General features: G+C 70.0%; 49 protein-coding genes (1 of these 49 running past the window's edge). 30 read left to right on the forward strand and 19 right to left on the reverse strand.

Annotated features, from left to right (window positions below; genetic code table 11):
- The 4 genes from SPR02S_RS55690 to SPR02S_RS13735 all read right to left on the reverse strand — a co-directional run.
- The coding region (locus SPR02S_RS55690; protein ID WP_019057541.1) for a purine-cytosine permease family protein at nucleotides 1-1,495 on the reverse strand (1,495 nt) is incomplete at its 3' end.
- A 78-nt stretch (nucleotides 1,496-1,573) separates the two neighbouring features.
- A complete protein-coding gene (locus tag SPR02S_RS55695) occupies nucleotides 1,574-2,677 on the reverse strand; it encodes an AAA family ATPase (protein ID WP_019057542.1) in 1,104 nt (367 codons plus the stop codon).
- A 31-nt stretch (nucleotides 2,678-2,708) separates the two neighbouring features.
- Nucleotides 2,709-3,746 carry an aliphatic amidase gene (locus SPR02S_RS13730; protein WP_019057543.1) on the reverse strand — a complete coding sequence of 346 codons (1,038 nt, stop codon included), beginning with the start codon at nucleotides 3,744-3,746 and terminating at the stop codon, nucleotides 2,709-2,711.
- A gap of 133 nt (nucleotides 3,747-3,879) precedes the next feature.
- Entirely contained in the window at nucleotides 3,880-4,959 is a 1,080-nt protein-coding gene (locus SPR02S_RS13735) for a substrate-binding domain-containing protein (RefSeq protein WP_019057544.1), read from the reverse strand.
- A 133-nt stretch (nucleotides 4,960-5,092) separates the two neighbouring features.
- Between SPR02S_RS13735 and SPR02S_RS55700 the strand changes: the two genes are divergently transcribed.
- From SPR02S_RS55700 to SPR02S_RS13750, 3 genes are all read left to right on the forward strand, one after another.
- Entirely contained in the window at nucleotides 5,093-5,539 is a 447-nt protein-coding gene (locus SPR02S_RS55700; RefSeq protein ID WP_019057545.1) for a MarR family winged helix-turn-helix transcriptional regulator, read from the forward strand.
- A 305-nt stretch (nucleotides 5,540-5,844) separates the two neighbouring features.
- Nucleotides 5,845-8,205, forward strand: coding sequence for an FdhF/YdeP family oxidoreductase (locus SPR02S_RS13745; RefSeq protein ID WP_106436955.1), 2,361 nt, complete (start codon nucleotides 5,845-5,847; stop codon nucleotides 8,203-8,205).
- 95 nt (nucleotides 8,206-8,300) lie between these two features.
- Entirely contained in the window at nucleotides 8,301-9,764 is a 1,464-nt protein-coding gene (locus SPR02S_RS13750; protein WP_026150511.1) for an alpha/beta hydrolase family protein, read from the forward strand.
- Nucleotides 9,765-9,819: 55 nt separating this feature from the next.
- Here the strand turns inward: SPR02S_RS13750 and SPR02S_RS13755 are convergent, their stop codons facing one another.
- Nucleotides 9,820-11,136, reverse strand: coding sequence for a glycoside hydrolase family 16 protein (locus SPR02S_RS13755; RefSeq protein ID WP_026150512.1), 1,317 nt, complete (start codon nucleotides 11,134-11,136; stop codon nucleotides 9,820-9,822).
- Nucleotides 11,137-12,022: 886 nt separating this feature from the next.
- Here SPR02S_RS13755 and SPR02S_RS63970 point away from each other — a divergent pair.
- Nucleotides 12,023-12,196, forward strand: coding sequence for a hypothetical protein (locus tag SPR02S_RS63970; protein WP_019057549.1), 174 nt, complete (start codon nucleotides 12,023-12,025; stop codon nucleotides 12,194-12,196).
- Nucleotides 12,197-12,251: 55 nt separating this feature from the next.
- A complete protein-coding gene (locus SPR02S_RS13765; protein ID WP_019057550.1) occupies nucleotides 12,252-12,734 on the forward strand; it encodes a GNAT family N-acetyltransferase in 483 nt (160 codons plus the stop codon).
- Here the strand turns inward: SPR02S_RS13765 and SPR02S_RS13770 are convergent.
- Complete coding sequence (locus SPR02S_RS13770) at nucleotides 12,731-14,074, reverse strand: amidase (protein WP_019057551.1); 1,344 nt, start codon at nucleotides 14,072-14,074, stop codon at nucleotides 12,731-12,733. The two genes, SPR02S_RS13765 and SPR02S_RS13770, sit on opposite strands and share 4 nt — an antisense overlap.
- A 281-nt stretch (nucleotides 14,075-14,355) precedes the next feature.
- On the opposite strand from SPR02S_RS13770, the gene SPR02S_RS13775 reads away from it, so the two are divergent.
- Together SPR02S_RS13775 and SPR02S_RS13780 are read left to right on the forward strand one after the other, a co-directional pair.
- The gene (locus SPR02S_RS13775) at nucleotides 14,356-16,239 is read left to right on the forward strand and encodes a glycoside hydrolase family 20 protein (protein WP_019057552.1); all 1,884 of its coding nucleotides are present in this window, start codon (nucleotides 14,356-14,358) and stop codon (nucleotides 16,237-16,239) included.
- Nucleotides 16,240-16,260: 21 nt separating this feature from the next.
- Entirely contained in the window at nucleotides 16,261-17,811 is a 1,551-nt protein-coding gene (locus tag SPR02S_RS13780) for an alpha-L-fucosidase (RefSeq protein ID WP_019057553.1), read from the forward strand.
- Nucleotides 17,812-17,832: 21 nt separating this feature from the next.
- On the opposite strand, the gene SPR02S_RS13785 is transcribed toward SPR02S_RS13780, so the two are convergent.
- Together SPR02S_RS13785 and SPR02S_RS13790 are read right to left on the reverse strand one after the other, a co-directional pair.
- Nucleotides 17,833-18,738, reverse strand: a complete 906-nt coding sequence (locus tag SPR02S_RS13785; RefSeq protein WP_026150513.1) for a Sco1979 family transcriptional regulator — start codon at nucleotides 18,736-18,738, stop codon at nucleotides 17,833-17,835.
- A gap of 161 nt (nucleotides 18,739-18,899) precedes the next feature.
- Entirely contained in the window at nucleotides 18,900-19,151 is a 252-nt protein-coding gene (locus tag SPR02S_RS13790) for a DUF397 domain-containing protein (RefSeq protein ID WP_043258266.1), read from the reverse strand.
- Nucleotides 19,152-19,367: 216 nt separating this feature from the next.
- Between SPR02S_RS13790 and SPR02S_RS13795 the strand changes: the two genes are divergently transcribed.
- Nucleotides 19,368-19,916, forward strand: a complete 549-nt coding sequence (locus tag SPR02S_RS13795) for an ATP-binding protein (RefSeq protein ID WP_019057556.1) — start codon at nucleotides 19,368-19,370, stop codon at nucleotides 19,914-19,916.
- A gap of 108 nt (nucleotides 19,917-20,024) precedes the next feature.
- Here the strand turns inward: SPR02S_RS13795 and SPR02S_RS13800 are convergent, their stop codons facing one another.
- Both SPR02S_RS13800 and SPR02S_RS13805 read right to left on the reverse strand, forming a co-directional pair.
- The gene (locus tag SPR02S_RS13800) at nucleotides 20,025-20,828 is read right to left on the reverse strand and encodes an SAM-dependent methyltransferase (protein ID WP_019057557.1); all 804 of its coding nucleotides are present in this window, start codon (nucleotides 20,826-20,828) and stop codon (nucleotides 20,025-20,027) included.
- A 71-nt stretch (nucleotides 20,829-20,899) separates the two neighbouring features.
- Complete coding sequence (locus tag SPR02S_RS13805; RefSeq protein ID WP_019057558.1) at nucleotides 20,900-21,907, reverse strand: LacI family DNA-binding transcriptional regulator; 1,008 nt, start codon at nucleotides 21,905-21,907, stop codon at nucleotides 20,900-20,902.
- Nucleotides 21,908-22,178: 271 nt separating this feature from the next.
- On the opposite strand from SPR02S_RS13805, the gene SPR02S_RS13810 reads away from it, so the two are divergent.
- The 7 genes from SPR02S_RS13810 to SPR02S_RS55705 all read left to right on the forward strand — a co-directional run bounded on the left by SPR02S_RS13810 (nucleotide 22,179) and on the right by SPR02S_RS55705 (nucleotide 32,245).
- Nucleotides 22,179-23,471: an ABC transporter substrate-binding protein gene (locus tag SPR02S_RS13810; RefSeq protein ID WP_019057559.1), complete on the forward strand. Its 1,293-nt coding sequence runs from the start codon at nucleotides 22,179-22,181 to the stop codon at nucleotides 23,469-23,471.
- Nucleotides 23,472-23,477: 6 nt separating this feature from the next.
- On the forward strand, nucleotides 23,478-24,371 hold the full coding sequence (locus tag SPR02S_RS13815; RefSeq protein ID WP_019057560.1) for a carbohydrate ABC transporter permease: 894 nt from the start codon (nucleotides 23,478-23,480) through the stop codon (nucleotides 24,369-24,371).
- Nucleotides 24,368-25,270 (forward strand): carbohydrate ABC transporter permease, encoded by a 903-nt coding sequence (locus tag SPR02S_RS13820; RefSeq protein ID WP_019057561.1) that lies wholly within the window; start codon nucleotides 24,368-24,370, stop codon nucleotides 25,268-25,270. The genes SPR02S_RS13815 and SPR02S_RS13820 overlap by 4 nt, the downstream gene beginning before the upstream one ends.
- Nucleotides 25,271-25,322: 52 nt before the next feature.
- Nucleotides 25,323-26,579 (forward strand): glycoside hydrolase 5 family protein, encoded by a 1,257-nt coding sequence (locus SPR02S_RS13825; RefSeq protein ID WP_086021615.1) that lies wholly within the window; start codon nucleotides 25,323-25,325, stop codon nucleotides 26,577-26,579.
- A complete protein-coding gene (locus tag SPR02S_RS13830) occupies nucleotides 26,576-28,645 on the forward strand; it encodes an endo-beta-N-acetylglucosaminidase (protein WP_019057563.1) in 2,070 nt (689 codons plus the stop codon). Before SPR02S_RS13825 ends, SPR02S_RS13830 begins: the two co-directional genes overlap by 4 nt.
- 70 nt (nucleotides 28,646-28,715) lie before the next feature.
- Nucleotides 28,716-31,730 carry an alpha-mannosidase gene (locus SPR02S_RS13835; RefSeq protein WP_019057564.1) on the forward strand — a complete coding sequence of 1,005 codons (3,015 nt, stop codon included), beginning with the start codon at nucleotides 28,716-28,718 and terminating at the stop codon, nucleotides 31,728-31,730.
- 47 nt (nucleotides 31,731-31,777) lie between these two features.
- Entirely contained in the window at nucleotides 31,778-32,245 is a 468-nt protein-coding gene (locus SPR02S_RS55705) for a DUF4231 domain-containing protein (RefSeq protein WP_019057565.1), read from the forward strand.
- Nucleotides 32,246-32,387: 142 nt separating this feature from the next.
- On the opposite strand, the gene SPR02S_RS13845 is transcribed toward SPR02S_RS55705, so the two are convergent.
- Nucleotides 32,388-33,116, reverse strand: a complete 729-nt coding sequence (locus SPR02S_RS13845; protein WP_019057566.1) for a FadR/GntR family transcriptional regulator — start codon at nucleotides 33,114-33,116, stop codon at nucleotides 32,388-32,390.
- Between the two features lie 163 nt (nucleotides 33,117-33,279).
- Between SPR02S_RS13845 and SPR02S_RS13850 the strand changes: the two genes are divergently transcribed.
- The 8 genes from SPR02S_RS13850 to SPR02S_RS13885 are packed head-to-tail and all read left to right on the forward strand — an operon-like array spanning nucleotide 33,280 to nucleotide 41,186.
- On the forward strand, nucleotides 33,280-34,368 hold the full coding sequence (locus SPR02S_RS13850) for a sugar ABC transporter substrate-binding protein (RefSeq protein WP_019057567.1): 1,089 nt from the start codon (nucleotides 33,280-33,282) through the stop codon (nucleotides 34,366-34,368).
- Complete coding sequence (locus SPR02S_RS13855; RefSeq protein ID WP_043258267.1) at nucleotides 34,365-35,870, forward strand: sugar ABC transporter ATP-binding protein; 1,506 nt, start codon at nucleotides 34,365-34,367, stop codon at nucleotides 35,868-35,870. Before SPR02S_RS13850 ends, SPR02S_RS13855 begins: the two co-directional genes overlap by 4 nt.
- Complete coding sequence (locus tag SPR02S_RS13860; RefSeq protein WP_019057569.1) at nucleotides 35,863-36,891, forward strand: ABC transporter permease; 1,029 nt, start codon at nucleotides 35,863-35,865, stop codon at nucleotides 36,889-36,891. Before SPR02S_RS13855 ends, SPR02S_RS13860 begins: the two co-directional genes overlap by 8 nt.
- Nucleotides 36,892-36,951: 60 nt before the next feature.
- The gene (locus SPR02S_RS13865; RefSeq protein ID WP_019057570.1) at nucleotides 36,952-38,301 is read left to right on the forward strand and encodes an L-fuconate dehydratase; all 1,350 of its coding nucleotides are present in this window, start codon (nucleotides 36,952-36,954) and stop codon (nucleotides 38,299-38,301) included.
- A complete protein-coding gene (locus SPR02S_RS13870) occupies nucleotides 38,298-39,053 on the forward strand; it encodes an SDR family NAD(P)-dependent oxidoreductase (protein WP_019057571.1) in 756 nt (251 codons plus the stop codon). Before SPR02S_RS13865 ends, SPR02S_RS13870 begins: the two co-directional genes overlap by 4 nt.
- The gene (locus SPR02S_RS13875) at nucleotides 39,050-40,027 is read left to right on the forward strand and encodes an aldo/keto reductase (protein WP_019057572.1); all 978 of its coding nucleotides are present in this window, start codon (nucleotides 39,050-39,052) and stop codon (nucleotides 40,025-40,027) included. The genes SPR02S_RS13870 and SPR02S_RS13875 overlap by 4 nt, the downstream gene beginning before the upstream one ends.
- Before the next feature lie 8 nt (nucleotides 40,028-40,035).
- Nucleotides 40,036-40,350: an L-rhamnose mutarotase gene (locus tag SPR02S_RS13880; RefSeq protein ID WP_019057573.1), complete on the forward strand. Its 315-nt coding sequence runs from the start codon at nucleotides 40,036-40,038 to the stop codon at nucleotides 40,348-40,350.
- Nucleotides 40,347-41,186 (forward strand): amidohydrolase family protein, encoded by an 840-nt coding sequence (locus SPR02S_RS13885; RefSeq protein ID WP_019057574.1) that lies wholly within the window; start codon nucleotides 40,347-40,349, stop codon nucleotides 41,184-41,186. Before SPR02S_RS13880 ends, SPR02S_RS13885 begins: the two co-directional genes overlap by 4 nt.
- 20 nt (nucleotides 41,187-41,206) lie before the next feature.
- On the opposite strand, the gene SPR02S_RS13890 is transcribed toward SPR02S_RS13885, so the two are convergent.
- Nucleotides 41,207-42,628 carry a lipase maturation factor family protein gene (locus SPR02S_RS13890; protein ID WP_026150516.1) on the reverse strand — a complete coding sequence of 474 codons (1,422 nt, stop codon included), beginning with the start codon at nucleotides 42,626-42,628 and terminating at the stop codon, nucleotides 41,207-41,209.
- Between the two features lie 163 nt (nucleotides 42,629-42,791).
- Between SPR02S_RS13890 and SPR02S_RS13895 the strand changes: the two genes are divergently transcribed.
- The 3 genes from SPR02S_RS13895 (at nucleotide 42,792) to SPR02S_RS13905 (ending at nucleotide 47,264) form a co-directional block, all read left to right on the forward strand.
- A complete protein-coding gene (locus SPR02S_RS13895; RefSeq protein WP_019057576.1) occupies nucleotides 42,792-44,132 on the forward strand; it encodes a DUF6777 domain-containing protein in 1,341 nt (446 codons plus the stop codon).
- Between the two features lie 156 nt (nucleotides 44,133-44,288).
- On the forward strand, nucleotides 44,289-46,364 hold the full coding sequence (locus SPR02S_RS13900) for a SpoIIE family protein phosphatase (RefSeq protein ID WP_019057577.1): 2,076 nt from the start codon (nucleotides 44,289-44,291) through the stop codon (nucleotides 46,362-46,364).
- A 36-nt stretch (nucleotides 46,365-46,400) separates the two neighbouring features.
- On the forward strand, nucleotides 46,401-47,264 hold the full coding sequence (locus SPR02S_RS13905; RefSeq protein WP_019057578.1) for an Fpg/Nei family DNA glycosylase: 864 nt from the start codon (nucleotides 46,401-46,403) through the stop codon (nucleotides 47,262-47,264).
- A 31-nt stretch (nucleotides 47,265-47,295) separates the two neighbouring features.
- On the opposite strand, the gene SPR02S_RS13910 is transcribed toward SPR02S_RS13905, so the two are convergent.
- Nucleotides 47,296-48,012: an SDR family oxidoreductase gene (locus SPR02S_RS13910; protein ID WP_019057579.1), complete on the reverse strand. Its 717-nt coding sequence runs from the start codon at nucleotides 48,010-48,012 to the stop codon at nucleotides 47,296-47,298.
- A 72-nt stretch (nucleotides 48,013-48,084) separates the two neighbouring features.
- Here SPR02S_RS13910 and SPR02S_RS13915 point away from each other — a divergent pair, with 72 nt between their 5' ends.
- Nucleotides 48,085-48,909 (forward strand): helix-turn-helix transcriptional regulator, encoded by an 825-nt coding sequence (locus SPR02S_RS13915; protein ID WP_019057580.1) that lies wholly within the window; start codon nucleotides 48,085-48,087, stop codon nucleotides 48,907-48,909.
- Between the two features lie 2 nt (nucleotides 48,910-48,911).
- Here the strand turns inward: SPR02S_RS13915 and SPR02S_RS13920 are convergent, their stop codons facing one another.
- From SPR02S_RS13920 to SPR02S_RS13930, 3 genes are all read right to left on the reverse strand, one after another.
- Nucleotides 48,912-49,562, reverse strand: coding sequence for a zf-HC2 domain-containing protein (locus tag SPR02S_RS13920; protein WP_019057581.1), 651 nt, complete (start codon nucleotides 49,560-49,562; stop codon nucleotides 48,912-48,914).
- 140 nt (nucleotides 49,563-49,702) lie between these two features.
- Nucleotides 49,703-50,224 carry a hypothetical protein gene (locus SPR02S_RS13925; RefSeq protein WP_019057582.1) on the reverse strand — a complete coding sequence of 174 codons (522 nt, stop codon included), beginning with the start codon at nucleotides 50,222-50,224 and terminating at the stop codon, nucleotides 49,703-49,705.
- Nucleotides 50,225-50,379: 155 nt separating this feature from the next.
- The gene (locus tag SPR02S_RS13930) at nucleotides 50,380-50,925 is read right to left on the reverse strand and encodes a sigma-70 family RNA polymerase sigma factor (RefSeq protein WP_019057583.1); all 546 of its coding nucleotides are present in this window, start codon (nucleotides 50,923-50,925) and stop codon (nucleotides 50,380-50,382) included.
- Nucleotides 50,926-51,148: 223 nt separating this feature from the next.
- Between SPR02S_RS13930 and SPR02S_RS13935 the strand changes: the two genes are divergently transcribed.
- Entirely contained in the window at nucleotides 51,149-52,288 is a 1,140-nt protein-coding gene (locus tag SPR02S_RS13935; RefSeq protein ID WP_026150517.1) for a CapA family protein, read from the forward strand.
- Nucleotides 52,289-52,305: 17 nt separating this feature from the next.
- Here the strand turns inward: SPR02S_RS13935 and SPR02S_RS13940 are convergent, their stop codons facing one another.
- The gene (locus SPR02S_RS13940; RefSeq protein ID WP_019057585.1) at nucleotides 52,306-52,806 is read right to left on the reverse strand and encodes a MarR family winged helix-turn-helix transcriptional regulator; all 501 of its coding nucleotides are present in this window, start codon (nucleotides 52,804-52,806) and stop codon (nucleotides 52,306-52,308) included.
- Between the two features lie 52 nt (nucleotides 52,807-52,858).
- Here SPR02S_RS13940 and SPR02S_RS13945 point away from each other — a divergent pair, with 52 nt between their 5' ends.
- Complete coding sequence (locus SPR02S_RS13945; protein ID WP_019057586.1) at nucleotides 52,859-53,686, forward strand: alpha/beta fold hydrolase; 828 nt, start codon at nucleotides 52,859-52,861, stop codon at nucleotides 53,684-53,686.
- Here SPR02S_RS13945 and SPR02S_RS13950 read toward each other — a convergent pair.
- Both SPR02S_RS13950 and SPR02S_RS13955 read right to left on the reverse strand, forming a co-directional pair.
- Nucleotides 53,661-54,110, reverse strand: coding sequence for a pyridoxamine 5'-phosphate oxidase family protein (locus tag SPR02S_RS13950; protein ID WP_043258268.1), 450 nt, complete (start codon nucleotides 54,108-54,110; stop codon nucleotides 53,661-53,663). The two genes, SPR02S_RS13945 and SPR02S_RS13950, sit on opposite strands and share 26 nt — an antisense overlap.
- Nucleotides 54,111-54,203: 93 nt before the next feature.
- Complete coding sequence (locus tag SPR02S_RS13955) at nucleotides 54,204-54,665, reverse strand: universal stress protein (RefSeq protein ID WP_019057588.1); 462 nt, start codon at nucleotides 54,663-54,665, stop codon at nucleotides 54,204-54,206.
- A 91-nt stretch (nucleotides 54,666-54,756) separates the two neighbouring features.
- On the opposite strand from SPR02S_RS13955, the gene lysX reads away from it, so the two are divergent.
- Nucleotides 54,757-57,671: the 5' portion of a bifunctional lysylphosphatidylglycerol synthetase/lysine--tRNA ligase LysX gene (gene lysX, locus SPR02S_RS13960; RefSeq protein WP_019057589.1), read on the forward strand. 358 nt of this gene lie beyond the right edge of the window; 2,915 of the gene's 3,273 nt are visible here — the first part of the coding sequence; the start codon lies at nucleotides 54,757-54,759; its stop codon lies off the right edge, out of view.

The raw sequence follows: 57,671 nt of genomic DNA on the forward strand, positions 1-57,671 counted from the left end.
CCGTGTCGAGCAGTGGCTCGTCGATGCCGTCGTCGGTGCGGCGCAGGTAGTACTTGCCCTTGGTGACGATCGCCATCAGCGGGGTGAGGGCGAAGGCGATGACGGCCGCGGCGACGGGGGAGTACGGCTGGAGGGTGTCGCCGAGGGCGTGGAAGTACATGGCGATGGAGAGGCCGGAGGCGGCGATGAAGGCGACGACGCCGACCGGGTTGACGGCGTAGAGCATGCCGCGGCGGAACTCGGGCTGGAGCGGGGAGAGCTTCAGCAGGTACTTGTTGATGCCGATGTCGGTGGCGACGGTGACGATCCAGGCGATGGCGCAGTTCGAGTAGAAGCCCAGGATGTTGTTGAGGAAGCTGAACATGTCGGCTTCCATCAGGGCGAGTGCGAAGCCCAGGTTGACCAGGACGAAGACCATGCGGCCGGGGTAGTGCCTGGTGACGCGGGTGAAGGAGTTGGTCCAGGCGAGGGAGCCGGAGTACGCGTTCGTCACGTTGATCTTGATCTGGCTGATCACGACGAGGGCGACGGCCAGCGGGAGGACCAGCCAGGACGGCATCATCGCGTCGAAGGCGCCCTTGAACTGCTGGATCGGCTCGGGCGCGACGTCCGGGCCGACCTTGGCGAGGATGTAGACGGCGAGGAAGACGCCGATGGCCTGCTTCAGTGCGCCGAGCATGACCCAGCCGGGTCCGGCCATGATCACCGCGGTCCACCAAGTGCGCTTGTTCGCCTCGGTCTTGGGCGGCATGAAGCGCAGGTAGTCGATCTGCTCGCCGATCTGCGCGATGAGGGACAGGCACACGCCGGCGCCGAGGAGCACGGAGGCGGTGTTGACGCCGCCGTCGCCGTCGGTGCCCGCGTAGTTCAGGAAGCGGTCGACCGTGCCGGGGTCGTTGGAGATGAGGTAGACGAGCGGGGCGATCATCAGCAGCAGCCAGACCGGGGTGGTCCACACCTGGAGCTTGCTGAGCGCCTTCATGCCGTAGATCACCAGCGGGATCACCATCAGCGTGGAGACCAGGTAGCCCAGCCAGAGGGGGAGTCCGAGGCCCAGTTTGAGGCCCTGGGCCATGATCGAGCCTTCGAGGGCGAAGAAGATGAAGGTGAAGCTGGCGAAGATGACGCTGGTCAGCACCGAGCCGTAGTAGCCGAAGCCGGCGCCGCGGGTGATCAGGTCCAGGTCGATGTTGAAGCGGGCGCCGTAGTAGGCGAGGGGGAAGCCGGTGATGAAGATGACGACGGCGGCCACGGCGATCGCCACGAGTGCGTTGCCGGTGCCGTGGGCCAGTCCGATGCCGGCGCCGATGGAGAAGTCGGCCATGTAGGCGATGCCGCCGAGGGCGGTGGTGGCGACGACCATGGGGGTCCAGCGGCGGTAACTGCGGGGCGCGAAGCGGAGGGTGTAGTCCTCCAGGGTCTCCTTGGTCGCCTGGCTCCGGCCGGTCGGGGAGTGTGGCCCGGTGGTCGTCTGCGGTGGCTCTGTGGTGCTCATGGTCAACCCTTCGGAGGTGCGGTGGTGCTGGGGCTTGGGGAGGGAGGTGACCTGTTGTGCCCCGGCGGCAGGTGGGGATCAGGCACGGGAGGCGGTCGGTGGTCGGCCGGTGGGGACAGCTGTCGGCTCGGCGTCGTCGTGCGGGGAGTGCACGCCCTCGTGCACGGCAGCGCACTCGATCCGGGTTCCGTTCATGCGGACGGCCACGGTCACCGGCGCGTCCGCACGGGGCCGTACGGCGGCCAGGACCTCCGCGAGAGGAGTGAGCAGCTCACGGCGCACGGCACGCTTCAGGGCCCGCGCGCCGAACATCTCGTCGTGGCCGACGCTCGCCAGATGCTCGATGACGTCGTGGGTGACATGGGCGCGCACCGAGCGTTCCCGCAGCCGGTCGACGACGACCCGGACCTCGCGCCCGGCGATCTCGACGGCCGTGCGGGCGTCGATACCGGCGAACACGACGATCTCGTCGAACCTGTTGAGGAACTCGGGATCGAAGAAGTCCCGCAGCGCCGCCGCGAGGATGTCTTCCTCCGCGCCGCCTCCGGCCCGCGTCGGCGGATGGACGAGCAGGCTCGCGAGCTCACTCGCCCCCGGTCCGGGAACCGGGCGTCGTGACCACCACCGTCGGCCCCCGCCCCTGCGGTGCGCGGCGATCGTCCGTGCGCCCAGGTTCGAGGTCATGACGACGACGCAGTTGCGGAAGTCGATCGTGCGGGTTCCGTTCGAGAGGGTGAAACGGCCGTTGTCGAGGACATGGAGGAGGGTGCGCACCACCGTGGGGTGTGCCTTCTCGATCTCGTCGAAGAGGACGATCCCCGGCCTGTCGCCGTCCGACTCGATGAGCTCGCGGACCAGGACGGTGAGCCCTTCCTTGCTGCCGGCGTATCCGGGCGGTGCTCCGGCGAGCGACGCCGCGTAGTGCTCCTGCGCCAACGCGCTCATGTCGATGCGGCAGAAGTCCTCCGGACCCGAGCGCACCACGTCCGCGAGCGCGCGCACGAGCTGGGTCTTGCCCACCCCGGTCGGGCCGACGAACAGCAGGCCGGCGAGGGGACGGTCCGGGTCCTGGAGACCCGACCGCCCGATCGTGACCGCTCGGACGACTGCCTCGACCGCGTGATCCTGGCCGATCACCCGGGCTCTCAGCCGCTCCCTGAGCACGGCGGCTTCGAAATGCATCACCTGTACCTCGGCGTTCCGACCGCGGGACCTACGCTTCCAGTTCCTTCTCGGTCGGCAGGTCGTAGACCGGGCAGTCGGCCACACCGATCGTGTCGCGGGTGAACGCCTCCACCTGCTCCTGTGCCTTCTTCGCGTCGTTGACCCAGGTCTTGTAGAAGTCGAAGGGGCAGTCGGCGACGCCCTTGTCGCCCTCGCCGGCGTTCCAGATGCCCGTGTAGCCGCGGTGCAGGAGCTTGAACAGGTGGTTCTGCGCCTGGTCGTTCCGGCGGGCGTCGCGGATCTCGGGGACGGAGAACTGGGCGTACTGGATGCCGTACTCCTCCGTACCGCACTCGCCGAGCGTGCGGCCGTCGAAGCCGATGACCGCGGAGTGGCCGAAGTACGTGTAGACGCCGTCGAAACCGGTCCCGTTCGCGACCGCGACATAGCAGTTGTTGGCCCAGGCCATCGCCTTGGCCATGAGGACCTGCTGGTCCTTCGCCGGGTACATGTAGCCCTGGCAGCGCACGATGAGCTCGGCGCCCTTCATGGCACAGTCCCGCCAGATCTCCGGGTAGTTGCCGTCGTCGCACACGATGAGCGACACCTTCAGGCCCTTCGGCCCATCGCTCACGTAGGTCTGGGAACCCGGGTACCACCCCTCGACGGGGTTCCAGGGCAGCACCTTGCGGTACTTCTGCACGATCTCGCCCTGGTCGTCGATGAGCACGAGCGTGTTGTACGGCGGCTTGTCCGGGTGCGCCTCGTGGCGCTCGCCCGTCAGCGAGAACACGCCCCAGGTCTTCGCCTTCCGGCACGCTTCCGCGAAGATCTCCGTCTCGGGACCGGGCACGGTCGTCGCGGTCGCGAGCATCTCCTCCTTGTCGTACATGATCCCCATCGTCGAGTACTCGGGGAAGACGACGAGGTCCATGCCGGGCAGGCCCTGCTTCATCCCGACGACCATGTCGGCGATCTTCCTCGCGTTCTCCAGGACCTCGTCCGACGTGTGCAGCCGGGGAATCTTGTAGTTCACCACCGCGACACCGACGGTGTCGGGGCTGGACGTGATGTCTCCATGGCGCATGGGGGACCTCCCTCTGGAGCGGGATGTCGGTGACGACTCCTCGACACCCCGATTACTTCCAAAAGAAAATATTTCCATGGGAAGGAACTGTCAAGGGCGGGGCTGAGGGCGACGGACACGCCTTCCGCAGGAGTCAGAAGCGGTGCAGCACGTCGAACTGCAGGTCGTCGACGGTCGCCAGGAACACCCGTTGCTCCAGGTGCTGGTTCCGCAGCCGCACCGGACCGCGCGGGCTGTCGTAGGCCAGACCGTCCGCCACCGCGAGGATCCGTCGGATGTCGGTGCTGCCGGCCCGGTTGAACAGTTCGACCAGCAGCCGCACTCCCTCGTAGCAGGATTCGCCCATGCTGTTGAGGACCGGGGCCAGCACTCCGAACCGGCGGTGATAGCGGGCGCTGAAGTCGAGGCTGTCCGCGGTGGTGAGCGTCTCGAAGAAGCCCGCCGCCGAGAACAATTTCCTTGTGGCGGCCGCGCCGCTGCCCAGCACCATGTTCTCGTCCATCAGCGGGGAGAACCGTATGCACGTCTCGTCCAGGCCGGCGTCGGCGAACGCTCGGTTGAAGGCGACCGCGTCCGCGCCCACGAGCAGCATCAGCACCCCCTGCGGGGCACTCGCCACGAGGCGCCGAAGTGCGTCGTCGTACTTCTCTGTCCCGAGCAGCACGAAGTCTTCGGTGTCGACCTTCCCGCCGAGGCGGTCCAGATAGCGGCGCGCGCTCGCCGCGGTGCGCCGCGGCCACACATAGTCGTTCCCGACGATCGCCCAGCGGCGCACACCTAGTTCCTGCGCGAACCAGGAGAAGGCCGGGCGCAGTTGACGTCCGGGCGTCTCTCCCGCCAGGAAGACGCAGGGAGACCGTTCGCCGCCCTCGTACAACGAGGTGTATACGTACGGCACCCGCTGGGCGATGCGGGGGATCACCGCCTGCCGGACGCTGGAGAGGTGCCATCCGGTCACGGCGTCCACCAGCCCGGCCGTTATCAGCAGGTCGACTTCGTCGGCCACGGCTTGCGGCGGCGCTCCGCCGTCGACCACCACGAACTCGATCGGGCGGCCGAGCACCCCGTCGGCGGCGACCTCCTCGGCGGCCAGCTGGGCGCAGAACTCGCAGGACGGACCGAAGATCCCGGCCGAGCCCTGTAGGGGCACCACCAGGGCGATGCGAATCGGGTCGGGATCTCCTCGGCGCCGGTCGGCGGCGGTAAGGATCATGAGCGGCCTTTCGCTCCCGGCGATCTCCGCCACGGGTCAGCGGGACGGCCCCCTCGCGTTCGAGGGCAACGCTACTATGGCAAGTGTTTCCGGCAGAAAAATTTTCAGAAGAAACAGATTCAGAGGGGGGCGAATGGCAACACCGCAGACGCCCGAACCGGTCATCGGTCTCGCCGGAGACCTGGCGTGGCTCCTGGCGGCGGTCGAGCGCAAGGTCTCCGCGCGGCTCACGACCGTTCTGCAGTCGGCGGGCAGCAGCATCGAGCAGTGGCGGGTCCTGTCGGTCCTCGCGGACAACCAGGGGCACACCATGACGGAGCTCGCGGAGTGCGCCCTGTTGCCGGCGCCGACCCTGACGAAGGTGGTCGACCGCATGGCCGCCGCCAACCTCGTCCATCGCAGGGTCGACGAGGAGGACCGACGGCGTGTGCTCGCCCTGCTCACCCCTCGCGGCCGGACGGTGCACGAGTCCCTGAAGGCGGCGATGGAGCAGGAGGAGTCCGGGCTCTTCACTCTCCTCGGCCAGGACACGGAAGAACTCCGGTTCCTGCTGACCCGCGCCAACCGCCGGCTGACCTGAGCGTGGCACTGCCGGGGGCTCCCGGGGTGGTCGAGATCAGGTAGGTGCCGCCATGACCAGCCACCCCGGCGTCAACGCCCGCCTCATCGAGACGGCCACCAGGGTCATCGGCTGACCTGCCGCCCGTCGATCCCGGCCCGTGTCACTGCGGGGCGGATCTCGTCGTCCGTCCTGCGCAGGCTCCCCGGGCTTCGCCGTGTGCGTCGATCGCACCGGGCTGTAAAATCCGGTCATACCGGACAGGTGTGGGCAGCGTCAGCGCACGTAATTCGATGACCGGCGTCGTGACAGCGAAGGACACCACCATGGACCGCTCGGATTCCGAAGGACGTCCCGGTGACGACTTGGGGCGCGGAGCGCCGGGGGGCGCGGCGCGAGGCCGTGGACCCAATCGCCCCGGTGACATCTCCCAGGAGGACGACACGGCACCCTCGGCGGGGTGGGGCGCGGCGCGCAGTGTGACACGGGTCCTCGCCAAGACCCGCGAGCCGGTCAGCGGGCCGCTGGCGATCGTGCGGATGAACCATGAGAACGGCGGCTTCGACTGCCCGGGGTGCGCGTGGCCCGACGACCGCAAGGGCCTGCACCTGGACATCTGCGAGAACGGGATCAAGCACGTCACCTGGGAGATGACCCGCAAGAAGGCCGGCCGGGAGTTCTTCGCCGCGCACACGGTCACCGAACTGGCGGACTGGTCGGACTACGCGCTGGAGGACCAGGGCCGGCTCACCGGGCCGATGGTGTACGACGAGGCCACCGACAAGTACGTCCCGATCTCCTGGCCGGACGCGTTCGCGCTGGTCGGGCGGACGCTGCGCGACCTGGACAGCCCGGACCAGGCCGCCTTCTACACCTCCGGCCGACTCAACAACGAGGCGACGTTCCTCTACCAGCTGTGGGTGCGCGAGTTCGGCACCAACAACCTGCCGGACTGCTCCAACATGTGCCACGAGGCTTCCGGCCGTGCCCTGCAGGCCGCGCTGGGCACCGGCAAGGGCACGTGCGACATCGCCGACTGGGACGCGGCCGACCTGCTGTTCGTCATGGGCGTGAACGCGGCGTCCAACGCCCCGCGCATGCTCACCACGCTCGCCAAGGCACACCGGCGCGGCGCCCAGATCGTCCACGTGAACCCGCTCGTCGAGGCGGGCGCGCGCCGGACCATCGTGCCGCACGAGTTCGCCGCGATGGCCGCCTTCCGCTCCACCGAGACCGGCGACCAGAACGTACAGGTCCGCATCGGCGGTGACCTCGCCCTGCTGCGCGGGGTCGCCAAGGCGGTGTTCGAGCGGGCCGAGGAAAACCCGGCGGTGCTCGACGTCGGCTTCATCGAACGGCACACCTCGGGCTTCGCGTCGTACCGCGACCTGGTGCGCGTCACCGACTGGGCCGAGCTGGTGCGGCAGTCCGGGGTGAGCGAGCGGCAGATCCGCGAGGTCGCCGACCGCTACATGGCAGCCGACCGCACCGTCATCTCCTGGTGCCTGGGCGTCACCCAGCAGGACCACGGGGTGGACACCGTCCGCGAGATCGTGAACCTGCTGATGCTGCGCGGCAACCTCGGCCGCGAAGTAGCCGGACCCTCGCCGGTGCGCGGCCACAGCAACGTCCAGGGCAATCGCACCTGCGGTATTGACCATCGCCCCGCGCCCGAGTTCCTCGCCGCGCTGGACGAGGTGTGCGGGATCTCCGCGCCCCGTGCGCACGGGCTGGACACCGTCGGCACCATCAAGGCGATGCGTGACGGCCGGGTGAAGGTGTTCGTCGCGATGGGCGGCAACTTCGCCCTCGCCGCCCCCGACACCGACGCGACCACGGCCGCGCTCCGCACCACCGAAATGACCGTGCAGGTGAGCACCAAACTCAACCGCAGCCATCTCGTCCACGGCCGCAAGGCGCTCATCCTTCCGTGCCTCGGACGCACAGAGAAGGACACCCGGGCGATGGGGGAGCAGGGCGTGAGCGTCGAGGACGCGATGAGCGAGGTGCACCTCTCCTTCGGCATGCGCAAGCCGCCCGCCGAGACCCTCAGGTCCGAGTGCGCGATCGTGGCCGGGATGGCACGGGCGACACTGCCCGACTCGGCAACACCGTGGGAGTGGTACGTCGAGGACTACGACCGGATCCGCGACACCATGGCCCAAGTCCTCCCGGGATTCGAGGACTTCAACCGCCGGGTGCGCGAACCGCTCGGCTTCCGCATCGTCCAGCCCGCCCGCGAGCGCGAGTTCCACACCGCCTCCGGCCGCGCCGAGTTCCACCCGGGCGAACTCCCCGACGTGACCCCGCCCCAGGGCATGCTCGTCCTCTCCACGATGCGCTCGCACGACCAGTGGAACACCACCGTGTACTCCGACGACGACCGCTACCGCGGGGTCAAGAACCTGCGCACCCTGCTCTTCATGAACCCCAAGGACATGGCCGACCGGGGCCTGGCCGAGTTCGACCTGATCGACATCACGAGCCACGCACGCGACGGCAGCACCCGGTCGGTCTACGGCTACCGCGTCATCGCCTACGACATCCCGCCCGCCAGTGTCGCGGGCTACATGCCCGAACTGAACATCCTCTGCGGGCTCGACGACTACAGCAGGCAGAGCGACCAGCCCCTGATGAAACACCAACTCGTCACCGTCACCCCGTCACGGGACGGGCGAACACTATGAACGCAATGGTCGACGGGTAGTCCCCACCAGCGGCGGTTCCTAACATCACGGTTCGCAGGGCAACTTTGCACAGCGAATTCATAGGAGCCGCTCCCGTGACGACACTTGACGCGCCCGAACCGGTACGCCGGAGACCCCCGGCCCCTCGCCACCGACGGGCAGTACTGGCCGCCGGCGTGGCCGCCGCACTCCTCGGCACGCTCGGCAACGCCCCCGCGCCCCGGGCACAGGCCGAGCGGCCCGCGGTGACCGCCTGCCCGCCCAACCTGCTGGGGAAGGCGACGTGTTACACCGGCCAGGACACCAACGGGGCGTACTACGCGATGGCCGTTCCGACCCGCTGGAACGGATCCCTCGTCGTGCACGCACACGGCGGACCCGACCTCGGCGACTCCTCCGACCCGGCACGCAGCACCGACGACCTGAACCGGTGGGCGGTGATGGTCGACGAGGGCTACGCCTGGGCCGGCTCGTCCTACCGCCGCGGTGGCTACGGCACCCGGATGGCCGCCGCCGACACCGAGAACGTACGCAAGCTGTTCGTCTCGGAGTTCGGCAAGCCGAAGCGGACCTATGTGCACGGCCAGTCCTGGGGCGGCGACGTGGCCGCCAAGGTCGCGGAGACCTACGGCCGACACCCCGGCGCCTACGACGGCGCACTGCTCACGAGCGGCGTCCTCGGCGGCGGTTCACGCGGCTACGACTACCGCGTCGACCTGCGCGTGGTCTACCAGTACTACTGCCACAACCACCCCCGCCCGACCGAGCCGCAGTACCCGCTGTGGCAGGGCCTGCGCGCGGACTCCGCCATGACGAGCGCCGGGCTCCGCGCCCGCCTCCAGGAGTGCACCGGATTCTCCTCCGCCCCCGCGGACCGGACCGCGCTCCAGCAGCGCAACCTCGACGACATCCTCGCGGTCACCCGCATCCCGGAGCGCGCTCTCGAATCACACCTGCGGTTCGCCACCTTCACGTTCCGGGACATCGTGTCGACCCGCCTCGGCGGCCGCAATCCCTTCAGCAACAGGGGTGTCCGGTACTCGGGTTCACACGACGACAAGGCACTCAACGCGGGCGTCGAACGCTTCTCGGCCGACCCCACCGCACGCCGTGACCTCTCCTACGACAGCGACCTGACCGGCAAGGTCTCCATCCCGGTCCTCACGATGCACGCGATCGACGACCCGACGGCCTTCGTCGAGCACGAGGCGGCCTATCGAGCCACTCTCCAGGGCGCAGGCAGGGGCGGCAACCTAGTCCAGACCTTCACGAAGGAGACCGAGCACAGCGCGCTGAGCGACTCCGAGTACGCCAACTCCATTGCGGCGCTGGACACTTGGGTCCGTCACGGCCGCAAGCCGACCGCGCGCTCGGTCGCGGCGTCGTGCGCGGCCTTCGACCGGAAGTACGGCAGCGGGTGCTTCTACGACCCGGCCTTCCACCCCGCGCCGTACGCCTCCCGGATCCGGCCCCGGCCGGGCGGGCTCGCCTGGCCGGCCATGAACGCCGCGCAGGAGCGGGCGTGGAGCCGGATCGACGGCGTGGGGATCGCTCCCTGAACCCCGGTGCACAAGGAGTTCCCGGGCCGGTCCTGTCGGGCCGGCCCGGAAGGGCTCACTGGACGTAGGTGTAGTGCGGGCTGTCGTACTGAGGCCCGTTCTTCTCGTAGGTGAACCAGTAGGTCAGGGTGGAACCGGTGGCGAGCGTGACGTTCTGTGTCCAGGTGCCGCCGCTGTTGGTCATCCGGAAGTTCTGCTGGCCGGCGCCGTTGATCAGGTAGTGCACATCGACGTACGCCGCGGGTGTGGTCGGGACGAACGTGATCTGCGCCTGACTGGCGCTCACGTGGGTCACCCCGGCGGTGTAGTCCGGCGTCGTCGTGCTCCCGCCGGTGGTTCCGCCCGTCGTACTGCCTGTGGTGCCGCCGGTCGTCGTGCCGCCGGTGGTGCTCCCGCTCGGGCTCTGCTGGTAGACGGCGAACCAGTCGACGCTCATGGCGGCACCCGATGTGATGCTGCCCGCCTGTGCGGCCGAACTGCAGCCGCAGACCTTGTCGGGGTAGGAACCGGCGATCGCCAGGTCGAAGATGGCCATGAATCCGTGGTCGACGGCCGCCTGCCATGTGGCGACCGACACCTGGTTCTCATTGACCGTGAAGGTCAGGTTGCCGTCGAGGTAGAAGCGGAGCTGCTCCGCGGCGGTGTTCGTGCGGTCGATGATCGCGGAGTACGTGTGGTAGCCGGTCTGGCAGCCCGCGCACGGCTGAAGATTGCTGGTGATGCCGTCGGGGTCGTGGCACTCGCCCGCCCACACGCCGCAGTGGAAGGTGGTGGAGTGCTGGCTCAGCGCGTTGACGTCCTCCATGATGTCGAACTCGCCGATGCTCGGCCAGTTCGTCGCGCCGACCGGACGGGCCGCGCCGCCCATCGCCCAGAACGCGGGCCAATAGCCCAGTCCACTGGCCGGGTTGGGCTGGAGGATCGACGCGCTCATCTGGAGCTGGCCGCCGGCCGGGGCGGCGAAGTCGGTGCGCTGGGTCTCGATGCGTCCCGAGGTCCAGTGGCCGGACCCGTCGCGGAGCGCCTTGATGACCAGGTGTCCCTGTCCGTCCTGGTAGACGTTGTTGGTGGAGTCGGTGGCCGATTCGATCTCGCCCGTTCCCCAGTTGGCGGCACCTCCGGCGTAACCGGTGCCCAGGTCGTACAGCCAGTCGGTCCGGTTCAGCGCGCTGCCGGACGCGCCGTTGAAGTCGTCCGAGAAGAGGGTGGTCCAGCCGGTCGGAGCGCCCGGTACGGCCGCCGAGGCGCTGCCGCCGCTACCGATCAGGCCTGCGAGCGCGCCGATGAGCAGCACCAGAGCGCTGCCCAGAACGAGGGGAACGGTTCTCTGTCTGCCGGCGGACGCACCGGCGGGCGGTGGGGAGGTTGTCATCGTGGTGGTTCTCCCTGTCAGGCATGCGGGATGGGAGTGCTGCAGGGGCCTGCCTCCTGGTGGGGCTGGGGGAGCAGGTCGTCTCCGTCGTCTGGCGGCATGGTCTGCTGACGTCTTTGAGAGCGCTCTCAGAGTGATCATGGGTCCGCGTTCTCTCGTCGTCCTCCTCTGCGTCGGCGCCGCCGCACTGTGGAGCCCGGTGCGCGCGGCTGAACACGGACGATCCGCCATGTCGTGTGGGACGAGCCCGAGTTGGCTGCTCACCGGGCGGAATCGCCGTTTCAATGCAGGAGTGTCCGGCGCGGCTCTCCATGCGTCAATGGCTTCAACGTGATCGGTTGGGGAGCAGGTCTCCTGGCGACGCCCTATGGAGCTCCGAAAAAGGTCCGAACCAAGTTCCGCCGGGCTGTGGAGCGCTCTCCGGCGATCTGTCGAGCGCGGTGCCATCCCGTTGAGCTGCGGTTCTGTGACGGCGGCGGCAGACTGGAGGTGCTGTCGTCCCGCCGACGGCCTTTGACGCCGTTCGCGGACCTCACGCGGCGGCTTCAGGAGTCGAAGGCAACCGCTCGCACGCGTTGCCGGGAGAACGGGCGGGGGCAGGCAAGACCCGGTGGCTGCATGTCCCTAATCTTTACCCCATGTTTTCAGCCCTATCGAGCGGCGGGCCGCTCATTTGGTTAACCTGAGGCAGACGGACAGCGACAAGGGGTCCCACCCACACCCATGGTCCGTCCCGGGACAAGCCGGTCACAACGGCCTGCTCTCACACGAGTAACCGGCGCCACCGCGTCCGAACTGCCTATAACCCACGCCCGAGCGGGCTCAGGTACCGGACCGGAGACGGCCGGTGTGCCCCGAGGGTGACCCGACACATAAGGAGTGCGCGGTGACACCGGAGAAGACGAATCGCGAGCAACGCCCCAAGGAACACACGGAGCGTGCGGGCCGCAGGTCCGACGAGCTCGGCAGCCTGGCCGTGTGGGCACGGTCCGCCCCCATCCGTCTCGCGGGCTACGAGGACGACCTCGCCGAGCCCCACATCCTGCCCAGCGTGGACTGACCCCCACGGGACCCAGCGCGATCGCCGACAGCATGGGCGTGCGAAAATCACGCCCATGCTGATCAGAGAAGCCGCGGCCGACGACTGGCCGCGGATCTGGCCTTTCTGGCACCGGATCGTCGCCGCGGGCGACACCTACACCTGGGCCCGGGACACCTCCGAGGACGCGGCCCGGGCCCTGTGGACGAACCCGCCGAAGCGCGTGTACGTCGCCGAGGACGAGACCGGGACCGTCGTCGGCTCGGCCTTCGTCACCCCGAACTACGGCGGCCCCGCCGACCGCATCGCCAACGCCGGCTTCATGGTCGACCCCGACCACGGCGGCCGCGGCATCGGCCGCGCCCTCGCCGAACACATCCTCACCACCGCCCGCGAGCAGGGCTTCCGGGGCATGGTCTTCAACGCCGTCGTCGAGACCAACCCCGCCGTCAAGCTCTGGCTCTCCCTCGGCTTCACGATCCTGGGCACGGTGCCGGACGCCTTCGACCATCCCCGGGACGGACGCGTGGGCCTGCACGTCATGCACCGCGCTCTTTAGCCGAGCGGCGCCGTCCGCACCCACGGGCGCAGCTTCTCCAACTCCTCCGCGAGCTCCAGCAGCGCCGCCTCCGAACCCGGCCGCCCCACCAGCTGTACGGCGCAGGGCGCACCCGAGGGCAGGGTGCCGAACGGGACCGACATGGCGGGCCAGCCGGTGAGGTTCCAAGGGGGCGTCATCGGCGAGTAGTTGGTGTTCACCAGCACATTCCGCAGCCAGCCCCGCTCGTGCCACGGCCCGGCCTTGGGGGAGCGGCGGGCCAGCGCCGCCGTCAGCAGGATGTCGTACTCGGCGAAGAACGGCGTGAGCCGCTCCCGCAGCCGCTCCCGGCCCTTTCCGGTGCGGACGCTCTTCACGAACCGACGCCCGATCGCCGCGTGCACCCGGGTCCGCCGCGTCAGCTTCCGCGGGTCGAGCCCCGCCGCGTCCACCGACGTGCCCGCCGTCCAGTGGGCCAGTGAGGTGTTGCTCAGGGACAGCGGATACGGCGGATCGGCGCGCTGCACGGTGTGCCCCGCCCTGTTCAGCAGTCCGGCCGCCTCCCGGACGGCGGTCGTATACGGCTTGCTGATGGCCACTCCGGCGAGCGGGCTGCGCACGGAGACGGAGATCTTCCGGGTGGTGGGTTCGGCGGGGCGTACGACCTCGATGTCCGCGATGACCGAAAACAGCAGCCGGGCGTCCTCGACGGTCGTCGCGAGGGGGCCGTTCTCGGACATTCCGAACCAGTCGCCGTTGCCGATGCCGGCCGGGACCACCCCGAACCCCGGTTTGATGGTGACCAGACCGCAGTTGGCCGCCGGGATGCGCAGCGAGCCCATGCCGTCGTTGCCGAGGGCGATCGGGACCATGCCGGCGGCTACGGCAGCCGCACTCCCGCCCGATGAACCGCCCGCCGTGCGGGTCGTGTCCCAGGGGTTGCGGGAGGTGCCGTGGACGCCCTCGGTCGTACCGAAGATGCACAACTCGGGCACATTCGTCAGCCCGACGACCACCGCGCCCGCCGCCCGCAACCGGGCCACGGTGACATGGTCGTGGTCGGCGGGCGTGTCCGGGGTCGCGGCGGAGCCGACCCGGTTGGACTCGCCGGTCACCGGGAGGTTGTCCTTCACGGCCACCGGCACGCCCGCCAGGGGCAGTTCGGCCAGATCGGCCCGCGCGGCCACCTCGTCGGCCTCCGCGAGGGCGGCCTCCGCCCGCACCACCCGGAACGCCCCGACCCGCCCGTCGAGCCGCTCGATCCGGGCGAGATGCTCAGCCACCACCTCGCGGGGCGTGACCCGCTTCTCGCGTACGGCGGCGGCGATTTCGGCGGCGGTACGGCCGACCCAGCTGGTCACGGGCACGCTCCTTCGAACTACTCGCGAGTACGTACGGAGAACTGTGCCTCGGCCGAGGCGGCGCGTCGAGGGGCGGCGAGTCCTCGACAGCCGGGCGCGGCCGGTCTTGGACATTCGGGCCCGTCTTCTTGGACTTTTCGCGGGGCGGTACCGGGGCGGTGTCGCCTGACCTGCTGGTCATCCGATCAATGGCCCAACTTGACCGTTCCCGGGGCCCATTGACAGCCCCTGGGTGCAGTCCAATCATCAGTCGTCCGATCAATCGCGACCGGTGGAGTGGCATGGCTGAGCGCAGGAAGAGACGGTTCCGGTTCATCGGTTTCGCGGCGGTGTTCGCACTGCTTGTGGTCCCCGCAGTGCCGGCGGTCGCGGTCCAGCAGGAGCGGGCGGTGCCGGTGACCGTGCCCGCGCTCTCCAACTGGACTCCTGAACGCGGGAGTTACGACTTCGGGGCCGGGACCCGACTCGTGGCCGACAGCAGGAGCGAACGCGAGGTCGCCGAGACTCTCGCCGACGACCTCAAGGCGGCCGGTCACGGAACAGTGCCTGTCGTACGGGGCGGTGCCGCCCGGTCCGGCGACATCGTGATCGAAGTCCGGCCGGGCAAGCGCTCGTTGGGTGCGGAAGGCTATGAACTCCAGGCGGGCGAACGGCTGTCGGTGACCGGCGCGACCGAGACCGGCGCCTTCTACGGCACGCGGACCCTTCTCCAACTCCTCACCCAGAGTGACCACATCCCCGCCGGACGCACGGTCGACGTACCGCGCTACAAGGAACGCGGGGTCGGCGTCTGCGCCTGCTACGTCCACATCTCCCTGCCCTGGCTGGAGAACCTGGTGCGCGAGATGGCGTACCACAAGCTCAACCAACTGCTCCTCGAACTCAAGGTGAAGAGCGCCGCGCACCCCGAGGCGAACACCTGGGGCTACTACACCCAGGACGAGATGCGGCGTCTCGTCGCCCTCGGCGACAAGTACCACGTCGAGATCATCCCCGAGATCAACTCCCCGGGCCACATGGACCCGTGGATAGAGAACCGCCCCGACCTCCAGCTCACCGACAGCGACGGCAACAAGCAACCCGCCCGCCTCGACGTCACCCAGCAGGCCGCGTTCGACTACTACACCAGCCTCATGGACGAGTACGCGCAGGTCTTCACCGCGACGTCCTGGCACATGGGCGCCGACGAGTACATGCTCGGCTCCGACTACTCCAAGTACCCGCAGATGCTGCGCTACGCCCAGGAGAAGTACGGCGCGAACGCCACCCCGCAGGACGCCTACATCGACTTCATCAACCGCGTCCAGGCCTACGCCGCGAGCAAGGGCAAGAAGCTGCGCATCTGGAACGACGGACTCACCGGCGCCAACACCGTGCCGGTCGCGGCGGGCACGACGGTCGAGCACTGGCTGAACGTCACCGAGAAACCGAGCCAACTCATCGCCCAGGGCTACCCGTTGATGAACGCGGCCTACTCCCTCTACCTCGTCCGGGGCGGCTTCCACAGCGACACCGAGTCGCTGTACGACCAGAGTTGGGACCCGCGCAGCTTCGAGGGCGAGAAGCTCACCTCCAGCGACGGCATCACCGGCGCGAAGATCAGCCTCTGGCCCGACAACGGCCGCGGCGAGACCGAGAACGAGGTCGCCGCCGACACCGAGCCCGCGCTACGGCACCTCGCCCAGGCGACCTGGGGCGACCCGCATCCCGACGCCACGTACGCCCAATTCACCGCGCGAGGCACGGCAGTTGGGCATGCGCCCGGGTGGCGGGACCTGACACGGGTGCCGGTGACGGACGGGACGTACACCTTCCGGACGGCGGGCGCGACTTCCGCTTCCGCCACCACTTCCGCCTCCTTCGACGCCGAGGTGCAGCGCACTCCGGACGGCTACGCGACGCTGCGGACCGCCGATGGCTGCCTGGAGATACAGGGCGGCAAGCTCACCCTCAACGTGCCGCTCCAGCCGGGAGTCACGGCGACCCCGCAGCCCTGCGATGCCACGAACACCATGCAGCGCTGGGAGTTGGCGCCCGCGGCGGGCGGCTACCGGCTCGTGAACGCGATCACGCAGATGGCGCTGAGCGTCGCGGACGACGGCCGGCTCGTGCAGTACCCGCCGGACCAACACCAGCCCGCCACCTGGTACTTGACCGCCCACTGAGCAACCAGAGGAGTCCCACCCATGGCCCTCTCCAGACGTCTCTTCGTCCTCTCGGCCACCGCACTCGCCGCGACCGCCACCACCGCCACGGCATCCGCCCTCGCGGCGCCTCCGCCCCCGTCCGACTCCCGCTCCCGCATCCCCGTAAGCCCCGACGACACCGAGGCCGAGCTGGTCCGCAAGGCCTCCCAAGTCCGGCCCACCGCACGGCAGGTGGCCTGGCAGAAGCTGGAGCGGACGGCGTTCCTGCACTTCGGCGTGAACACCTTCACCGGCCTGGAGTGGGGGACCGGTGACGAGGACCCGAACGTGTTCCAGCCGACCGGTCTCGATACCGACCAGTGGGCCCGCGCCCTGCGCGACGGCGGCTTCAAGCTCGCCATCCTCACCGTCAAGCACCACGACGGCTTCGTCCTCTACCCCTCCCGCTACACCAACCACACGGTGGGGTACAGCAGTTGGCGTGCGGGGGAGGGTGACGTCCTGCGCTCCTTCGCCGACTCCATGCGGCGGTACGACCTCAAGGTCGGCGTCTATCTCTCGCCCGCCGACGAGAACCAGTACCTCCACGGCGTCTACGCCAACGGCAGCTCCCGCACCACGCGGACCGTCCCGACGCTCGTCGACGGCGACGACCGCACCCCGGACGCCTTCTACACACTGGACGCCACCGACTACGGCGCCCACATGCTCAACACCCTCTACGAAGTACTGACCGAGCACGGGCCGATCGACGAGGTCTGGTTCGACGGCGCCCAGGGCCGCATCCCGCCGGGCCACGTCGAGGACTACGACTGGGACAGCTGGTACACGCTGGTCAGATCCCTTGCCCCGGACGCGGCGATCGCCGTGACCGGACCGGACGTGCGGTGGGTCGGCAACGAGGGCGGCACCGCGCGGGAGGACGAGTGGAGCGTCCTGCCGGTGAAGGAGGAGCAGTACGGGCGTACGGACTGGGCGTTGTCGTACGACACCCCCGACGAAGGCAGCCGCAGCGCGCTCGTCTCGGCGCAGCCCAACACCGACTACCTGCAGTGGTGGCCCGCCGAATGCGATGTGTCGATCCACGACGGCTGGTTCTACCATCCGGACCAAGTCCCCAAGAGCGTCGACGAGTTGATCGACATCTACTTCGGCTCGGTCGGCCGCAACGCGGTCCTGCTGCTCAACGTACCACCGGACACGGACGGCCTGCTGGCAGCCCCGGACGTGGCACGCCTGCGGGAGTTCCGCGAGCGTGTGGACCGGGAGCTGCCCGAGGACCTGGCGCGCGGGGCCCGGACCGCCGTATCGCCGGGACGGGTCACCGTCGACCTCGGCACCGAACAGGCCGTCGACCGCGTCCGGTTGGCGGAGGACATAGGGCGCTACGGCCAGCAGGTCGAGGCTTTCGTGATCGAGGCGTACGTCGACGGGGCCTGGACGGAGCTGACCCGTGCCGGAACGATCGGCGCGAGCCGCATCCTGCTGTTGGCCGCGCCTGTACGCGCCCGGCGGTGGCGGATCAGGGTGACGGCAGCCCGGGACGCCGTACGGATCGCGGAGTTTGGGCTGTACCGGTCGCGGGTCTGAGCGGCCGGGGGCCGCCCGGCCTCACATCTCGTTGAGCAACTTCTCCAGGAAGGCCACCGACTCGGGGGCCGGTGAGGCCACCATGCTCAGCCGGTCCATGACGGCGAGATAGCGGTCGACCTCTTCGGGCTTGTCCAAGTAGAGGGCGCTGGTGAGCTGTTCGAGATAGACGATGTCCGGCAGGTCCGGCACCGGGAAGCGCAGCACGGTGATCGGACCGCCGGCGGCGGCGTGGCCGCCCACGTGGAACGGCAGCACCTGGAGCGTGACGTTCGGCAGGGCGGCCGTCTCGATGAGGTGCCGCAGCTGCCCGCGCATCACGTCCGACCCGCCGAGCGGACGGCGCAGCGCGGCCTCGTCCACCACGACCCACAGCTTCGGGGCTCCGGGCCTGGTGAGCAACTCCTGGCGGGTCATGCGCAGTTCGACGCGGCGCCGGATCGCGTCCGGGGTGTCGACGGGACGGCCGAGCCGGATGACTGCCTCGGCGTACGCGGCCGTCTGCAACAGGCCCGGGATGAACTGGACTTCGTAGGTGCGGATGAGGGAGGTGGCCTCTTCCAGACCCAGGTGCTGCTCGAACCAGGTCGGGAAGGCGTCGCCGTACGCGCGCCACCAGCCGGGTTCGTTGGCACGGCGGGCCGAGTCCAGGAACTCCTGGCGTGCGTCCGGCTCTTGGAGGCCGTAGAGGGTCAACAGGTCGGCTACGTCACGCTCTTTGAAGCCGACGCGGCCCAGCTCCATACGGCAGAGCTTGGCGTCCGAGGCGCGTATCGCCGAAGCGGCCGTGTCCCGGGTGATGTTGAGGGACTCGCGCAGGCGGCGCAGGCGGGTGCCCAGCATGATGCGCTGGACCGTCGGACCGCCGCGCTGAAGGCTCAGCACGTCCGAACCCGAGGGAGCGTATTCCGGTTGAGCTGCAGTCATGTTCATCCCCTCGGCGGTCGCGCCGATACCGTCCGCAAGTTTTCGGGACTCAAAAGAGGATCGTAGCACCGAGGTTCCGGATAACTGCAGGGAGTGAAGGAGCCGGAAGGTGCCGGCCTGTGTTCCGGCGCCTTCCGGCCGATCCGCGGGTTTGCCTGACCTCAGCGGCCGGGGAGTAGGCCGTCGAAGTCGCCGTCCTTCACACCGCGGACGAACGCGGAGATCTCGGCGCTGGTGTAGACGAGCGCCGGACCTTCGGGGTGGCGCGAGTTGCGTACGGCGACCTGACCGTCGGAGAGTGCGGCCAACTCGACGCAGTTTCCCTCAGGGTTGCTGTGGTGACTCTTGCGCCACTGCGCGTCGCTCAGCAGGGTCGCCGACATGCCGTTCGCGTGCACTATGTGAGGCCTCATCGCTCCCCCGGAAGATCGAATGCAATTGCAGCTTCAATTGCACCCATTGGTGATGTGGAGGACGATAGCCCTCGGCGGGACCGCTCGCAAGATCGTCTGCAATTGCAGCGGTAATTGCCGATGCGCTTGCGTTTGCAGGGGTAGGCGGAGGACGATACTCCGGACGGGGGTAGTGCGCGCAGTTGTTCTCTCTTCCCAGGGGTCTCAGGGGTCGCGATGTCCGCAGAGCAAGACGTACGGCCGGTCGACACCCTGCGCGTCGAGGGGACTTGGCAGTGGCTGTGCCGGGCCGTCGACGAGGTGGGCCGGCCCGAACGCGGTCAGACCGTCACCCTGTTCCCCGCCGCCGGGGACGGGCGCGACCCCGCTCTCTGTTCCGTCCTGGTCGTACCGCCGATGCCTCAATCGGCCCATGTGGCACGGGACTTCACCCGGGCGGCGCTGGCCGACCGGGCCGACGACGAACTCGTCGACGACATGGCGGTCACCGTGTCGGAACTGGTGAGCAACGCGTTGCGCTACGGCCGGGCGCCCAACTCCCTTGCGGAGCCCCAGCCTTCACTGTGGCTGGCGGTGTGGGACCGGCTGCCGTACGCGGTGTGCGCGGTCACCGACGACAGCGAGCGCATACCCGTGGAGGGGCACCCCGACGAGTTCGCGGAGTCCGGGCGCGGCCTGCAGGTGGTGTCCGCGCTGAGCGAGTCGTGGGGCTGGAATCTGCGGGCGGCCGGCGGGAAGACGGTCTGGGCGCTGTTCCGGCTCTGACACGAGTCACGTGAGCGCCTTCGGTGAGAGACGCAGGGAAGAAGCGAGAGGCGCAGGGAAAAGTAGAGGGACACCGGTAACTCCGGTGCCCCTCTCCCGTGTTGGTGCTCAGGCCTTGTGGCCGATACCGCAGATCGCGTCCACGTCGGACGGGTCGCGGCCCACGTCGACCGGCTCCGGGTGCCACTGCGAGGTGGGCACGATGCCGGGCTCGATGACCTCCAGGCTCTTGAAGTAGGCCGCGATCCGCTCCGGGCCGCGCAGGTGGTACGAGCTGGCGGAGTTGGCGTTGTACACCGAAATCGCTTGGTTCAGCGCCGCGTTGGTGTCGGTGCCGTCGCTCAGCGCCAGGTAGCTGCCCGGCGGCAGGGCGTCCAGGAAGCGGCCCACGACGGCCTCGGGCTCGTCCGAGTCCGGGATCTGGCCCAGGATGCCCAGCATCGTCAGCGCGATCGGCTTGCTGAAGTCCAGCGTCTGCGCGGCGACTTCGAGGATGCCCTCGGGGTCGCGCACATCGGCGTCGAGGTAGGCGCAGGCGCCTTCCGGGGTGCTGGTGAGCAGCGCCTGGGCGTGCACCAGCACCAGCGGGTCGTTGTCGACGTACACGATGCGGCTCTCGGGCGCGATGCGCTGCGCGACCTCGTGCGTGTTGTCGACGGTGGGCAGGCCGGTCCCGATGTCGAGGAACTGGCGGATGCCCGCCTCCTCGGTGAGATAGCGCACCGCCCTTACCAGGAAGCGGCGTTGGAGGCGGGCGAGCAGGGCGATGTCCGGGAACATCTGGACGATCATCTCGCCGGCCTCGCGGTCGGCGGCGTAGTTGTCCTTGCCGCCCAGGAGGAAGTTCCACACACGGGCGGAGTGCGGCCGGTCGAGCTGAAGCCGGTCGGCCAGCGGGTCTTCGGAGGTCATGGGCAAAGCCTCACACGAAGTACCCGGCGGTGTCCGGCGATTCGGACTCGAAACGGGGGACACGCCCCCTTTCAGGCCCGTGCCGGTCCCGTGCTGTCCCGTTCGATCAGCCGCGGCACCGGCACCCGCACGGTGCGCGCCGGGCCGCCGTCCAGCAGCGCGGTCAACTCCCGGGCCGCCGTACGGCCGAACTCCACGCTGTCCCGGGACAGCGCCGACAACCATGGCCGGACCATGCGGCACAGCGCGGAGTCCTCCCAGGCGACCACCGACACGTCCGCCGGTACGGAGAAGCCGAGTTCGGTCGCTGCGGCCACCCCGGCGACGGCCATCACGTCGTTGTCGTAGATCAACGCCGTTGGGGGAGCGGGGACTTCGAGGACCCGGCGGGTGACGGCGGCGCCCGCCGCGTCCGAGTAGTCGGTGGTCACCGAGCGCACCTCGGTCAGCCCGCGCCGTGCGGCCTCGGCGCGCAGGGCGCGGATGCGGCGCTCGGTGTGCGCGAGGCCGGGCAGGCCGGCGATGTGCACGATGCGCCGGTGGCCGCGCGCGTACAACTCGTCGACCACCGAAGCCATTGCGCCCGCGTCGTCGGCCCACACCGTCGACAGGCCGGGGTGGCGTTCGTCGGGTGCGCCGCCGATCACCACGGCGGGCAGGCCCAGTTCGTCGAGGAGGTCGGGCCGCGGGTCGGCGGTGCGCGGGTCGGCCACCAGGACGCCGTCCACGCGGTGTTCGGCCCACCAGCGCCGGTACACCGCGCACTCGTCGTCGACGTCCTGGGCCATCTGGAAGAGCAGACCGAGATGGCGCTCGGCCAGCACCTCCTGGATACCCGACACGAGTTGGAGGAAGAACGAGTCGACGCCGAGGGTGTCCGCGGGCCGGGCGAGAACGAAACCGACCGTCGCCGCACCCTCCCCGGACAGCGCCCGCGCCGCCGTACTGGGCCGCCAGCCCAGCTGCTCCGCGACCCGGCGCACCCGGTCGCGGGTGACCTCGGAGACGCCGGGCCGGCCGTTGAGCGCGAAGGAGACCGCGCTCTCGGACACGCCGGCGCGCTGCGCGATGTCCTTCATCGTCGGCCGACGCGCGGGCGACCGCTTGCCTGACAAGCCTGCACTCCATTCCACCGGTGCCGCGCACTAATGCGCTTGAGTCAGCACACCCTAAAGCGCATTAGTGATCCACCGCAAGAATGCGAACACACCTCGCTGACCAGTGCAGTTGGTCAGAACCGGCCAACTAATGAATTTAGCTGAGCGGAATCCATTGACGGGCCCCGTGAACAGCGTGCAAGGTCTGCCCCGGCACGATTGGCCAACCCCCACTGCAAAGGAGCCACCCTCCGTGCGCATCTCCCGCAGAGTCTTCGCCGCAGCTGCCGCCGCCGTCGTCCTCATGCCGCTGAGCGCCTGCGGCTCCGGGGGAGACGACGGCGGATCGACCGACGCCTCGGGCAAGGTCGAGGGCGACATCACCTTCCAGACCTGGAACCTCCGCGCCAACTTCAAGTCGTACTTCGAGGGCGTGATCTCCGGTTTCGAGAAGAAGTACCCCGGCACCCATGTGAAGTGGATCGACCAGCCCGCCGAGGGCTACGCCGACAAGATCAGCGCGGACGCCGCCGGCGGCACCCTGCCCGACGTCGTCAACGTCTCCCCGGACCTGGTCGCCCCGCTCGCCAAGGCGGGCCTCGCGCTCGACCTCGACAAGTCGGCCGCGAAGTACAAGAGCGAGTACCTGCCCGGAGCTTGGGCCAGCCACCAGATACCGGGCATGACCGGCACCTACGCCTTCCCCTGGTACCTCAACACCGGCCCGCTCTTCTACAACAAGTCCCTCTTCAAGCAGGCCGGACTCAACGCCGACCAGCCGCCGAAGACGTACGACGAACTCTTCGCCCAGGCCCTCCAGTTGGCGAAGAAGACCGACGGCAAGGTCGCCACCCTCGCCAACGTCCCCACCGTCGAGGACTTCGGCCGCTACGGCGTCCAGCTCATGAACAAGGCGGGCACCGCCTTCGCCTTCAACGACGCGAAGGGCATCGAACTCCTCACCAAGTACAAGGAGTTGTACGACGCCAAGGCCCTCGACCCGCAGGCGCTCACCGCCACCCCCGAGTCGTCCGGCAAGAAGTTCCTCACCGGCGCCGTCGCCATGAACCCCGGCAGCGCGCTGGACCTCGACAACTTCAAGAAGCAGGCGCCCACCCTGTACAAGAACATCGGCATCACCGACCAGATCACCAGCACCGGGCACGTCAACATGTACGTGATGGGCGTGATGGTCAACTCCAAGACCAAGCACACGGCCGCCTCGGTGGCCTTCGCGCACTACGTCACCGACGCCCAGCAGCAGATGTCCTTCGCGAAGAAGGTCGCCATCTTCCCGAGCACCGCCGGCTCCCTCGACGACCCGTACTTCACCAAGGAGGACGGCACCGACGAGACACGCGTGCGGATCGCCGCCGCCAAGTCCCTGAAGAACGCGGTGAATTACACGCCGGTGCTGTTCAGCGAGCAGATGAAGACCGCGCTGCGCAACGAGGTCGCCAAGGCGCTCCAAGGCAAGGAGAGCCCCAAGTCGGCTCTCGACAACGCTGTCAAGCAGTGCGACACGCTCCTCCAGCAGCAGGGATAGTCCGAGATGGCCCTCTCCACCGTCTCCCGGGTGCGGCGCCAACTGCCCACCAGCCCCTGGCTGTTCGCCGCCCCCGGGCTGCTGATCACCGGCGCCTTCATCCTCTACCCGTTCGGCTCCACGCTGGTCAACGCCTTCACCGACCGGCGCACCCTGATACCGGGCCACTTCGTCGGCTTCGCCAACTTCCGCGAGCTGTGGCACGACGAGATGTTCTGGACCGGCCTGCGCAACAGCACGCTGTACATCGTCGGGGTGGTCCCCGCACTCGTCGTACTCCCGTTGCTGCTCGCCCTGTTGGTCCAGAAGAACATCCCCGGCATCACCTTCTTCCGGTCCGCCTTCTACACCCCGGTCGTCGCGTCGATCGTCGTCGTCGGACTGATCTGGGTGTGGCTGCTGGACGAACGCGGCCTGGTCAACTCGCTGTTGGAGACGATCGGCGTCGGCCGGATCGGCTTCCTCAGCGACCAGTGGCTGCTTCTGTTCAGCGCCATGGCCGTCACGGTCTGGAAGGGCCTCGGCTACTACATGATCATTTATCTGGCCGCGCTCGCCGGCGTGCCGCGTGAGTTGCACGAGGCCGCCTCGGTCGACGGCGCGGGCGCGGTACGGCGCTTCTTCACGGTGACCGTGCCCGCCGTCCGCTCCACGATGGTCCTCGTCGGCGCGCTGTCCTCGGTCGCCGCCTTCAAGGTGTTCTCCGAGGTGTACCTGATGGCGGGCCCGAGCGGTGGACCGGCCGGTGAGGACACCACCCTCGTGATGCTCGTCCAGCGCACCGGTACCGGCCTGACGGGGCGGGTCGGTTACGCCTCCGCCCTCTCCGTGGTGGTCTTCGTCGTCACCGTCATGCTGATGCTGCTCGTGCTGCGGGCCGACCGGAAGGAGGACTCTTGAGCGTCATCGAGCGCACAAGGCCCGTCCAGGAGACGGCAGTTCGCGAACCCCGCATCACCGACCAGCACGGCCGCCGTATCCGCGTCTGGGAACTCGTCCTGCGCTACGCGCTGTTGCTCATCGTCCTCGCCATCACCGTCGGCCCCTTCGTGTGGCAGCTGTCCACCTCGCTCAAGGGCCCGACCGAGGACATCTACAGCTCGCCGCCGACCTTCCTGCCCGAACACCCCACCCTGCACAACTACAAGCGGGTCGCCGACACCATCCCCGTCTGGGACTACGCGTTCAACTCGCTGAAGGTCGCCTCCGCCAACGTCGTGACGAACTGCGTCGGTTCGGCCCTCGCGGGGTACGCGCTGGCCCGGCTGCGCTACCGGGGTCGCCGCGTGGCCACCCTCGTCTTCATCCTCGCGATGCTCGTGCCGGTGGAGGGCATCATCATCGCCCAGTTCACCACCATGCGGGAGTTGGGCCTCAACAACACCCTGATCGGGGTGGTCCTCCCGGGCTGCATCGGTGCGATGAACGTCCTCCTGATGCGCAACGCCTTCCTCAACCTGCCGTACGAGATCGAGGAGGCGGCCTACGTCGACGGCGCCAACGTGTGGCAGCGGTTCCTGCGGATCGCGCTGCCGTCCGTGAAGGGGACCCTCGCCGTCGTCGCGATCTTCGCCTTCATGGGTGCCTGGGACGACTTCCTGTGGCCGCTCATCGTGCTCAGCGATCCGTCCAAGTTCACGCTCACCATCGGCCTCAACTATCTGCACGGCACCTTCGCCAACGACGAACGCCTGGTGGCCGCCGGTACGGTCATCGCCGTGGCACCACTGATCGCCCTCTTCGCCTGCCTCCAGCGGTACTTCTTCCGGGGCGTCGGCGAAGGAGCGGTCAAGGGCTGAGGCCCCCACGCGCCGACTTCCCCCACGTACGCACTACAGAACCAGGATCCCGATGTCTTCTGCCGTGCGCTTCGGCGTCAACTACACGCCCAGCCAAGGGTGGTTCCACCACTGGCTCGACTTCGACCTCGACTCCGTGCGCGCCGACCTCGACTCGATCGCCGAGCTGGGCCTCGACCACATCCGCGTCTTCCCGCTGTGGCCGTACTTCCAGCCCAACCGGACCCTGATCCGAACGAAGGCCGTGGAGCAGCTGGTTGCGCTTGTCGACGCGGCCGGTGAGCGCGGGCTCGATGTCAACGTCGACGGTTTGCAAGGGCACTTGAGCAGCTTCGACTACCTGCCCGCGTGGACCCGGACCTGGCACCGGCGCAACCTCTTCACCGACCCGGACGTCCTCGACGGTCAGGCCGCCTATCTGCGGACGCTCGCCGCCGCCCTCGCCGACCGCCCCAACTTCATCGGCATGACCCTCGGCAACGAGGTCAACCAGTTCTCGGCCGGCCCGCATCCGGACCCCGACCGGGCGACCGAGGACCAGATCGACGTCTGGCTGGCGCGGATGCTCGCGGCCTGTGCGGAGGGTGCGCCCGGCAAGCCGCATCTGCACGCCGAGTACGACGCGACCTGGTACCAGGACGACATGCCGTTCACCCCGGCCCAGGCCGCCCGGCACGGCGCGATGACGGCCGTCCACTCCTGGGTCTTCAACGGCACCGCCCAACGGCACGGCCGTACTTCCGTGCCGAGCGAACACCACGCCGCTTACCTGATCGAGCTGAGCAAGGCGTGGGCCGACGCACCGCACCGGCCTGTCTGGCTCCAGGAGGTCGGCGCGCCCCAGCCGCTCGTCCCCGCCGAGCACGCGGCCGACTTCGCCTCCGCGACCATCGCCAACGCCCTTGACTGTCCTGACCTTTGGGGCATCACCTGGTGGTGCTCGCACGACGTGTCCCGCGAGCTCGCGGACTTCCCCGAACTCGAATACGGGCTGGGCCTGCTGACCAACGACCGGCAACCCAAGGACATCGCGCTGGTGTTGGCGGAGGCGGCCCGCGAGCCCACGTACACGCCCGCCACCCGCACCACCGCGCTCGTCGTGCCCGCCGATCCGTCGGTCCGCTCGGGCTGCGGTCCCGGCGGGCCGGTCTTCGACGCCTACTTCCGACTCGTCGCCGACGGAGCCCGACCGGCGACCGTCCTCGACGTGCGCGCGGACGACAAGGAACACCTCGCCGCGCGCGGCATCACCGAAGTCGTCACTCCCGACCAGGTACTCCCCACCCCACAAGGAGGCACCAGCTCGTGAACCCGCTTGGCCCCACCAGACGCACCGTCCTGCTCGCCGGTGCGGCGGCCACCCTGCTGCCCCAACTGCCCACGCCCGCCTTCGCCGCCTCGCAGGCCGCCGCCGTCAACACCGGCCAGCCGTACGCCAGTTACTGGTACCCGGACTCCCTGCCCGCAGGCACTCCCGGCACCGGCATCACCTGGAACAGCCTGAAGACCTGGACCGCCGCCTCGGACGCGGACCTCGCCTTCAACGCCGCCGCTGTCCCCCTGGCCGCACGCTTCACCCCGACCGCCGCGAGCGGCACCGCCCGCTCCGGCCAGGCCCGCATCCAGTCCCTGGTCTCCTTCGGACCGACGTCGAGCAACCCTTCGCAGGGCGCGGCCACCGCCGACTACTACGCGCTCACCCACTGGTCCTACCTCGACGAACTCGTCTTCTGGGGCGGCTCGTCCGGCGAGGGCATCATCCTCGCCCCGAACGCCCCCATCGTCGACGCCGCCCACCGGCACGGCGTCCCCGTCCTCGGCAATATCTTCCTGCCGCCCGTCGCTTACGGAGGACAGCTCCAGTGGACCCGCGACCTGGTCCAGAAGGACTCCGCCGGGCACTACCCGCTGGCCGCCCAACTCGTCGCGGTCGCCGCCGCGTACGGCTTCGACGGCTGGTTCGTCAACGCCGAGACCAGCGGCGGGAACACCGCCCTCGGCACCGACATGCAGGGCTTCATGAGCGAGTTGAAGTCCCTCGCCGCCGCGCAGGGGCAGCGGGTCACCTGGTACGACGCGATGACCGTGAACGGGACGGTCAGTTGGCAGGGCGCGCTGAACACGTCGAACCAGGCGTTCTTCCAGGCCGCGAACGACATGTTCATCGACTTCCGGTGGAGTACCAGCACGCTGGCGGCCTCCGGGACCAAGGCGGACGGGCTCGGGCGCAGCCGCTACGAGTTGTGGGCGGGCGTCGATGTCGAGTCCAACGGGTCGAGCACGTCGGTGAGTTGGGATGCGATGGTGCCGACGGCCAAGGCGCACATCACCTCGATCGGCTTCTACCGGCCCGAGTGGACGCGTAACCATCTGCCCGCGAGCCGTACCCCGGGCGACTTCCACGCGGCCGACGACCGCTTCTGGACCGGGCGTTCGCTCGACCCTTCGCTGCCGGACAGCACGGACACCTGGCGCGCGCCGGCCGTGTCGGTCGCGGACCGGTCGACGGTGGGTGGCGCACTGCCGTTCGCGAGTGTCTTCAACACCGGGCACGGGCTGCGCTGGTACGAGGACGGGGCGGTCACCTCGGACGCGGCATGGAACCACCTCGGACTCCAGGACCGGCTGCCGTCGCGGCGGTGGGTGGTGCGGACGGCGGGGCAACGGCCCACGGTGACCTTCGACTTCGCGGACGCGTGGCGAGGCGGCAGCAGTGTGCTGGTCTCCGGTGTACTGAATCAACCGACAACTGTAGATGTGTACGGTTCACAGCTGCCGATCGGTGATGACACGGTGGTCGACCTGACGTTCCGCACCGACAGCGGCAGCGGCAGTGTGAACGTCGAGCTGGCCGTCGCCACGGCCGAGCCGAGCACGGCGGGGTCGACGCCGCCGTACACCTATCTGCCTGTGAACTCGGTCAACGGCGTACGGACTGTGACCGACGTCAACGGTTGGCAGACGGTGACCGTGCCGCTCACAGGGCTTTCCGGCACGCTGCATGCGATCGGTGTACGGCTCACCGCGGCCGACGCGAGCGGGAGCACTGTGAACTGGCGGTTCGGTGGTATCGCGGTTCGCGAGGTCAACGACACCCAGCCGCCCGCCGCTCCCTCCAACCTGCAGATTACCGCCGCCTCCGGAGGCGACCTTCGCTTCGCCTGGGACGCCGGGCCCGGTGCCGTACGCCAGTACACCCTCCACCGCCTCCTCCCCGACGGTACCCGGCGTTTTCTCGGCGGCACCTGCCAGCGCGCCTTCTTCGTCGGTGGGCTGCAGGCCGAACAGGGCGAGCAGCAGGCGTGGTTCGAACTGCGCGCGACAGGGGAGCTCTACACAGCGTCGGCCCCCGTGACCGTCGCGCACACCTGGTGACACCCGCCCGGTGACACCAACCTGTCAACACCCGTGCCCCAACCCGCAACCGAGCTACGGAGCACCCCACATGCATGACGACCGCAGCCTGGTCGAAGCCCGCCTCAAGCGCGTCCTCGAAGAGCGCATCCGTCCCGCTGTGTATCCCGAGTCCGTGCCGTTGGAGGTGGCCGTCTGGCACGCGCCCGACGAGCCGGTGCCCGTGGCCGAGGGGCTCGCGGGCACACCCGAACCGATCGAGGTGGGTGCCCGGTGGGGTGCTCCCTGGGGCACGAGTTGGTTCCGTGTCACCGGGACCGTCCCCCAGGAGTGGGCGGGGAAGACCGTCGAGGCGCTGCTCGACCTCGGCTTCGACGAGAACATGCCCGGCTTCCAGTGCGAGGGCCTCGTCTACCGGCCCGACGGCACCCCGGTGAAGGGCCTCAATCCGCGCAACCAGTGGGTCAGGATCGGGGCGCCCGTCGCCGGCGGCGAGGAGGTGCGGCTGCACATCGAGGCCGCCTCGAACCCCGTCGTCCTCGACTACCACCCCTTCCTGCCCACCCAGTTGGGCGACAAGGAGACCGCCGGCAGTGAGCCCCAGTACAAGCTCACCCGCATGGACCTCGCCGTCCTCGACGAGAACGTGTGGAACCTCGTTCTCGATCTGGAGGTCGTCGGCGAGCTGATGGCTGAGTTGCCGGTGGACTCGGCCCGCCGCTGGGACCTCCTGCGGGCGATCGAGAAGGCGCTGGACGCCGTCGACCTCCAGGACGTCAACGGCACGGCGGAGCGCGCCCGTTCACAGCTGGCGGAGGTTCTGTCGACGCCCGCCGTCCCGTCCGCGCACCGCATCAGCGCGATCGGGCACGCGCACATCGACTCGGCGTGGCTGTGGCCGCTGCGCGAGACGGTCCGGAAGGTGGCCCGCACAACGTCCAACATGACGGCCCTGCTTGAGGACGAGCCCGACTTCATCTTCGCCATGTCGCAGGCCCAGCAGTGGGCCTGGGTGAAGGAGCACCGGCCCGAGGTGTGGGCGCGGGTCAAGAAGGCGGTCGCGGACGGGCGGTTCGTGCCGGCCGGTGGCATGTGGGTGGAGTCGGACACCAACATGCCGGGTTCGGAGGCGATGGCCCGTCAGTTCGTGCACGGGAAGCGGTTCTTCCTCGACGAGTTCGGCATCGAGAACGAGGAGGCCTGGCTGCCCGACACCTTCGGCTTCGCCGCCGGACTCCCGCAGATCATCAAGGCGGCCGGTTCCAAGTGGCTGCTGACGCAGAAGATTTCCTGGTCCCAGACGAACAAGTTCCCGCACCACACCTTCCGTTGGGAGGGCATCGACGGCACCCGGATCTTCACCCACTTCCCGCCCGTCGACACCTACAACTGCTCCATGCAGGGCCGCGAGATCGCCCACGCGGCACGCAACTTCAAGGACAAGGGCGTCGCCAGGCACTCCCTCGCGCCCACCGGCTGGGGCGACGGAGGCGGCGGCACGACGCGCGAGATGGTCGCCAAGGCGGCCCGCCTGCACGACCTCGAAGGCTCGGCGACCGTGGCCTGGGAGACCCCGAAGGAGTTCTTCGAGAAGGCCGAGGCCGAGTACCCCGAACCCCCGGTCTGGGTGGGCGAGTTGTACCTCGAACTCCACCGAGCCACCCTCACCAGCCAGGCCAAGACCAAGCAGGGCAACCGCCGCAGTGAACACCTCCTGCGCGAGGCGGAGTTGTGGGCGGCCACGGCGGCGGTGCGGGCCGGATTCCCGTACCCGTACGAGGACTTGGACCGGATCTGGAAGACCGTGCTGCTGCACCAGTTCCACGACATCCTGCCCGGCTCGTCCATCGCCTGGGTGCACCGGGAGGCCCGCCGGACGTACGAGCGGATCGCCGGGGAGCTGAACACCATCATCGACGCGGCTCAGCACGCGCTGGCGGGTGAGGGCACGACCTCCCTCGTCTTCAACTCGGCGCCCCACGCCCGCGCAGGCGTCCCCGCGGGCGGCGCGCAAACCCCTGCCGTCCAGGGCGAGACGGCACTCGCGACCCGGGTCGGCGGCGGACACGTACTGGAGAACGGCCTGCTCCGCGTCGAGATCGACGGCCGGGGCCTCGTCGTCTCCGCCTACGACATCGAGGCCGACCGCGAGACCATCGCCCCCGGCCGGGCCGCCAACCTGCTCCAACTCCACCCGGATTTCCCGAACATGTGGGACGCCTGGGACGTCGACGAGTTCTACCGCAACACGGTCACCGATCTCACGGACGCGGACGAGGTCGTGGCCGACGGGAACGCGGTGCGGATCGTACGGTCCTTCGGCGAGTCCAAGGTCACCCAACTCCTGTCCCTGGCCGCCGGGGAGCGGCGACTGCTCATCGACACCGAGGTCGACTGGCACGAGACCGAGAAGTTCCTCAAGCTCGCCTTCCCGCTCGACGTGCACGCCGAACGGTACGCGTCCGAGACCCAGTTCGGGCACTTCCACCGGCCCACGCACACCAACACCTCATGGGAGGCAGCCAAGTTCGAGGCCTGCAACCACCGCTTCGTCCACATGGAGGAGCCCGGCTGGGGTGTCGCCGTCGTCAACGACTCGACGTACGGCCACGATGTGACCCGTACGGTCCGCGGTGACGGCGACAACGGTACGACCACCACGGTCCGCGTCTCTCTCCTCCGCGCCCCGCGCTTCCCGGACCCCGAGACCGACCAGGGCGTCCACCGCTTCCGGCACGCACTGGTGCCGGGCGCGGGCATCGGCGACGCGGTGCGCGAGGGCTGGCGGATCAACCTGCCGGAGCGGCGAGTCGAGGGCGGTCAGGAGGTCGTCCCGCTGGTTGGCGTCGACCGGGACGCGGTCGTCGTCACGGCGGTGAAACTGGCCGACGACGGGAGCGGGGACGTCGTGGTCCGGTTCCACGAGGCGCACGGGGGACGGGCCAGGGCGACACTGACGGTGGGCTTCGCGTTCGACACGGTGGAGGTCGTAGACCTGCTGGAGCGGCCGTCGGCCGACGCCAAGGAGGTGACCCGCGAGGGCGATCGACTCACCTTGCGGCTGCGCCCGTTCGAGCTGGTGACGCTGCGGCTCGGACGCTCCTGACCCGGTACGCCTTTCGCCGACGGCCGTGATCGCCCGATGATGTGGCGATGAGACGAAGAACGGCCGTCGGTCAGGCCTGGGCCTCGCAACCGGATCCGCTACTGGCGCTCGCCCGGCAGGAGTTGGAGTTCTACGCGGGGGCGTGCGACCGGGCGAGGTGGCTGCACTACACGACGGAACTCGGCGCTCTCGCCGCCACGTCCGCGACGGTCGTGGCGGCGGGACTGCACGCGCCCGCCTGGCTCACCGCCCTGATCGCGGGCAGCGCCGTCTTCTTCACCGGCATGCGCCAACTCTTCAGCCCCGGCTCACGCTGGGTCCTGGCCGCACAGGCGCGGGAGGGTTTGCGCCGGGCGATCGACCGCTACCTGCTGCTCCCGCAGACCGACCGCGACACGGAAGCGCGGGCCGCCCTGCACCGGGCGATCGACGAGGTGGGCACCAGCGAACTGCGCGGATGGACGGAGGTCCAGGGCCAACGCGGCGAACCACCGCTGCCCACCGGGGGCGCGTGAATGCCGGGACGGGGCGGGTGTCCTGAGCTGTTCGCCGTGGCGCCTGAATGCTGGGACCGCGCGGGTGCCCTTTGGCGTTCGCCGCAGGCGCGTGAGTGGCGGGTGGGGCGGGTGTCCTGCGTCAGCGTCTGAACCCCCGCTGCTACGCCTCGAGTTGTGCCCGCAACCACTCCTCGACCTCTCCCACGTGCGAAGCCGCCGCCGCCCGTGCCGCCTCCGGGTCGCGGGCCACCAACGCGCGGTGGATCGCGGCGTGTTCGCGGCGGGTGCGGGCGAAGGCGCCCTCCTCCTGGTAGCCGCGCCAGACCCGGGCCCGGAACGTCCGGGACGACAGGCCCTCCAGGATCGCGGCCATGGTGTCGTTGCCGGCGGCGGCGGCGATCTCGCGGTGGAAGGCGAGGTCGTGGGCGAGGATCTCCTCGGGATCGTCGGTGGCGTTCATCGCCGTGAGGTGTTTCTCGACCTCGGCCAACTGGTCCGGGGTGATGCGGGCGGCGGCCAGAGCTGTCGCCGTCGACTCCAGGATGCGGCGGACCTCCAGCAGCTCCACCAGACCCGGGCCGCGTGACAGGTCGGCGACGACGCCGAAGGTCTCCAGCAGGTCACCGGCCTCCAGTTGCGTGACGTAGATGCCCGAACCGTGCCGCGCCTCCAGCACCCCGAGGACGGTGAGCGCGCGGATCGCCTCGCGCATCGAGCTGCGGGAGATGCCCAGTTGGGCCGCGAGATCGCGCTCGGTGGGCAACCGCTGGCCCGGCTCCAGGCGGCCCTCGCCGATCAACGCCTTGATCGAGTCGATGGCGCGCTGCGTCACCGTGCCCTTCGGCGGAGCGGCCACCGGGTCCGTCTCGCTCGGCAGGGTCTCGTCCACGCCACTCCTCCTGTCGCCGGTCCGCGCAGTCTAGCCACGCATGTGGTCCGACCACTACGGCCCGAAACCGCGAGAATTTGGCTCCTGAGGGTGTTGCAGCCCCGAAGTGGTCTGATAAATATTCCGGCAACTGCTCGAAACCGCTCGATGAGGAGCCCGACAGATGGCCGGCAGCACAGTGCGGAACGGACGGCAAGGCAGACGACTGACCGCGTGGGCGGTGCGTGCGACGGCGGCGGCCGCGTGCGGCACCCTCGCGCTCACGGCGTGCGGCAGCACCAAGGACACCGGGGCGAGCAGCGCCGGCGGCAGCGGTGGTACCGGCAAGGTGGGGGTGATCCTGCCGCTGCTGACCTCGCCGTTCTGGCAGTCGTACAACGACTACGTGCCGAAGATGGCGAAGTCCGAAGGTGTCCAGGCACTGAAGACGGTCAACTCCAACAGCGACCCCTCGCAGCAGATCACCGACATCAACAACGAGCTGAACCAGGGCGTCAAGGGCCTGGTCGTCGCCCCGCTGGACAGCGCCGCCATCGAAGCCGGCCTCGACCAGGCCGAGCGCAAGGGCGTGCCGGTCGTCGCCGTCGACGTGGCGCCCGACAAGGGCAAGGTCGCGATGGTCGTACGCGCCGACAACGTCGCCTACGGCGAGAAGGCCTGCGAGTACCTCGGGGCGCACATCACCAGCGGCAAGGTCGTGCAGATCATGGGCGACCTGGCGTCCGTCAACGGCCGTGACAGGTCAGAGGCGTTCAGGGCCTGCGTGAAGAAGAAGTACCCGAAGCTCAAGGTCCTGGAGATCCCCGCCAAGTGGGAGTCCGACACGGCCGCCTCGAAGCTCGACACGCTCCTCAACGCCAACCCCGACATCAAGGGCATCTACATGCAGGCGGGCGGCGTCTATCTCGCGCCCACCCTCCAAACCCTCAAGTCCAAGGGCCTGTTGAAGACAGCGGGCAAGGCCGGGCACATCACGATCGTCTCGAACGACGGCATCCCGCAGGAGTTCGACGCGATCCGCAAGGGCGAGATCGACGCCACCGTGTCCCAACCGGCCGACGCCTACGCCAAGTACGGCATGTACTACATCAAGGCCGCGATGGCGGGGAAGACCTTCAAGCCCGGCCCCACCGACCACGACTCCACGATCGTCAAGCTGCCCAGCGGCATCCTCGAGGACCAGCTGCCCGCGCCCCTGGTCACCAAGGGCAACGTCGACGACCCCAAGCTCTGGGGCAACACGGTCAAATGAGCACTCCAGTGACCACTCCGCTGGTGGAGGCGACGGGAATCGTCAAGCGCTACGGCCCCACCGTCGCCCTCGCCGACGGTCAACTGACCGTGCTGCCCGGCGAGTCCCACGCCCTCGTCGGCCGCAACGGCGCCGGCAAGTCCACCCTCGTCACCGTCCTCACCGGACTCCAGGCCCCCGACGAGGGCACGGTCCGCTTCGACGGCGAGCCCGCGCCCCCGCTCACCGACCGCGACGCCTGGCGCGGCAAGGTCGCCTGCGTCTACCAAAAACCCACGGTCGTCCCCGAGTTGACGGTCGCCGAGAACCTCTTCATCAACCGTCAGCCGCAGTCCCGGGGCGGAATCATCAGCTGGCGCCGGCTCCGCACCGAGGCGGCCGAGCTCCTCGACACCTGGGACGTGCACGTCGACCCCGAGGCCCGTACCGCGGACCTCAAGGTCGAGGACCGCCAAATGGTGGAGATCGCGCGGGCGTTGAGCTTCGGCGCCCGGTTCATCGTCCTCGACGAACCGACCGCCCAGCTCGACAACCGGGAGATCGAGCGGCTCTTCACACGGATGCGGGCCCTCCAGGAGTCGGGCGTCACCTTCCTGTTCATCTCGCACCACCTCCAGGAGGTGTACGAGGTGTGCCAGACCGTCACCGTGCTGCGCGACGCCCGCTGGATCACGACCGCACCGGTCGCCGACCTCCCGCGCCGGGCCCTGGTGGAGGCGATGGCGGGGGAGTCGATCGCCGAACTGGAGGTCCAGCTCAGGGAGTTGGACACCAAGGCGCCCGTCCTCCTCGACGCACGCGGGCTCACCTCCGAGTCGTACGAGAACGTCGATCTCACCGTCCGCCGGGGCGAGGTCGTCGGACTCGCCGGGTCCAGTGGCAGCGGCAAGGTCGAACTGGCCGAGTCCTTCACCGGGTTGTACACGCCGACCGGCGGCACCGCTCAACTCGACGGCGAGAAGCTGCCGTTCGGGGATGTGCAGGCCGCCCTGAAGGCCGGCGTCGGCTGCGTGCCGCGCGACCGACACGGGCAGGGGCTCGTCTTCGGCATGTCCATCGGGGACAACGCCACGATGACGGTCCTGGACCGGCTCGGCCGCTTCGGGTTCGTCGGCACCGAGCGCAAGCGCGCGTTCGCCACCGAGCTGATCGACCGGCTCGACATCCACACCGAGGGCCCCGAACAGCCCGTCTCCGACCTGTCCGGCGGCAACGCGCAGAAGGTCGTCATGGCCCGCGCGCTGGCCTCCGACCCCAGGCTGCTGGTCCTCATCAACCCCACCGCGGGCGTCGACGTGAAGTCCAAGGAATCACTGCTCGCCCGCATGGACAGCGCCCGCGACGACGGCACCGCCGTGCTCGTCGTCTCCGACGAACTCGACGACCTGCGGCGCTGCGACCGCGTCCTCGTCCTCTTCCACGGCCGTGTCGTCGCCGAGCACCCGGCGGGCTGGCGCGACCACGAGCTGATCGCCTCCATCGAAGGAGTGGACCATGGCTGACACCAAGGCGGCCCCGCCGCTCGCCGCCCCACGCGCCACCGGGGCGGGCTCGGCCCGCACGGTCCTGCTCCGCCGGGCCCGCGAACTCGCCCTCGTACCGGCCCTGTTGGTGCTTCTGGTGCTCGGCGCGATCGTCAACGACTCGTTCCTCACCGAACGCAACCTGATCTCCATCCTGGGCGCCTCCGCCGCTCTCGCGATGGTGGTCCTCGCCGAGTCGCTGATCCTCATCACCGGCAAGATCGACCTGTCGCTGGAGTCGGTGGTCGGCATCGCGCCCGCCATCGGCGCCCTGCTGGTCCTGCCGGCCGCCGAGTCCGGCTGGGGCACGGAATGGTCGGCCCCGCTCGCCCTCGTCGCGATCCTCGTGGTCGGCGGGATCATCGGCGCCTTCAACGGCATCCTCGTGGTGAAGTTCAAGCTCAACGCCTTCATCGTCACCCTCGCCATGCTGATCGTGCTGCGCGGACTGCTGGTCGGCGCCACCAAGGGCAAGACGCTGTTCGGCATGCCCGACTCCTTCTTCATCTTGGCCACCAGCACCTTCCTGAACGTCCCGATGTCGGTGTGGCTGGCCGCGGTCTGCTTCGCGATCGCCGGGTTCGTGCTCAAGTACCACCGCGTCGGCCGCGCCCTCTACGCGATCGGCGGCAACCAGGAAGCGGCCCGCGCGGCCGGTATCCGCGTCGACCGGATGCTCCTCGGGGTCTCCGTCGTCGCCGGTGTCCTCGCCTCGGTGGGCGGCATCATGCAGACCGGCTACGTCGGCGCGATCAGCGCCAACCAGGGCAACAACATGATCTTCACCGTGATGGCGGCCGCGGTCATCGGCGGCATCAGCCTCGACGGCGGCAAGGGCACCATGTTCGGCGCCCTGACGGGCGTACTCCTCCTGGGAGTTGTCCAGAACCTCCTCACCCTCGCCCAGGTCCCGTCCTTCTGGATCCAGGCCATCTACGGCGGGATCATCCTGGTCGCCCTCATGATCGCCCGCGTGACGACCGGCCGCGCCCAGGACTGACCCACCGGCCTCCGGCACCCGCACGGCACCGGATCCCTGTACCCGACCGAAAGGCCCTCCGTGTCCCCGATCCCCGGCCCCCTCGTCCGCGTCACCGCGGTCGAAACCTACGACATCCGTTTCCCCACCTCGCGCGAGCTCGACGGCTCCGACGCGATGAACCCGGACCCCGACTACTCGGCCGCGTACGTCGTGCTGCGCACCGACGCGGCCGACGGGCACGAGGGACACGGGTTCTCCTTCACCATCGGGCGGGGCAACGAGGTCCAGGTCGCCGCGATCGACGCGCTGCGGGACCATGTGGTCGGCCGGTCCGTCGACGAACTCTGCGCGGATCCCGGGTCGTTGAACCGCGAGCTGATCGGCGACAGCCAACTCCGCTGGCTGGGGCCCGAGAAGGGCGTGATGCACATGGCGATCGGGGCCGTGATCAACGCGGCCTGGGACCTCACCGCCAAGCGCGCCGGCAAACCGTTGTGGCAGCTCCTCGCCGACGCCGACCCCGAATGGCTCGTCAGCCAGATCGACTTCAGGTACATCAGTGATGCGCTGACTCCGGACGAGGCTCTGGACATCCTGCGCCGCGGCAGGGCGGGCGCGGAGGGCCGTAGGAACGTCCTGTCGGAGCGCGGCTTCCCCGCGTACACCACCTCCGCCGGGTGGCTCGGCTACGACGACGAGAAGCTCACGCGGCTCGCGGCGCAGGCCGTCGCCGACGGCTTCCGGCAGATCAAGCTGAAGGTCGGCGCGGACCTCGACGACGACATCCGCCGTTGCCGGGTGGCCCGTTCGGTGGTCGGACCCGATATCCGCATGGCGATCGACGCCAACCAGCGCTGGGACGTGGCCGAGGCGATCCGCTGGACCAAGGCCCTTGCCGAGTTCGACCCGTACTGGATCGAGGAACCCACCAGCCCCGACGACGTGTTGGGCCATGCCACTATCCGCGCCGCCGTCGCCCCGGTGAAGGTCGCCACCGGTGAACACGTCCAGAACCGCATCGTCTTCAAGCAGTTGCTCCAGGCCGGCGCCCTCGACGTCCTCCAGATAGACGCGGCACGCGTGGGCGGAGTCAACGAGAACCTCGCGATCCTGCTGCTCGCCGCGAAGTTCGGCGTCCCCGTCTGCCCGCACGCGGGCGGGGTCGGCCTGTGCGAACTCGTGCAGCATCTCTCGATGTTCGACTACCTCGCCGTCTCCGGCACCACCGACGACCGCGTGATCGAGTACGTCGATCATCTGCACGACCACTTCCTCGATCCGGTGATGATCCGCGAAGGTCACTACATGGCACCCACCACACCCGGGTTCTCGGCCACAATGCGGCCCGAGTCCATCGCGCGCTACACCTTCCCCGGCGGCACCTTCTGGGCCGCCGACCTCGACCGCCAGAAGGGACACGCGGCATGACCGACTTCGAGGGCCTCAAGGCCCTGGTCACCGGCGGCGCCTCCGGCATCGGCCGGGCCACCGCCGAACTCCTCGCCGAACGCGGCGCGTCGGTCGCCGTCCTCGACCTCGACCCCAGCAGTGTCGAGAAGCCGCTGCTCGGCTACCGCGCCGACGTCACCGACGACGCCTCCGTACGACAGGCCGTCGCCGCCGCGGTCGCCGACCTCGGCGGACTCGACGTGGTGGTCAACAACGCGGGCATCGGCGCCCAGGGCACCGTCGAGGACAACGACGACGAGGAGTGGCACCGCGTCCTCAACGTCAACGTCATCGGCATGGTCCGCGTCGCCCGCGCCGCCCTCCCGCATCTGCGCGAGTCGTCCCGCGCGGCGATCGTCAACACCTGCTCCATCGCGGCCACCGCCGGACTCCCGCAGCGGGCCCTGTACAGCGCCACGAAGGGCGCCGTGTACTCCCTCACCCTCGCCATGGCCGCCGACCACCTGCGCGAGGGCGTCCGCGTCAACTGCGTCAACCCCGGTACGGCGGACACCCCTTGGGTCGGCCGGCTCCTCGACTCGGCCTCCGACCCGGCCGCCGAACGTGCCGCCCTGGCCGCCCGCCAGCCCTCCGGCCGCCTTGTCTCGGCGGCCGAAGTCGCGGGCGCCATCGCCTACTTGGCGAGCCCGCTGTCCGGCGCGACCACCGGTACCTCGCTCGCCGTGGACGGCGGCATGCAGGGGCTGCGGCTGAGGCCGGTGGGCCAGTGAGCGCCCTCGGCAGCAGCGGCGTCGAGGTCGGTGGGCTCGGCCTCGGTACCGCGCCCCTTGCCAACCTGTTCACCGAAGTCACCGACGAGCAGGCGCACTTGGCCGTCGACACCGCCTGGCAACAGGGCATCCGGTACTTCGACACCGCGCCCCACTACGGCATCGGCCTCTCCGAGCGCCGCCTCGGAGCCGCGCTGCGCGACCGCCCGCGCGCGGAGTACACGATCTCCACCAAGGTCGGCCGCCGCCTGGAACCCGTGGAGACGGTGACCGGCGACGACCTCGCCAACGGCTTCGCCGTGCCCGCCACGCTGCGCCGGGTCTGGGACTTCAGCGCCGACGGGATCCGCCGCACCCTGGACGCCAGCCTGGAACGGCTCGGCCTCGACCACGTCGACGTCGTCTACCTCCACGACCCCGACGACCACGCCGAACAGGCCTTCCGCGAGGGCTATCCGACTCTGGAGAAGCTCCGCGCGGAGGGCGTCGTCGGCGCGATCGGCGCGGGCATGAACCAGGCCGAGATGCTCACCCGCTTCGTCCAGGACACCGACGTGGACGTGGTGTTGTGCGCGGGCCGCTACACCCTGCTCGACCAGAGCGCCCTCGCCGAACTGCTCCCGGCCGCCGTCGCTCGCGGCAAGTCGGTGGTCATCGGCGGGGCCTTCAACTCCGGTCTGCTGGCGGACCCGAAGCCGGACGCGACCTACAACTACGCCCAGGCGCCGGCGGAGTTGCTGGACCGCGCCCTGCGCATGAAGACCGTCGCCGAGCACCACGGCATCACGCTGCGCGCCGCCGCCCTCGCCTTCTGCGCAGCTCATCCGGCCGTGGCGAGCGTCCTGGTCGGCGCCCGGTCGGCGGCCGAAGTACGGGACTGCGCCGAGCAGTTCACCACCGTCGTGCCCGCCGCGTTCTGGCAGGAGCTGCGGGACACGGGTCTCCTGTCGACGGATGCCCCCGTCCCTACCTAGGAGCCGTCATGAGAGTCGCCCTGCACACAAAAGTCCGACCCGACCGCATCGCCGAGTACGAGAGTGCCCACCACGACGTCCCCAAGGAACTCGCCGCCGCGATCCGCGCCGCCGGTGCCACCTCCTGGACGATCTGGCGCAGCGGCACCGACCTCTTCCACGTCCTGGAATGCGACGACTACGCCCGTCTGCTCGCCGAGTTGGACCAGCTCCCGGTGAACGTCGCCTGGCAGGCGCGCATGGCCCAGTACCTCAGCGTGGTGCACGACTACTCCGGCCAGGGCGCCGACGCGAGCCTGCCGGTCGTATGGGAGCTGCCATGACGGTCGACGCCCACCACCACGTCTGGGACCTGTCCGTCCGCGACCAGGACTGGATCACCGGCCCCGAACTCCAGCCGCTGCGCCGGGACTTCAGCATCGCCGACCTCGCGCCCGAGGCCCGCGCGGCCGGCGTCGACCGGACCGTCCTCGTCCAGACGATCACCGTCGCCGAGGAGACCCCCGAGTTCCTGGCCCTCGCCGACACACACGACCTGATCGCCGGAGTCGTCGGCTGGACCGACCTCACCCGCCCCGACATCGCCGACGAACTGGCCCGCCTGCGCGAACTCCCCGGCGGCCGTTACCTCAAGGGCATCCGCCACCAGGTACAGGGCGAGCCCGACCCGAACTGGCTGCTGCGCCCGGACGTACGCCGAGGCCTCACCGCCGTCGCCGACGCGGGACTCGTCTACGACCTGCTGGTCCTGCCCCACCAGTTCCCGGCCGGCGTCCAGGTCGCCGCGTCCCTGCCCCAACTCGCCTTCGTCCTCGATCACTTGGGCAAGCCGCCCATAGCGTCGGGCCGGCTGGAGCCGTGGGAGACAGCTCTGCGTTCCCTCGCCGCGCTCCCCAACACGTACTGCAAACTGTCCGGCCTGGTCACCGAGGCCGACTGGAAGACCTGGCGCACGGAGGACCTGCACCCCTACGCGGACACCGCACTCGACGCCTTCGGCCCGAGCCGCCTGATGTTCGGCTCCGACTGGCCGGTGTGCACCCTGGCGGCGACGTACGGCCAAGTCGTGGACTCGGCGGGCGAGTTGACCGACGATCTCAGTGCGGCCGAACGCGCCGACGTCTTCGAGGGCACCGCCACCCGCGTCTACGGCCTCTGATCTTCCGTCGCCACCCGTGTCTACGGTCTCTGAGTCATCGCAGCCAACCGCGTCGGCGGCAGATACTCCCGCACGAACGTCCGCTCCCAGCACGCGCCCGTCTCCCGCAACTCCCGCCAGCTCGTGTACCGGTAGCGGAAGAGACGGGCACGGATGTAGCGCGGGGGCGCGTCGGGCGGGAACGGGGAGCTGCGCAGGAGTCCTAGCGTGTCGCGGTCGTTCTCCAGGAGGCGCTCCACCAGGGCGCCGAACCACGGCTCCGCGTAGCCGGGGGAGAGGGCCGCGAACCACATCATCCAGTCCAGCCGCAGGTGGTACGGCGCGAACTGGCGTGGCCAGCGCCGTGGATCGCCGGGCTTGCCCCTGAACTCGTACTCCCGCCAGCCGGAGTCCTCGCGGGGTACGGCGTCCGTCGTGCCCTCGATCACCACCTCGTGGCGGATGCGGCCGACGGTGCCGAACGCGCCGTAGGAATTGACCAGATGGAGCGGGTCGAAGGAGCGGTTCATGATCTGGCGGCGGGAGATCATGTTGCGGACCGGGCGGTGGCTGAGCCAGAGGAGGAGGGCGGCCACGGTGAGGACCGCGGCCTCGTACCAGACGGGCGGGCCGGGTGCGGGCGGCGGTGTGTGCGGGAAACGGATCGCGGACAGGGCCAGCGTGATGGTGATCCAGTTCAGCCAGGAGAAGTTGCCGGACAGGACCAGCCACAGCTGGGTGGCGATCATCAGGGACGCGGCGGCCGTCGCGATCGGCTGAGGGGTGAACAGCAGCACGGGGACGACGAGTTGGGTGACGTGGTTGGCCGCCACCTCCACCCGGTGCAGGGGTCGGGGGAGGTGGTGGAAGAACCAGCTCAGCGGGCCCGGCATCGGCTGTGTCTCGTGGTGGAAGTCCAGGCAGGTCAGTTTCCGCCAGCACGCGTCGCCGCGCAGCTTGATCAGACCCGCGCCGAACTCCACGCGGAAGAGGATCCAACGGAGCAGGAACAGCACCAGCACCGGCGGGGCCACCTTGTCGTTGCCGAGGAAGACGGCCAGGAAGCCGACCTCCAGCAGCAGTGACTCCCAGCCGAACGCGTACCAGGTCTGGCCGACGTTGACGATCGACAGGTACAGCACCCAGGGGACCAGCCACAGCAACATCCCGCCCCAGAGCGGCAGGTGGGAATCGAGTCCGGCGGCCAGTGCGGCCGACACCGCGCAGCCCGTCCATGCGCAGGCCGCGAAGAAGCGGTCCGTGTAGTGGAGTTGGAAGATGCTCGGGGCCCGGCGGAAGGGCGTCAGGGAGAGGAGGCGGGGGATCGGCAGCATGCCGTGTTCGCCGATCAGCGGGCGGAACTGCCGGGCTGCCGTGAGGAACGCGACCAGGTAGACACCGGCCAGGGCCCGCTGGAAGACCAGTCGGCTCAGCCAGTAGTCGGGTGCGGTGAACCATTCCACGGCCGTGCGCTCCTCCCTCCATCGTCCGTCGTGCCTCAGCGGACCGTCCATCGTCGCGCTCGGTGAACCGTCGCTCTCCGTGTTCCGTGGTTCCGGTTGCGTAACCCAAGTGGGTGAAGCAGACAATAGTGGCGAATCACCCGGCTTGAGGCGGGAGTACACGGTGCGCATATCCACCGGAACCATCGCCACGGCCTGCGCGCTCTCGGCGACGCTCCTCGTCGCCGGGTGCGGCGGCGACGGCGGCAAGGACACGAAGTCGAGCGGCGAGGTCTTCCTCCAGCCCGTCGCGGCGCAGGGCCCCGACCCGTTCACGGACTCCACGGCCACCGCGCCGAGCACCCCATCACGGGTCACCCGAACGCCGCAGTCCACACCTCCGGGGTCGACGCCGATGCGGCCGACGCCCACGGGGACCGTATCCGCACCCTCCGGCCGCATGCGCACCGTCTCCGGCGCCACACCCGGCCTGTACGGCGGGACCGCGCGGAGCGGCAGTTGCGACGTGGAGCGGCAGGTCGCCTATCTCACCGGCGACCAGGCCAAGGCCCGTGCCTTCGCGCAGGCCGAGGGGATCTCCCCGGGCGGGATCCCCGGCTATCTGCGCGGGCTCACCTCGGTCGTGCTGCGCGCCGACACCCAGGTCACCAACCACGGGTTCCGGGACGCCCGGGTGACCGGCTTCCAGTCGGTCCTCCAGGCCGGTACCGCCGTCCTCGTCGACAACCGGGGCGTGCCCCGGGTCCGCTGCGCCTGCGGCAACCCGCTCAAGGCGGGTGCGGCGAGCGGGGGCGCCGCAGGCAACAGCGGGAGGCCCTGGTCCGGGTTCCGACCCGCCGAGGTGGTCGTGGTGACGCCGGCGCCCCAGGTGATCACCAACATCACGATCATCAACATCGTCGACAACGCGTGGATCGAACGGCCCCTCGGCCATCGCGGGCCCCACCACGACCACGTCGTACCCCGGCCGCCGCACATGACGCCAACGCCGACCCCGACCCTGACACCGTCCCGTACGGGTCCGTCGCCGCGACCGCACGACAGCGGGTCCAGCGCCTCACCCGGCGACACGAGCCCCTCGACCGGCAGCGGTACAAGCCCCACGCCGAGCGCTTCCCCGAGCGACGGTCAGAGCGTCGCCCCGGAGAAGTCGGCCACCGACTGCGTCACCCCGACCGTCACCGTGACCCCCGGCGCGACCGGCGACCCGGCGGCGCAGGTCCCGTCCCCGGGTGCCACGGACTGCCCCGCCGCCACCGTCACGGCCACCCCGACGACCAGCCCACCCGGCACCACGCTCACACCGTCGCCGCGCGGCACCACCCCGAGCGCCGAGTCGCTCGTACCGGATCCGTCCCAGGACCAGGACCAGGGCTCCCCGGACGAGATCGGTCCGCCGACCGTCCCCGAGACCCCTGACCTGCCCGACGGCGGCGGGCTGATCCCCGACGACACCACCACCGGCAGCATTTTCGACAGCCCCACGAGCGTGTTCGACAGCTGATCGCGCACGCGGCGACAGCCGGCGTACCCGCATTGGCAGCCAGCCGTACCCGCAGCGACAGCCAGCCCTACCCGCAGTGACAGCCGGCCGCATCCGGAGCCGTCGTAGCGCTCGGAGAAGTCGAATAATCGGGCAAATCCTGGCAAGGTGGGCCGCATGGTTGATCGGGGAGCGAGCGCCCTGTCAGTCCCGGACGACTGGCCCGCCAACCCGGACCCGATCCTGGCGCTCAACCGCATGGGCAGCTTCGACTGGGACCTGGACAACGGCCTGTTCCACATGGACGCCCAGGCCCACGAGGTCTTCGACCTGCGCCCCGACGAATACGACGGACACCCCGAGAGCCTCGCGGTCCGGGTACCGCCGCCGGAGGGCTACCGGCTCGACGGCATCGTCTCCCAGGCCATGAAGGACGGCAGCGAGAACTACGGCGCCTACTTCCGGATGCGGCTGCGTGACGGCACCCTGCGCTGGACCCACACCCAGGGCTACATCCGGCGCGACGACACCGGCCGCCCGCGCCGGATCATCGGCATCGTCCGGGACGCCACCCAGGAGCTCGCCGAGAGCGCGGCCCGCCGTGAACAGGCCGCCCAGGACGCGGCGCTGCGCCGGCAGACCAACATCGTGCAGCTCACCACCGCTGCCCTCGCGCACGCCCGTACCGTCCAGGACGTCATCGACGTCCTCAAGGACACCCACGGTCTCGTCCACCTCGGCGCGACCAGCCTGGTCATGGGCCTGGTCGAGGCCGGCCGTATCCGCCTGGTCGCGGAAGGGCCGGAGGGCAGCTTCGTGCCCGGCACGGAGGTCACCCGGATCGACGAGCAGTACCCGATGGGGGAGGTCGTACGGACCCTCGCCCCGGCGTTCATCGAGTCCCCCGAGGAGTTCGCCGAGCGGTACCCGCTCCTGTGGCCGCACATCACAGAGCTGAACATCACCGCGGCCGCCTATCTCCCGCTGATCGCCCAGGCACGGCCGATCGGCGCGATGGGGCTGCTCTACAACGACCGGAGCGGTTTCACGGCGGACGAGCGCAACGTGCTCGTCGCGCTGGGCAGCAGCATCGCGCAGAGCCTGCAGCGCGCGATGTTCTACGAGCAGGAGAAGGACCTCGCGCAGGGCCTTCAGCAGGCGATGCTGCCGCGGGCGATCCCCAGCGTCCCGGGCGCCGACGTCGCCGTCCGCTACCGGTCCGCGAAGCTCGGGCGGGACATCGGCGGCGACTGGTACGACCTGATCCCGCTGCCGGGCGGGCGGGTCGGCGCGGTCATCGGCGACGTCCAGGGCCACGACACGCACGCCGCCGCCGTCATGGGTCAACTGCGCATCGTCCTCAAGGCGTACGCCGCCGAGGGACACACCCCGGCCACGGTGATGGCCCGCGCCTCCGTCTTCCTCCACGAACTCGACACCGACCGCTTCGCCACCTGCCTCTACGCCGAGGCCGACCTGTCGACCGGAGTGGTCCAGGTGGTCCGGGCCGGTCATATCGACCCGCTGGTGCGGCAGTTGGACGGGACCTGCCGCCGGATGACCGTCGCGGGCGGGCTGCCGCTGGGTCTCTCCGCGGAGTTCGGGCGGCTCGAATACCCCGTCTCCACCGTCGAACTCGACCCCGGCCAGACCCTGTTGCTGTGCACCGACGGCCTCGTCGAACAGCCCGGGGCCGACCTCGACGAAGGCATGCAGACCCTCGCCGCGCTCATCGCCTCCGGCCCCGACGACGTACGCGACCTCGCCGACCTGCTGATCGACGTGGCCGAGGAACGCGGCGGCGAGGACGACGTGGCGCTGCTCCTGCTGCGCCGGCGCGGCCTCGACGCCCCACAGTCCGGCGGGCGGCTCCAGCAGCACGTGGCCCCCGGCGACTCCGAGGCTCTCACCGAGGCGCGGCACATGATCCGGGCCGCGGTCCGCGCGTGGGGCGCCGGTGAACGCTCCGACGAGGTCGAACTGGTCGCCGACGAGCTGATCACCAACGCGTTGATGCACACCGAGGGCTCCGCGATCGTCACCCTCAGGGTCCTCAACGGCCCGGACCGTCGCCTGCGCGTGGAGGTCGAGGACTCCTCCAGTGCCCTGCCGCGCCGCCGTGAGGCGGGTGAGGACGGTGTCTCGGGGCGCGGCCTGCTCCTCGTCGACCTGCTCACGGACGTGTGGGGCGTGGAGGCGCGCGGCAGCGGCAAGTGCGTGTGGTGCGAGTTCCTGGTCCCGGACCGCACCTGAGCTGACCTCACGGACCTCTGATGGCACCCTGGACGTATGCCGGAACTTCCCGAGGTCGAAGCGCTGAAGGACTTCCTGACCGAACACCTCGTCGGCCACGAGATCGTACGGGTACTGCCCGTCGCCATCAGCGTCCTGAAGACGTACGACCCTCCGCTCACCGCGCTGGAGGGACACGAGGTGGTGGCCGTGCACCGCCACGGCAAGTTCCTGGACGTCGAGACGGACGGCGGCCCGCACTTCGTGACCCACCTCGCCCGTGCGGGCTGGCTGCACTGGAAGGACCGCCTCCCGGACGGCCCGCCCCGCCCCGGCAAGGGCCCCCTCGCGCTTCGCGTGGCCCTGGAGACGGGCGAGGGCTTCGACCTCACGGAGGCGGGCACGCAGAAACGCCTGGCGGTGTACGTCGTGGCCGACCCGCAGGAAGTCCCGGGCGTCGCCCGCCTCGGCCCCGACCCGCTCGCCGACGACTTCGACGAGCCGGCCTTCACCGCCCTCCTGAAGGACGAACGCCGCCAACTCAAGGGCGCCCTGCGCGACCAGACCCTGATCGCCGGGGTGGGCAACGCGTACAGCGACGAGATCCTGCACGCGGCGAAGATGTCCCCGTTCAAGCTCGCGTCGTCCCTGACTCCCACCGAGACCCACACGCTCTACACGGCCCTGCGCACCACGCTCATGGACGCCATCGAGCGCTCCCGGGGCGTGGCCGCAGGCCGCCTGAAGGCGGAGAAGAAGAGCGGCCTACGCGTCCACGGCCGCACCGGCCGGCCCTGCCCGGTCTGCGGCGACACCATCCGCGAGGTCTCCTTCAGCGACTCCTCCCTCCAGTACTGCCCGACCTGCCAGACGGGCGGCAAACCACTGGCGGACCGCAGACTGTCGCGGCTCCTCAAGTAGCCACCAGGGCGCGCCCGTTGCGTCCCGCCAACTACCAGGGCACCCGCGTCCCGTCCCACGACACGAACCGCCCCGTGGGCCCGTCGTCCGGCAGCAACGCCAGATCCACCGCACCCCGTGCCGCCTCCGCCGGATCCCCGTCGCTCGCCGCGGCCCGTTCGTTGAGGTCCGTCGCCCGTAGGCCGGGAGCGAGGGCGTTCACCTTGAAGCCCTCGGCCGCGAGGGACTGGGCGTAGAAGAGGGTCAGGGCGTTGAGCGCCGACTTCGACGAGCGGTACGCGGCGCCCGCCCCGGCGTGGGCGGCGAACTCCCGGTCCGGGTCGGCGCTCCAGGTCAGGGAGCCGGTGCCGCTGGAGATGTTCACGATGCGGGGACGCGGGGAGCGGCGCAGGGCCGGGAGGAACGCGTTGGTGACCGCCAGGACTCCGAAGACGTTCGTCTCGTAGGTGCGGCGGAAGTCGTCGAGGTCCGCCTTCGGCGGAGACTCCCCGCCGACCATGACTCCGGCGTTGTTGACCAGGACGTCCAGGGCGTCCACCTGTTGTGCCGCCGCCGCGATGCTGTCGGAGTCGGTGACGTCGAGGACCAACAGCCTTGCGCCGCCGCCCAGTTCCGCGACGGCCCGCTCTCCCCGGCCCGCGTCGCGTGAGCCGACGTAGACCGTGAATCCCTCGGCGACGAGCAGGCGGGCGATCTCCTTGCCGATGCCCTTGTTCGCGCCGGTGACCAGTGCTGTGGAATCGTTCATGGGGACGACGATTCCGCAGTCGCCGCCGCCGAACCAGGGACAACCGATCCCTGGCAGCCGGAGGGAGGCACCGTGACCGACAGGCACGAACTGGCCCGATTTCTGCGCGGGCGGCGGGAGTTGCTGGTGCCCGCCGATGTGGGGCTGCCCGATGAACCGTCCCGGCGGACGCGCGGGCTGCGCCGGGAGGAGGTCGCCGAGCTGGCCCACATGTCCGTCGACTACTACGCCCGGCTGGAACAGGCCCGCGGTCCGCGTCCGTCGCCCCGCATCCTGGACGCCCTCACCGGAGTGTTCCGGCTGACCCCGGCCGAGCGGACCCATCTGTTCCGGCTGGCGGGGACGCAGGTGACGCCTCTCGCCGCGCCGGTGCGGACCGTCCGCCCGCATGTGGCGGCCCTGCTGGAGCGCATCCCCGACACGGCGGCCGTCGTCACCGACGCCACCTACGACGTCATCGCCTGGAACCCGCTGGCGGGTGCCTTGTTCGGCGGCGGCGATTTCGGCGCGCGGCCGAACCTTGCCCGTCGCCGCTTCCTCGGGCGCCCGATGGAGAGTTCGAGCGCCGAGGAGTTCGGGTACGTCCTCGTCGCCCGGCTGCGCCGCGCCGCCGACCGCTACCCGCACGACCCGGGACTCACCCGCCTGCTGGCCGAACTGCGCGCCGGCAGCGAGGAGTTCGGGCAGATCTGGGAGACGGACCCGGTGCACGCCCCCGGGCATCGCACCAAGACCCTCACCCACCCGGAGGCGGGCCGGCTGCGGGTGAACTGCGACGTGCTCACCGTCCCGCACGACGACCAGCAGGTCGTCTTCGTCACCGCGGACCCGGGGACCCCCTCCGCACGGGCCATGCGGCAACTGGCCCTCGCGGGCCGGGACTTCAGTGCGAGGTGACCTCAGTGCGAGGTGAGCCGTACCAACTGCTGTCCGTCGGCCGTCCGCACGTCGTAGTGGTCGATCTCGGTGGGGTGCATCGCCGCGCCACCCTCCATCGTGATCATCGTCGCGTCGTGCTCGGGCACCATCCAACTGGTCACGGTCTGCTCGGAACCGTCGCGGCCGACGACCACCAGACGACAGGACCGGGGGCCCGCACCGTCCTTGATCTTCAGGGACACATCACTGCCGTAGTTCTCGTTCGCGGCCGTGACCTGCGCCCACACGCCCGACTTGGCGTCGGTCGCGGTGAGTTGTACGGCACTGTCGCCGTGCGCGGCGAGCGTCGCCACCGCGGGCCCGCCCACGGCGAACACCACCGAGGCCGCCACCGCGTACAGAAACCGCCGCCGTCCGGCCCGGTGCCGCGAGGCCACCTCGCCGAGCAACCGGTCCAGCATCCGCGGACCGGGTTGTGCCATGGGGTGCACAGAGCGCGGCGTCGCACGCCGGTACAGCATCATCTGCCGTGAGGCGGGACCGAATTCGGTCACATGAGCCGCGCAACTGGTGCACTCCATGAGGTGATCCTCGAAGCGGAAGGCGTCCGCCTCGTCCAGCACGCCGAGCGCGTACGCGCCGACGTCGCGATGCCTTTCCAGGGACCTCATGCCGAATCCTCGTGCCGTTAGGTGCGGGTGGGGTTACTCGTTGCTCCCATCGGTACGCACCAGCAAGCCGAATCACTCAAGGCACACACAGAATCGCAACCAACAGTTCGGAGCGGGTGGGCGCATGGATTGGTCCCGTTTCAAAAAAGATGGATGGCGAGATGGCCGAGCGGCAGTCCCAGCTGCCAGGCGGGCGTCCAGACCTTGGGTCCGTCGTCCTCACCGGTCACCGAACCGCCTCCCGGACCCGGTACCGCGTCCAGGTCCGGTGCGAGCAGCTCGGTCTCCTCCAGCCAGCGCCAGGCGGCCTCCGCGAGCGCCAGGTCCGGGGCGTCGGCGCCGGATTCGGCGGCCTCGGCCGTCAACTTGGACATACGTTCCCCGACCCAGTCCTGCCACGGCTGGTCGTACGCCGTGAGCGAAAGCCAGGTCTCCAACTGGGTCACCACTCGGATACCGGACAATTCACCGTCCGTGTCGGAGAGAAAGATGGTCAGTGCCAGCGCGTCCCGTCCCGCACGGAACTCGAAGGACGTCGGCGGCATCAGGTCGCCGGTCCGCAGCAACTCGTCGGCGATGTACTCGGCGTACAGCCACGCCATGGGGACGGTGAGCTCACCGCCACCGGTGCCGTCCGTGCTCTCTTGACCTCTGTGCAGCATCCCTTCCTGCCTTCCTCCGGTGCGTGCGCGTCGCCCGACCCGGGGTTCCGTCAGGAACCCCGAGCCCCCCAGTCCGGAACACGGATGAGGACAGCCGATTACTCAACCGGCTTCTGAGCAAGGCGCTTTACGGAGGTTTGACCAATGGATTGGTTTCATCGCAGGTCGGCCGCATAACCCGGAAGCACCCGGCGCAGGGCGCGCAGCGCGTAGTACGCGCGGGACTTCACCGTACCGGGCGGAATTCCGAGGGTCGCCGCGGCTTCCGCCACACTCGCCCCTTGGAAGTACACGAGCACCAGGACTTCACGGTGCTCCGGAGTGAGTGTCTTCACAGCCTCCCGCACATCGAGCGTCGCCGCCGACCGTTCCGCGTGATCGGCGCATACGCGTGCGTTCTCCAGCACCGCGTCCCCGACCTCGGGCGGTCGCGCCTGCCGGGCCCGGCGCGCGTCGATGGCGAGCCGCCGGCCCACCGTCAGCAGCCAGGGCCGTACGGACTCGAAGGCGTCGGCGCGCAGCGCCTCGGGGTGCTGCCAGGCCCGTACGAGGGTCTCCTGGACGAGATCCTCGGCGCGCTGGCGGTCGCCGTCGCAGAGCCGGAGCAGCAGCGCGAAGAGCGGCCTGCCGTGCTCGCGCTGCAGTGCGGCTAGCTCGTGCTCGGCGGTCGTTCCGTCTCTGAGCGTGGGTCCGGCCGTCATGGCCGTATGGCATCGCAGGGGGCCGCCCGGGGACAGGGGGCGCACGAGGGGCTTGCGGCGGACGGTCGATCGCGTCGACGAACGGTGCGACGAACGGTTCACGCCGCCTGGCGATCCGCCGCACGCGCACACCGGACGGGTCATCAGAGGCCGGAAGTCGTTTGCGGGGGCGGTGAAGTTCATACCTATTGGTGGGTAAATATGACCACAGTGGGGTGAATTGATGATCGCACGCAGACAACAGGTGGCCGTCGCCGTGGCCGGCCTTCTCACCGCGGCCGCCGCCTGCCAGGCCCAGCACCACACCTCGAAGGCATCCGGCCGCCCGGCGCCCCCCGCCGCCCACGGCTTCACCCTCGTCGCCGCCGGTGGCATCCTCCCGCACAGCTCCGTCCTCGACCGCGCCCGCTTCGACGCCGGCGGCACCGGCTACGACTTCCGCCCGATGCTCGCCGCCGTCCGACCCCTCGTCTCGCACGCCGATCTGGCGCTGTGTCACATCGAGACCGTCTACGGCGACTCCACCGGCGCCGTCCCCCTCGCCGCCCCGCCCGAGGAGGCCCAGGGCCTCGCCGCGACCGGCTACGACAGCTGCTCCACGGCGTCCGGCCACAGCCTCGACGAGGGCACCGTCGGCATCCAGCGCACCCTCGACGCCCTCGACCGCGCCGGCGTACGGCACACGGGAACGGCGCGCACCGACGCCGAGGCGCGCACGGTCGCCCTGCTGCGCGCCGGGCCCGCGAAGGTCGCCCACCTCGACTACACCGCCGACACGAACGGCGTCCCGCTCCCGCCGGCCGAGCCCTGGGCCGTCAACCCCCTCGACCCCGCCCGCGTCCTCGCCGACGCCCGGGCCGCCCGGCGCGCGGGCGCCGACGTGGTCGTCGTCTCCCTGCGCTGGGGCACGACGGGCCAGGCCGCGCCCGACCCGCAACAGGTGGCGCTGGCCGGTGAACTCACCGCCGCCCGCACCGACGGCCGCCCGGACATCGACCTGATCCTCGGCACCGACGCCCACACCCCGCAGCCGTACGAGAAGGTCAACGGCACCTGGGTGGTCTACGGGCTCGGTGACCAGATCACCGGCGCGATGTACGACAACGCGGGCACCCAGGACCCCGGCGGCAACCTGAGCACCGTCGGCCGCTTCACCTTCGTACCGCCCGCCCGGCCCGGCGGGCGCTGGGAGGTGGCCAAGGCGGAGTTCATCCCGCACCTGTTCGACATCGACGCGGGTCGGGTCGTGGACGTCGGCCAGGCGATCGGCCAGGGCGCCGACCTGACCGGCGACCGCGACCGTATCCGTGAGGCGGTGCTGAGCCGGGGTGCGGCGAAGGACGGGCTGGTGATGGGGAAGTAGGTGGCGAGAGGGCGGGGTCAGTCGACGTCGACGTGCGCGAAGGTCTCCAGCATCCGGGTCAGCACCCGTGCGCACGCGCGTACGTCGGCCTCCGTCAGCTCGCCGCCGACCTGGCGCATCAGATAGTGCTCGCGGCCCAACACGTCGGCGATGGTCGACCGGCCCGTCTCGGTCAGCCGGATCAGCGAGGACCGCTGATGCGCCGGGTTCGGCACGCTCTCGACCCAGCCGTGCGCCGCCGCGTCGTTGACCATGCGCTGCACGAACTGTCGGCTCAGTGCCTGGTCGCGGCCCATCTGAGGAACCGTCATGGGCCCGTGCAGGCGCAGCAGGTTCAGCACGGCGCGCACGCCCGCGGACACGCCCTCGACCGGTTCGGCCTGCTCCACCTTGCGCGCCGCGCGCCGGTAGAGCGGGCCGACGAGGTCGAACACCTCGGTGAGGCGGTGGCCGAGTTCGTCGGGGGGGAGGGGCGCGGGAGTCGGGGGAGTCGCGGGAGGGGAGTCGTTCACGAACACATCATGACACCTGGGTTGCCAAACCCAGTCCCAAGATGACACCTTGGTTGTCATGACAGCTGCCTCGGAACTTGCTTCGGAACTGAGCTTCTTCGCATCTGCCGACGGGGACCTGGCCTACCGCGACATGGGCACCGGCGACCCCGTGGTCCTCCTCCACTCCGGCTTCGCCGACCACCGCGTCTTCGACGCCCAACTGCCCTCCCTGGCCGCCGACTTCCGCGTCATCGCCCCCGACATCCGCGGCCACGGCTTCTCGGCCAACGCGAGCAAACCGTTCCGCTGGGCCGACGACCTCGCGGGTCTCCTGCGTCACCTCGACCTCGGCCCCGCGGTCCTGGTCGGCCTGTCGATGGGCGCCGCCGTCGCGACCGACACCGCGCTGGAGCACCCCGAACTGGTCCGCGCGATCGTCGTCAGCGGCGGCGGGACCAGCGTGTTCGCGTACAAGGACCCCGAGCTGCTGGAACACACGGCCCGCGCCGGGCAGTTGCTCGCCGCCGGCGACATCGCGGGCTGGCTCGACCAGTTCACGCGGGGCGTGGCAGGCCCGCACCGCACGCCGGACCAGGTCGCCCCGTCGGTCATCAGCCGCCTGCGCGAGCTGACCGCCCACACGATCTCCAAGCACACCCCGGGCGAGAAGGACTGGTACGTCCCGCTGCCCGACCCGTGGTCCGGCGTCCCGAAGCTGGACATCCCGGTCCTGGCCATCCATGGCGCCGTCGACTGGCCGGACAGCATCGCCATGGCGCAGCGCTTCGCCGACACGGTCCCGAACGGCCGCTCCACGACCATCGAAGGCGTCGGCCACTACCCGAACATGGAGAAGCCCGACCGCTTCAACGAGATCCTCACGGACTTTCTCCGCTCCCTGTGACGAAACTCAGGTCCGCGGCCTTCAACGAGACCGGCTCCAACCGCAACCACACGGTGCCGTGCGTCGCCGGGTCGGCGTACAGGTAGCGCACGAACCGCTCGTCCCACAGCGCTTCGTCCGTGCCCAGATAGCGCACGAGTTTCCGCCGGCCGCGCTCGACATCGAAGGGCAGGATCTCGGCCCGCCCTCGCGCGATCACCTGCCGGACCAGCCCCGTCGCCAGGTCGCACTCGTCCACGACCAGGGCGATCGCCGGATCGGCCCGGACATGGTCGACCAGCCGGGCCCACGGCCCCGTCAGAACCCAGAACGCCCCGTCCTCCCAAAGGAACCAGACGGGGCGCACGGTCGGGCCGTTCGTCGCGAGGCGGGCCGTGAGCGGGCGGCGGAGGAAAGCGTCCACATCGAAAGGGGGAGCTGTCACCCGAACATCGTCGGACGCCAGAAGCCACCTGAACACCGTCCGGAGACGTAGGTCTACAGCACTACGGGATTACAGCACTACGGGACTACGGGACTACGGCACCACCGTCACCGGCCACCGCCCCGCCTTCACCAACCGCACCGCCACCGACCCGATGATCCGGTGCCCCGCCTGCTCCGACGCGCCCACGATGACCGCGTCGGCCTTTAGTTCGTCGGCCGCCTTGACCAGGCCGCCGTAGGGGTCGCCGCGGAAAGTGTGGAATTCCCAGCGGATGTCGAATATGCCCTTCACGCGCTCCGTCTCGTGGCGGATCTGGGCGACGAGGTTCTCGGCGATCTCGTCGGTCGTGTCGGCGACCGGTGCCCCCATGGCCGCGCCCGCCGCCAGCACCGGCTGCACGTACACGAGGGCGAGCAGCGCGCCCTGGCGCCTGGCCAGGCCCGCGGCATAGGACGCGGCCCGGAGCGAGGAGTCGGAGCCGTCCATTCCGGCCACGATCACCTTGGGCCCGTCCGTGCCCCGCTCGAACTGAGTTGAGTGCTGTTCCGTCACGGCCGTGAGGCTATCGGAACCAGCAGGTCCCGGACCCCGCCCGGTAGCGCTCGACGGGCGCGCCGCCCGCCCTGTTCCTACAGTCGGAACCATGACCGCCACGGTGGAGGCCGCCAGGCCCAGGGACACCAAGGGTCCGATACGGCCGCCCGGCAACGGGTTCCTCAGCCGGGTGCCCGAGGGCTTCGCGACCTTCTTCGGCGCCCTCGGCCTGCTCTGTGTCCTGCTCGCGTTCATCGCCCCGCTGCGCCGCGTCCTGCGCCCGGTGATCCGCTTCCTCGACCTCCTGATCGTCCCCGTCAGCGCCAACCTCGCCTACGCCGTCTTCCTGTTCCTGCTCGCCGCCGCGACCGCCGCCCGCAAGAAGATCGCCTGGTGGCTGGTCGTCGTCTACCTCGGCCTGCTCGTCCTGACCGACGCCCTCGGCGTGGCCCTGGGCCTGTACGCCGAGTCCCTCCCGTCCCTCATCGTGTGCGCCCTGCTGCTGGTCCTGCTGCTCGTGGCCCGCAGCCAGTTCTACGCCGCCTCCCGCCGCGCGGCCGTACGACGGGCCCTCGCCGTCCTCCTGGTCGGACTCGTCGTCGCGATCCTGGCCGGCTGGGGACTGGTCGCCCTGTTCCCCGGCACCCTCCCCACGAGCCAGCACCTGGGCTGGGCCGCCGACCGGGTCTGCGGCGGCCTGGTCTCCGGCCGCTCCTTCGACGGGCGCCCGCCGCGCGCCCTGTTCTTCCTCCTCGGCCTGTTCGGCGCGCTGGCTCTCCTGAACGCGGCCACCGTCCTCTTCCGCTCCCAACGCCTCGAAGCGGCCCTGCACGGCGACGAGGAGGACCGCATCCGCGCCCTCCTGAAGGCCTACGGCGGCCAGGACTCCCTCGGCTACTTCGCCACCCGGCGCGACAAGGCGGTTGTCTTCTCGCCCAGCGGAAAGGCCGCCGTCACCTACCGCGTCGAGGCCGGCGTCTGCCTGGCCAGCGGCGACCCGGTCGGCGACCGCGAGGCCTGGCCGCACGCCATCGCCGCCTGGCTGGACCTCGCCCGCCGGCACGGCTGGGCCCCCGCGGTGATGGGCGCCTCCGAGGACGGGGCGAAAGCCTTCGCCCGCGCGGGACTTGGTGCCCTGCAACTCGGCGACGAGGCCATCCTGCACGTCGCCGACTTCGACCTCGCGGGCCGCGACATGCGCGTCACCCGGCAGGCCGTGAGCCGCGTCCGCCGCGCCGGTGCCACCTGCCGTATCCGACGCCACGCCACCCTCACCGACACGGAGATGGAGGAGGTCGTCGACCGCGCCGACGCCTGGCGCGACACCGAGACCGAACGCGGCTTCTCCATGGCCCTGGACCGCCTCGGCGACCCGGCCGACGGCGACTGCCTCCTCGTAGAAGCACTGGGTGAGGACGGCAAGTTGCTCGCCCTGCTCTCCCTCGTCCCCTGGGGCGCCGACGGCGTTTCCCTCGACCTGATGCGCCGCGACCGCACCGCCCCCAACGGCGTCATGGAGTTCATGGTCGCCGAACTCTGCGCCGCCGCCCCGAAGTTGGGCGTCCACCGCATCTCCCTCAACTTCGCCGTGTTCCGCTCGGCCTTCGAGGAGGGCGCCCGCATCGGCGCGGGCCCGGTGCTCCGCCTGTGGCGCCGCCTCCTGCTGTTCTTCTCCAAGTGGTGGCAACTGGAGGCCCTTTACCGCTCCAACGCCAAGTACCACCCCGAGTGGTACCCCCGCTTCATCTGCTACGGCGAGACCGCCTCCCTGGCCCGCATCAGCCTCGCCTCCGGCATCGCCGAGGGCTTCGTCTCCGTACCGTCGCTCCGTCAACTCTGGGGAAAGGGGCACCAGAAGAGCGGCCCGCGCCCCGCGACCACCGAGGACCTGCCGCCCCTGTCGGCGCTCGGCCTCGACAGCGAGGACGAGGCCGACGGCCCGGACAGCGGCCTGCCCGAACAGGTCCGCGTCCGGCACCACAAACTCGACCGGCTGCGCGCCGCCGGCATCGACCCCTACCCGGTCGGAGTCCCGCAGCGCACCCACACCCTCGCCGAGGTCCGCGCGGGGGACCAAGTCACCGTCGCCGGGCGGGTGATGCTCGTGCGCGACCTCGGCGGCATCGTCTTCCTCACCCTGCGCGACTGGTCCGGCGATCACCAACTCGCCCTCACCCGCGCCGAGTCGGGCCCCGGCCTCGACCGCTTCGTCACGGACACCGACATCGGTGACCACATCACCGCGACCGGCCGCGCGGGCACCAGCGACAGGGGCGAGCCCACCGTCTTCGTCACCTCCTGGCAGCTCACCGGCAAGTGCCTGCGCCCGCTGCCCGACAAACACCGCGGCCTCACCGACCCCGAGGCCAAGGTCCGCATGCGCTACCTCGACCTCGTCGCGAGCCCCGCCGCCCGGGACGTGGTCCGCGCCCGCTCCACCGCCGTACAGGCCCTGCGCCAGGGCCTGTTGGAGCGCGGGTACCTGGAGGTGGAGACCCCGATGCTGCAACAGATCCACGGCGGCGCCAACGCCCGCCCCTTCACCACCCACATCAACGCCTACGACCTCGACCTGTACCTGCGCATCGCCCCCGAGCTGTATCTCAAGCGGCTCTGCGTCGGCGGCATGGAGAAGGTCTTCGAGATGGGCCGCACCTTCCGCAACGAGGGCGTCTCCTACAAGCACAACCCCGAGTTCACGATGCTGGAGGCCTACCAGGCGTACGCCGACTACGACGTCATGCTCGACCTCGTCCGCGAACTCATCCAGGGCGCGGCAACAGCGGCCTTCGGTTCGCCCGTCGCGCGCAAGGACGGCGAGGAGTACGACATCTCGGGGCTGTGGCCGGTCAAGACGGTCCACGGCGCGATCTCCGAGGCGCTCGGCGAGGAGATCGACGCCGACACCGAACTGGCCCGCCTGCATCGGCTCTGCGACCGCGCGGGCGTGCCGTACGGCGCCGACGACGGGCGCGGAGACGTCGTACTGGAGATGTACGAACGGCTCGTGGAGGAACCGACCCG

This window comes from Streptomyces prunicolor NBRC 13075, from assembly GCF_000367365.1.
Taxonomy (GTDB): Bacteria; Actinomycetota; Actinomycetes; order Streptomycetales; family Streptomycetaceae; genus Streptomyces; species Streptomyces prunicolor.

Coding starts and splice junctions, on each gene's coding strand:
- SPR02S_RS55695 (WP_019057542.1), bottom strand. CDS start 2,677: ATGCATTTCGAAGCCGCCGTGCTCAGGGAGCGGCTGAGAGCCCGGGTG.
- SPR02S_RS13730 (WP_019057543.1), bottom strand. CDS start 3,746: ATGCGCCATGGAGACATCACGTCCAGCCCCGACACCGTCGGTGTCGCG.
- SPR02S_RS13735 (WP_019057544.1), bottom strand. CDS start 4,959: ATGATCCTTACCGCCGCCGACCGGCGCCGAGGAGATCCCGACCCGATT.
- SPR02S_RS55700 (WP_019057545.1), top strand. CDS start 5,093: ATGGCAACACCGCAGACGCCCGAACCGGTCATCGGTCTCGCCGGAGAC.
- SPR02S_RS13745 (WP_106436955.1), top strand. CDS start 5,845: ATGGACCGCTCGGATTCCGAAGGACGTCCCGGTGACGACTTGGGGCGC.
- SPR02S_RS13755 (WP_026150512.1), bottom strand. CDS start 11,136: ATGACAACCTCCCCACCGCCCGCCGGTGCGTCCGCCGGCAGACAGAGA.
- SPR02S_RS13765 (WP_019057550.1), top strand. CDS start 12,252: ATGCTGATCAGAGAAGCCGCGGCCGACGACTGGCCGCGGATCTGGCCT.
- SPR02S_RS13775 (WP_019057552.1), top strand. CDS start 14,356: ATGGCTGAGCGCAGGAAGAGACGGTTCCGGTTCATCGGTTTCGCGGCG.
- SPR02S_RS13780 (WP_019057553.1), top strand. CDS start 16,261: ATGGCCCTCTCCAGACGTCTCTTCGTCCTCTCGGCCACCGCACTCGCC.
- SPR02S_RS13785 (WP_026150513.1), bottom strand. CDS start 18,738: ATGACTGCAGCTCAACCGGAATACGCTCCCTCGGGTTCGGACGTGCTG.
- SPR02S_RS13790 (WP_043258266.1), bottom strand. CDS start 19,151: ATGAGGCCTCACATAGTGCACGCGAACGGCATGTCGGCGACCCTGCTG.
- SPR02S_RS13795 (WP_019057556.1), top strand. CDS start 19,368: ATGTCCGCAGAGCAAGACGTACGGCCGGTCGACACCCTGCGCGTCGAG.
- SPR02S_RS13800 (WP_019057557.1), bottom strand. CDS start 20,828: ATGACCTCCGAAGACCCGCTGGCCGACCGGCTTCAGCTCGACCGGCCG.
- SPR02S_RS13805 (WP_019057558.1), bottom strand. CDS start 21,907: ATGAAGGACATCGCGCAGCGCGCCGGCGTGTCCGAGAGCGCGGTCTCC.
- SPR02S_RS13815 (WP_019057560.1), top strand. CDS start 23,478: ATGGCCCTCTCCACCGTCTCCCGGGTGCGGCGCCAACTGCCCACCAGC.
- SPR02S_RS13825 (WP_086021615.1), top strand. CDS start 25,323: ATGTCTTCTGCCGTGCGCTTCGGCGTCAACTACACGCCCAGCCAAGGG.
- SPR02S_RS13835 (WP_019057564.1), top strand. CDS start 28,716: ATGCATGACGACCGCAGCCTGGTCGAAGCCCGCCTCAAGCGCGTCCTC.
- SPR02S_RS55705 (WP_019057565.1), top strand. CDS start 31,778: ATGAGACGAAGAACGGCCGTCGGTCAGGCCTGGGCCTCGCAACCGGAT.
- SPR02S_RS13850 (WP_019057567.1), top strand. CDS start 33,280: ATGGCCGGCAGCACAGTGCGGAACGGACGGCAAGGCAGACGACTGACC.
- SPR02S_RS13855 (WP_043258267.1), top strand. CDS start 34,365: ATGAGCACTCCAGTGACCACTCCGCTGGTGGAGGCGACGGGAATCGTC.
- SPR02S_RS13860 (WP_019057569.1), top strand. CDS start 35,863: ATGGCTGACACCAAGGCGGCCCCGCCGCTCGCCGCCCCACGCGCCACC.
- SPR02S_RS13870 (WP_019057571.1), top strand. CDS start 38,298: ATGACCGACTTCGAGGGCCTCAAGGCCCTGGTCACCGGCGGCGCCTCC.
- SPR02S_RS13880 (WP_019057573.1), top strand. CDS start 40,036: ATGAGAGTCGCCCTGCACACAAAAGTCCGACCCGACCGCATCGCCGAG.
- SPR02S_RS13885 (WP_019057574.1), top strand. CDS start 40,347: ATGACGGTCGACGCCCACCACCACGTCTGGGACCTGTCCGTCCGCGAC.
- SPR02S_RS13900 (WP_019057577.1), top strand. CDS start 44,289: ATGGTTGATCGGGGAGCGAGCGCCCTGTCAGTCCCGGACGACTGGCCC.
- SPR02S_RS13905 (WP_019057578.1), top strand. CDS start 46,401: ATGCCGGAACTTCCCGAGGTCGAAGCGCTGAAGGACTTCCTGACCGAA.
- SPR02S_RS13910 (WP_019057579.1), bottom strand. CDS start 48,012: ATGAACGATTCCACAGCACTGGTCACCGGCGCGAACAAGGGCATCGGC.
- SPR02S_RS13920 (WP_019057581.1), bottom strand. CDS start 49,562: ATGAGGTCCCTGGAAAGGCATCGCGACGTCGGCGCGTACGCGCTCGGC.
- SPR02S_RS13925 (WP_019057582.1), bottom strand. CDS start 50,224: ATGCTGCACAGAGGTCAAGAGAGCACGGACGGCACCGGTGGCGGTGAG.
- SPR02S_RS13930 (WP_019057583.1), bottom strand. CDS start 50,925: ATGACGGCCGGACCCACGCTCAGAGACGGAACGACCGCCGAGCACGAG.
- SPR02S_RS13935 (WP_026150517.1), top strand. CDS start 51,149: ATGATCGCACGCAGACAACAGGTGGCCGTCGCCGTGGCCGGCCTTCTC.
- SPR02S_RS13945 (WP_019057586.1), top strand. CDS start 52,859: ATGACAGCTGCCTCGGAACTTGCTTCGGAACTGAGCTTCTTCGCATCT.